Below are 44,326 nucleotides of genomic sequence, written 5' to 3' on the forward strand. Positions count from 1 at the left end.
GGCCTTAGGGTTCGAGATTGAGAGATTCAACCTCGATCCTGGACACCCTCGACCTGTGCTTGCGGCAGGCACGCCGCCAGTCACCCCTTGGAATCAATCATCTAGAGCCTGGTCAACACCCGCCGATCTCCACAGCCACGGCGACGCCGGCGGGCGTCCGACGCATGCATCTCAACCTTGGCGACGACATCTTCCTCCTGCGCCTAGCCGAACTGACGCTCTTATACACCGGCAACCGGCTCTCACGCTTCTTCCCTTCGACAGCACGCCTCGACATCGATCCGCCGTCGGCGCGGGACCTGCGGGTGCTCTCTGCGGCGAAGCGCAACCGCGACAACATCATCGAGAACGACGGCCGAGTGGTGACGAACACGTTCAAGCACACTCCGCGGCTGCAGATGACGGCGGTCCTCGAAGCGATGGAGTCTGAGCATCCGGAGCGCTTCGCGCGCGTCGTTGCTTCCCAGTTCCTGCACCCGGAGGACTATTCCATCCGCTCGGCGCTGTACCACCTCGTTGCCTATATGCTTTGTCAAGGCGTTCAACAGCCGGATCCGGTATGCGCAATTGGACATCGCCTGGCCGGACGCCGAGCGGCTCAACCAGCTGCTGAAGGGTTCCACGAGGCGAGGTTCCCCGTGCACAGCACTTTTGAGAAGAGCCTATGACAGCACCCGGGACCGAGGCCGTGCACTGAGTGAGATCCAACGCTCGGATTTTACTTGGGTGTAACCTAGTCGTTACCATAACGTCGATTCTGACCCCGAGAGGGCAGTGCCTGTGCCGCAGCGCTGTCTGCCCTGAGACCTGGAGACCTCATACATGCGCCGCATCATCACCTACGGCACCTTCGATCTGCTCCACTACGGCCACATCCGGCTGCTGCAGCGCTGCAAGGAGCAGGGCGACTACCTCGTCGTCGCACTCTCGACTGACGAATTCAACGCAGGCAAGGGAAAGAAGTCCTACTTCAGCTTCGAGGACCGCAAGCGGATGCTCGAAGCGATCCGCTACGTCGATCTCGTCATCCCGGAGGAGAACTGGGAGCAGAAGGCCGACGACGTCGACCGCTACCACATCGATGTCTTCGTCATGGGTGATGACTGGGAGGGCAAGTTCGACGAGCTGCAGGAGCACTGCGAGGTCGTCTACCTGCCGCGCACCCCGGAGATCTCGACGACGCAGATCAAGACAGACCTCTCGACCAAGTAAGCGCTCATGGCTCTCGGGAAGATCAAACGCGCAGCCATGCGGCGTCTGCCGCTGACGGCCGCGGCCAGCCTGCGCGCCGCCCGGCCCCGCCTGCGCGAACAGGCCGGCAACGCCAAGGCCACGGTCGCAGAGATGCGCCGCTGGGTTGGCCTTGAGCGCCGCGCCCGTGCCTTCCGCCGAGCGATACGCCAGCCGGTCGATGAGAATCTCGTGCTGTGGGAGTCCTTCGGAGGCAACGGAGCGCTGTGCAACCCCGAAGCGCTCTTCCGCCACGTCATCGCCGCGCCCGATCTTGAGCACCTCACCCACGTGTGGGCCCTCAAACCGCAGGCGCAGTCCGACGCCGAAGTGGTCGCTGAGTTCGGTGACCACCCACGGGTGCGCGTGGTCGACTACCGCAGCCCGGAGTACTTCGGTCTGCTCGAGACGGCCGGCTACCTCGTCAACAATGCCACCTTCCCGCGCGAGTTCGTCAAACGCGACGAGCAGACCTACCTCAACACCTGGCACGGCACACCGATGAAGACGATGGGCTACGACGAGCCCAACGGCCCGATGGCCTCCGTCAACGTGCTGCGCAACTTCCTCTCCACCGATTACCTCCTCTCATCGGGACCGTACATGACGGAGACGATGTACTCCGGTGCCTACCGGCTCGACCCGATCTTCACCGGCACGATCATCGAAGACGGATTCCCACGCATCGACGCCCAGCTGCAGGCTGACCGCCGCGAAGCGAACCGCCCGAAGACAGCACTGTACGCACCGACATGGCGCGGAGAGTCCTTCCAGTCACCACGCGTCGAGACAAAGCAGCTGGCAGCAGTGCTCGATGCCCTCGACGCTGTTCCAGCGCTCGCCGGCTGGAGCATCAAGCTCAAAATCCACCAGGCAGTCTACGCACAGGCACAGCGCGACCCCCGGCTGGCCGGCCGGCTCGTCGCCAACAGCACCCCGACAAACACACTGCTGGCACAGACCGATCTGCTCATCACCGACTTCTCCAGCATCTGGATGGATGCGCTGGCCTCGGAGATCCCGATCGTCTACTTCGCCGGCGACTACCAGGACTACCTCGCCGAGCGCGGCAGCTACCTGACACCAGATGATCTGCCCGGCCCGGTCACGCAGACCCTCCGGCAGCTCACGACTGCCGTGACCGAGCTGCTCTCCGAAGACAGCGATCCTGCGCTTGCCGAACGCTATGCCGCCGCCCGGCAGCGTTTCGTCCCACACGATGACGGACACGCCGCCGAACGGCTTGCCGACGTCGTCTTCCGCAGCCAACCGGCAGCGGCTGCGGCGGCCCGCCGCCTGAGCTATGAAGCAGAACCCGCCTCCGCCTCGACGGAGCAGCCCAAGACCCGCATCGTCATCTATCCTGGCGGGCTCAAGCCCAACGGCATCTCGGCCTCGGCGCTCAACCTGCTCGCCACGCTCGACCGCAGCCGCTTCGACCTCACCGCCGTCGTCACCGAGATGTATGCCGAAGAGCGCACGGCCGTGCGCTCGCTCATTCCGCACGACGTGCGTCTCATCACGCTACCCAGCGGTTTCCTCGAAGCCGCGCTGGCCGGCAGCTACACGCAGATGCTCGACGGCGAGAGCCCGGAGCCCGGCACCGATGCCCGGGCGTCGGATGACAAGCTGTGGCGGCACGAATGGCGGCGCTTCGTCGGCGAGGCCGCCTTCGATGTGGCGATCGACTTCTCCGGCTACAGCGGCAAGTGGACCCGCCTCATCGCCGCCTCCGGTGCTTACCGCAAGCTGGTCTGGCAGCACAACGACCTCGCCGCCGACGCCCGCCGTGAGGTCGGCGGAGAGCGCACCTACCAGCGCACTCTGCGCTCGGTGTTCGATCAGTACCCGCAGTTCGATGCTCTGGTGTCCGTCTCGCCGGCGCTGCAGGAGATTAACGAACGCAACCTCGCCCACCACGCCGAATCGACAGACGGACAGCAGCCCCCGCAGTTCCTGTCTGTGCGCAACACCATCGACGCCGACTTCATCCGCGCCTCTGCACGAGGCAGAGCCCTCGAGGCTGCCGACGCGCCCGCGCCCACGCAGCCGGTTGAGGGCCTGAGCGCGGAGCTCAGCGAGCTGCGCAAGCGCTACGGAGCCGGAGAGGTGACAGCCGAGCTTGAGCGCATCGACATCCGTGAGCGCTTCGCCCTTTGCGACTTCCCCCGAGGCGGCGGGGACGTGACGACGTTCGTCACCATGGGCCGGATGTCTCCGGAAAAGAACCACCACCGGCTCATCGACGCGTTCGCTCAGGTCCTCGACTCAGGCTGCGATGCCCGGCTCCTGCTGCTGGGCACCGGTCCGCTGGAACGTGAGCTGCGCGAGCACGCCGCTTCGACCCTGGATCCCAGCCGCATAGTCTTCGCCGGGCATCAGCGCAATCCGCACCCGATCCTCGACGCGGCCGACTGCTTCGTCCTCTCCAGCGACTACGAGGGCCAGCCGATGGTCATCCTCGAAGCGCTGGCACTGGGCACACCCATCATCACGACTGCCTTCGGATCGGTCGGTTCGGCCTTCCCGGATGAGCACACCGAGCGCTGGGGGGCCGTCGTCGAACGCGATGTCGACGAGCTGGCCGCTGCCATGACGGCATTCGCACGCGATCACCAGTCGCTGCCGCAGCCGGACTTCGACCCGGACGATTACAACGCTGCAGCGTTGGCCGAGTTCGCTGCGGCCGTCGTGCCTGACACATAATTTTGAAGCAGCCTCACAATCCTGTGCAGGCTCAGCCACAGAGGAGAGACATGACCGTTCTTGTCACCGGCGGTGCCGGATACATCGGCTCCCACGTCGTCCGGATGCTACAGCAGCGAGGCGACGAGGTCGTCGTCGTCGACGACTTCTCCACCGGCTTCGCCTCCCGCGTCGGTGACTCACCGCTGGAGCGGATCGACATCGCCGCACCGGACGCCGAAGAGCGCCTCAGCCGGATCATGGCAGACTACGATGTCGACTCCGTCATTCACTTCGCCGCCAAGAAGCAGGTGGGCGAGTCCGTGGAGAAGCCCGTCTGGTACTACCGGCAGAATGTCGGGGGACTGGCGAACCTGCTCGCGGCGATGGATACCAACAGCGTGGGCACGATGGTGTTCTCCTCCTCAGCCGCAACCTACGGCATGCCCGATGTGCCGACCGTTCGTGAGGACATCGACTGCAAGCCCATCAACCCGTATGGTCAGACGAAGCTCATCGGCGAATGGATGATCGACAACGCGATGACCGCCAGCAACTTGAAGGCCGCAAAGCTGCGCTACTTCAATGTCGCTGGCACTGCCTGGGACGATCTGGCCGACACCGCGGTCATGAACCTTGTGCCGATCGTGCTCGACCGGCTCGACAAGGGCCAGGCGCCGGTCATCTTCGGTGACGACTACGACACTCCCGACGGCACCTGCATCCGTGACTACGTGCACGTCGCTGATCTTGCCGAAGCGCACATCTACGCTCTCGACTACCTCGCTGCAGCCGACGGTCCGGCAGTCGAGTCCGTGTTCAACGTCGGCACCGGCCTCGGGGCGTCCGTCTCCGAGGTCATCGACACGGTCGCCCGGGTGCTCCAGCGCCCGATCACCCCGGAGATGGGGCCGCGCCGCGCCGGCGACCCGCCACAGCTCATCGCCGATGTCGAGCGGATCGGACGCGAATTCGCGTGGAAGGCGCAGTACGACCTCACCGACATCATCACCTCCGCTGTCGAGGCGAAGGGCAGCCGGGCACAGGGCTGAACGGCACCTGCATGTCCTTGAAGTGAATTGACGGTAAACTGAACGGTCAGACCGATCTGGACCGCCGCAATCAGCTTGGAGGGAATGTGCTCAGTCCTGCCCGGCCGCAGCGGCCGACGCTCGAAGAGCTGCGCGCAGTGGCACAGCCGCCGGAAGTGCGCAGCCGTAAGAACGCTGAGCACTGGACGGCGCAGCTGTACCTGCGGCACATCTCCATCTACACCACGGTGCTGCTCGTCCGCACACCGATCACCGCCAACGGCGTCACCGGGCTCATGATCCTCTCCGGCTGGCTCATCGCTGCATCCCTGCTCATCCCGGGACTGCTCGGAGCGCTGCTGGCCCTGTTCTTCTCCCAGCTGCAGATGTACCTCGACTGCTGCGACGGTGAGGTCGCCCGGTGGCGCGGCACCAAGGGAGCGAAGGGCGTGTTCCTCGACAAGGTCGGCCACTATACGACCGAAGGACTCGTTGCGATCGTCCTCGGCGTCCGGGCCGTCGGTGAGCACTCCAACCTCGGAGACGACCCGGCCGGAATGTACCCATACCTGCTCGCCGGGGCGATCCTCGGCTTCCTCGTGGTGCTGAACAAGGCACTCAACGACATGGTGCATGTGGCGCGCGCCTTCAACGGCCTCGACAAACTGCCCGACACCGCACAAGCCACCGCAATCCCCTCCGGCCTGCTCGCCACACTCAAGCGGATCGCCCGGTTTGTGCCCTTCCACCGCCTGTACCACTCCGTTGAGATGTCGATCCTCGCCGTCGCCGCAGCGATCGTCACCCTCATCGCCTCGGCGCTCGGCGGCCCAGAGCTCATCGGCGAGCGCTGGCTCATCACCATCCTGGTGCCGCTGTGCGCCCTATCTGTGATCGGCCATTTCCTGTCGATCATGGCCTCAAGGAGGTTGTCAGCATGACACCGGAGAACATCCACACTCACCGCGACGCGACGCAGCCGATCCCAGCTGACGCCTTCGACGAACCGCAGTACACGGCGCTACGTGAAACCGCTCGCGAACGACGCAAACTCGAACGTGCGGTGCGTGCCGAACACGGCAACCTGCCCGGCGCCTCGGCAGCGGCGACACCGGTGCAGCCGGCATCCCGAGGATCCCAAAAGTACTCCTTCGGCGTCGTCGTGCTCACCCAGGGCAAGCGGATGGACGACCTGCGCCGCGGCATCGACTCGCTGCTGAGCCAGCGCGGCGTCGACCTCGACGTCATCTGCGTGGGCAACGGCTGGGAGCCCACCGGCCTGCCTGAGCAGGTCAAGACGCTGGCGCTGCCGACGAACATCGGCATTCCCGCCGGGCGCAACGAGGGGGTTCCGCACATCAGCGGCGAGTTCCTCTTCTTCCTCGACGACGATGCCTGGCTGCCCGACGACTCGACGCTCATGCGGATGGCCCAGCTCATGCGCACGAAGCCGAGCATCGGGCTCATCCAACCGCGCGTCAAGGATCCTTCCGGCACGCCTGCACCCAAGCGCTGGATCCCCCGCCTGAAGAAGGGCGACGCCAAGCACTCATCGAACGTCTTCTCCGTGTGGGAGGGCGCAGTGTGCCTGCAGCGCAGGGCCTTCGACGCCTGCGGCGGCTGGCCGGCACCGTTCTGGTACGCCCACGAGGGCATCGAGATCGCCTGGCGGATCTGGGATGCCGGTTACCAGGTCTGGTACATGGGAGACGTGTCCGTCGCACACCCGGTCATCGATCAGCGCCGCCACGAAGAGTACTTCTACATGAACGCCCGCAACCGGGTGTGGCTGGCCCGGCGCAACCTGCCGCTGCCGTTCAGCCTCGCTTATGTGGGCTCCTGGACGCTCATGCAGACCGCCAAATGGGCGACGAAGCCCGAGCAGCTGCGCCCCTGGTTCCAAGGCTGGCGCGACGGCTGGCGCGACGACCCCTGGGGGCCAGGCGAGGAGCACGGCAAGCTCTCAGCCCGCGGCGTGCTCCGAATGGCCCGATACGGCAGGCCGCCGGTGGTGTGAAACCTGTCTGATGCAGCAGCCTCCCGGAGATCCGGGAGGCTGCTGTCATTCAGCGCAGCGCGCGCTCGAACTCCTCTTCCCAGCGATCCCCGATTGCGGCAGGGGACCACTGACGTGCCTTCTGCTGAGCGGCAGCACCCATCGTGCGCCTGGCATGGTCATCATCCATGAGAGCTCTCAGCCCGGCGGCCAGCCCCTCGACGGAGCGGGGAGGGGTGACGATTCCCGTTATGCCGTCGTCGATGAGTTCGCGGATGCCCGGTGCGCAGTCGACGGAGACGGTCGGCAGTCCCGCCCTGGCCGCCTCGACGATGGACAGCGGCAGGCCCTCTTCATCTGAGCTGAGCACGGTCAGCGCGCTGTGCGCGAGCACGCCTGGGACGTTGCTCGTCGGGCCCATGAGGAAGGCCGATGAGCCCAGGCCGAGCTCGGCGATGAGCTGGGCCACGAGTTCCTCGTCGGGGCCCGAACCCCAGATCTCCAGGTTCCACTCCGGGAAACTCTGGCAGACCTGCGACCAGGCGAACAACATGCGGTCGATCCTCTTGACCTCGTGGATGCGCGCCACCGTCGTCACGGTTCGGGACTTCGGGTCGGGGTTGACCTCGGGCATGTCGAGCGGATTCGCGATCGTCGACACCGAGGGGATACCGGCAAGCTGGAAGTCCCGTGCATCCGCTTCGGTGAGGGCGACGAAGCGGTCGATGTCCTTGTAGGCCTCCAGCATGCGCCGGACATACCCACCGACTCTGGCGGCGTCGAACGAGCTGTGGTGCTGGCCGAACGTCAGCGGACCGTTGCGGTTTCCCGGATCGAAACCAGCGTCAAGGAGCCGTTCCATGCCGAACACCTGAGTGCAGATGACAGCCGTGCGTGCATCGAACTCCGGCAGCACCCTCTTCAGGCGCTCACGACCGCGCCCGCGGAGCTTCTCAAGCCGGCGGTGCGAGGCGATGACGGCCGGGTCGGCCTTGCCGAGCACGCGCGTGCGCGGATCCACGGTCTCCGGAGTCGGTGCGTCGAAGGCGGTGAAACTGGTGAATTCGCTGAGATCGACTTCGGCATCAACCTGGTCGAAGCCGAGGAGCAGCACCTCATAACCCCTGCGGGTGAACTCACGCGCCATCGTGCGCACAAACGTACTCACCCCGCCGAGGCCGCCGATGTTGTTGGCCACGAGGACGATCTTCTCGATCTGGTTCATCGCTTATCCTTCCGTCCGTGCTCGAGCAGAAACGTGACCGCACGTTCGGTTGCATGGCCGTCCTCGTCACCGCACAGATTCTCGACGAAACGGCGGTACTCAGGTGTGTCGACCGTGTCGTCAGTCGCAGCCGATGGCACCACGTCGATGAGCTCATCGAATGTGCGCACCACTGGGCCTGGGGCGTAGTCGAGAATGTCGACATAGGTGCCGCGCTCGTCGTTGACGTAGGAGTCGTAGTCGTAGGGGAAGAGCACGATCGGCCGGCGCAAAGCTGCGTAGTCGAACATGACCGACGAGTAGTCGGTTACGAGGAGATCGGCGGCGAGGTAGAGGTCATTGACGTTGGGATACTTCGACACATCGAGCGCAATGTGCGCCATCGATGCTGGGATGCTCACCTTGTCGAGGTAGTGCGCTCGCACGAGCAGATAGGAGTCCCGGCGCCGCTGGCGCGACCACTCCTCGAGGTCGACGACGTCTCTGGGCCTGATTGCTCTCGGGTTGGTTGCGGTGCTGCGGAACGTCGGCGCGTACAGCACGATCGTTCGATCAAGGGGCAGTCCCAGCTTGCGTTTGTACTTCTCGCGTTCGGCGGCCTCGCGTATGAGGACGTCATTGCGCGGCGTTCCGCCCCGAATGAGAACTCCTGAGTACCGGTATGCCTGTACGAAGGTCTTTTCGAAGTACGGTGACGGTGACACCAGCCCGTCCCACGCTGCGGCGCGCTCGATGAACTTCTCTCGATTCGCCTGGAAGCTGTACTTGATCTCGGGCGAATCAAGTCCCATGGTCTTAAGCGGAATACCGTGCCACGTCTGCAGGTAGGTCTGCCCCGGTCGCTTGCGGAAGAACACCGGAAGCGTCTGGTTGTCGACGATGTACTTCGCCGTGGCAGCCAGACGCAAGTACTCGGGCGACCATCGCCGGACAGGATGGAACCTATCTGGCAGCTTCGGAGGCTTCTGACCGCGGTACACCCAATACACCGTGAGATCCGACTGCCGTCGGGTGAGTTCTTCAGCGATGTAGCGCGGACTGTCCCACGCACTTGAGCCGAGCATCGATTCGCAGAGGACCGCAGTGCTATCGATCGGCAACCTGCGAAGCTGCCGATAGACATACGCAAGGCTGAAACGGTCGGTGGCTCGACCAGCCCATTTGCCCAGGCTCCGCCCACCCGCGGCCGCACCGGAGATGGCAAGGTCGACCGTGCGTCGGCGTCCGGCAGCGGCACCGAGCTTCATCGCCAGATGGTCCCCGCCGGTGCGGTACCACTCGTAGCGGCGATCGAAAGCGGTGCCGACTGCGCCGGGAGACGAGAACTGAGGCACACCTGCCGGATCAAAACCGTTGACGAGCAGCGAGCAGCGGGTGCGGAAGAGATCGTCGCTGCTTTCGAAGTACAGATCCCAGATCTGCGGCCGCAGAGACGGCATGCGCTTCGGCAGAACCCAGCGCGCAGTCCAGGTCGTCATGCCCTCATCGGTGGTGTCGAAGTGCAGGGGGACGGCGTATTCGATGCCCTGGCGCCTCAGGCGGATGATGAGCTGATGGTCAACCGCGCCGGAATACCAGTGTTCGAGTGAGTCCGAGGTGCCGCGGATCTCGACGACGCGGTCGCCCACTGTCACACCTGTGGCGGTGTGGCGGGGACGAACGGCGCGCGGGGGCACCTGCCAGATGAGAGTGTCGGTGATATCGAGCAGCTGAGCTGCGCGGGTGCCGTCCTTCGGCAGTGCGGGCGGGCATCCTGCCGGCTGCCAGTAGCGTTTACCGTCGCGGATGATGGAACGTCCGGCGATGGTTGAGCGCCGGGTGGTGAACTGAATGGCCTGCCTGATGCCTTCGAGGTTTCCGCTCAGCACGCTCCCGTACACGAGGTGCTGCCAGACATCGATGAGCTGCCAGTCAGCGTCTGAGTAGGATTCGAGACGGGGCCGGATAAGCTCGCAGACTCGGGTCAGCCAGGCATCGTCAGCAGACAGCGCCTGGTTGAGGTAGATGCGGGCGTCGTGCTTGAGGAACTTGCGTTTGACCTCATCCCGCATGCGCGGGCAGTCTGCGGCTGCGATTGAGGCGTCGACACGGTCGAGCGCGGCGAGGCGGTGCTCGAGGTTGCGGAGGTCGTCGCGCTGAGCGGTGATCGACTTCCGCTCGTCTTCCGGATAGACATGCCACAAGTACGTTGTAGCGGGAACGATCGCGATTGTTCCGGCTTCTGCGTAGGCGCGGGCGGTGAAGACCAGATCCTCGTAGTGAACCCCTTCGAGCAGCCAGTTCTGTGCCCGGACGGTGAATTCTCGTCGATACAGCTTCCCCGCTGCAATAGTGTCATTGAAGAGTTCGGGGAACTCGTCGATCGAGCTGACAGTGCGCCGTTCGCTGAAGAGCGCGCCGTACCAGTGGTGTGCTTTGCCCGTGCTGACGTGGAAGCGCACGCTCCGTCCGACCACGAGATCAGCGCACGTGCGCTCGGCTTCTTCGAGCAGCACTTTGCAGGCATGTGGCTCGAGGGTGTCGTCTCCGTCGAGGAACATGAAGTACGGTGCTCGGGCTGCTTTGATGCCGAGGTTCCGTGGCACTCCGGGTCCACCGGAGTTCTCTTCAGTGCGCAGTACGCGAACGCGATCATCAGCATCTGAGAGTTCTACAGCGGCGTCGAGCGTGCCGTCGGTGGAATGGTCGTCGACGATGAGGATCTCAACATTGCGCAGTGTCTGTCGACGCGCCGATTCGACGGCGTCAGCCAAATAGTCTTCGACGTTATATGCCGCAATGATGATGGAGACATCCGGATGCGTGACCCTGGACGTTTCGAGCTCTGAAATGCGTACCAGCAGGTCCGCCTCAGGTCTGAGATCAGATCGCAGTCGCCGGGACACGAGTCTGCGGCCTCCCTGCTCACGTCCCGCCAGCCGGTTGCGCAGGGTGTTGAGCTTTGAGCTCGCCGCATGTCTCAGATTCACAGGTGAAGTAGTCCTTCCAGCCGAAGTTAGAAACGCATATCGTGCCGGCGTCCATCCCGTCGAGAGTAGAGTGAGGAGCGGACGCGAGCCGTATGACCCGCTGTCGTCTCGGCGGCGGGAACGCTGGCGAGCTCCCCAACACAGGTTACCGCAGCGCTGACCGCTGTTCACCTCGAGTTCGCGGTAGGTTCGAATCAGGGCAGGTGATGACCTGCCGTTCATTGCGACGGCAAGAGGCGGCGAAACGACTCAGGTGCAGCGGCATGGAATCTTTGGAATCGGCCAAGATCTGCGAACTGCTCGCCGGGCGCGGGATACCTGCCGATCCTGGAAGCATGGAACGGGTGCGAGAGCACCCCTGAACAGGCCGAACCTCTGCCATACTGAACGCATGTCCATCGATCTTGAAATCGCATCCCAGGCGCAGCTCAAAGCGATCGGAGACATCGCCGCCTCCGTCGGACTGCGCACTGACGACATCATCCCCTTCGGCCATGACAAGGCCAAGATCCCCCTCAGCGTGCTTGACGCAGCCGATGCCGACCGCGGCCGGCTCATCCTTGTCACCGCTATGAGCCCCACCCCAGCCGGGGAGGGCAAGACCACAACGAGCATCGGTCTGGCCGATGCGATCAACGAAGTCGCCCGACTCGACGCCTGGCCGGAGGTCGAGGGCAAGCGCCCTGCGGTTCTCGCCCTGCGTGAACCGAGTCTTGGCCCGGTCTTCGGCATGAAGGGCGGCGCGGCTGGCGGCGGTCACGCGCAGGTGCTGCCGATGGAGGACATCAACCTCCACTTCACCGGTGACTTCGCCGCGATCGCCCTGGCCAACAACCTCGCTGCTGCGATGCTCGACAATCACATGCATCACGGCAACGAACTCGAGATCGACCCGCGGCGCATCACCATCCGTCGCGTCGTCGACCTCAACGACCGGGCGCTGCGTGCCGCGGCCATCGGGCTCGGCGGCTACAACGGCGGCGTCCCCCGTGAAGACGCCTTCGACATCGTCGTCGCCAGCGAGGTCATGGCCGTCTTCTGCCTGGCGACGAGCCTCGATGACCTCAAGGAGCGCCTCGGCCGGATCGTGCTCGCGCGCACCCGGACCAAGGAACCCGTTACCGTCGCCGACATCGGTGCGGCCGGTGCGATGGCCGCGCTGCTGCGCAATGCGCTGGCACCGAACCTCGTGCAGACCATCGAGCACACCCCGGCCTTCGTCCACGGCGGCCCGTTCGCCAACATCGCCCACGGCTGCAACTCCGTTCTCGCGACGAACGCTGCCATGACCTACGGCCAGTGGGCAGTGACCGAAGCTGGCTTCGGAGCCGATCTGGGCGCTGAGAAGTTCCTTGACATCAAGGCCCGCGCCGCTGGCATCTGGCCGTCTGCGACCGTCATCGTCGCCACTGTCCGCGCCCTGAAATACCACGGGGGAGTGGCGAAGGACGAGTTGCAGGAGGAGAACGTCGAGGCGCTGCGCGCTGGACTGCCGAACCTGCGGCGGCATCTGGAGAACCTCCAGCAGGTGTTCGGGATCCCTGCGGTTGTCAGCATCAACCGCTTCCCCTCCGACACCGATGCAGAAGTTGCCGCACTCATCGACGATCTCGCCGCTGACGGCGTCACTGCCGTCGAAGCCCGGCATTGGGCAGAGGGTGGCGCCGGTGCCGTCGACCTCGCTCGTGCAGTTCTCGCTGCAGCTGAGGAGGCCGCTGAACCGGCACCCCGGTACACCTACCCGCTCGAAGCGAGCCTGGCAGAGAAGATCGAAGCCGTCGCCACGCGCATCTACCGCGCCGGCGGCGTCGAGTTCAGCCCGGCTGTGCAGCGCAAGCTGGCGCAGTTCACCGACGAAGGCTACGGCGAGCTGCCGGTGTGCATCGCCAAGACGCAGTACTCGTTCAGCACCGACGGGACGCTGCGCGGAGCACCGGAGGGCCACACACTGGAGGTCCGCGACGTACGGCTCTCCGCCGGTGCAGGCTTCGTCGTCGCGATCTGCGGAGACATCATGACGATGCCGGGCCTGCCGAAGAAGCCGGCGGCACTGAGCATCGACGTCGATGCCGACGGCAACATCGTCGGCCTCTTCTAGTCCCACTGGCTGCCGAACAGCAGTGTGCCCCGCAGGAGATCCTGCGGGGCACACTGCTGTTCGGCAGCCCCGATCGACACCCGGCTGCTGGGAGCCGGCCGTCAGCCGGCTGGCGCGAGCACAGCCGGTGTCAGCTGGCGGGGATCACCTCGCCGTTGGGCCAGGTCTGCTCGATGAAGTCCTTGACCTCTTGCGACTGCGTCAGCTCGTGCAGCTTCTTGATCGCCGGGTCGTCCTGCGTGCCCTCGCGCACGACGAGGATGTTGGCGTAGGGGTTCTTCTCCGGGCTCTCCACGAGGATGCCGTCCTTCTTCGAGGACAGTCCGGCGTTGAGCGCATTGTTGCCGTTGATGACCGAGGCATCCGTGTCATCGAGAGTGCGGGCGAGCGATGCGGCCTCAGCTTCGATGAACTCGAACTTGTGCGGGTTCTCGGCGACATCGTGGACCGTCGCGGTGATTGGATCGGCGTCCCCGAGGCTGATGAGGCCGTTGTCGGCCAGCAGCTTGAGGGCCCGGCCCTGGTTGGCCGGATCGTTGTTGATGCCGATCGTTGCGCCGTCGGGCAGCTTGGCGACGTCATCGACGGAGTTCGAGTACAGCGCGAACGGCTCCAGATGCACACCGGGCTCGAAGTGGTGCAGCTTGTATCCCTGCCCCTCGATCTCGGATTCGAGGTAGGGGATGTGCTGGAAGTAGTTCGCATCCAGCTCGCCGTCGGCAAGTGCCCGGTTGGGCAGCGAGTAGTCGGTGAACTCCTTGACCTCGATGTCCAGGCCGGCATCCTTGGCGAGGTTCTCGTCGATGAAGCGGAAGATGTCCCCGTGCGGGGTCACCGAGGTGCCGACGGTCAGGGTGGTGATGTCGCCGTTCTTCTCACCGACGGCCGAATCGTCCTTGGCCAGGCCGCAGCCGGTGGCGGCCAGGGTGATCGCCGCCAGTGAGGCGGTCAGCGCGGTGGTGTGCGTCAGTCTCATGATGCTCCTTGTCGAAAGCAGGGTGGATGGGTGCGGTGTCAGCGGTGGTCGACGAAGCGGGCCAGCCGGTCGCCGACGATCTGGATGATGCCGACGACGATGACGAGCAGGACGATGCAGGCGATCATCACATCGCCCTGGTAGCGGTTGTAGCCATAGGCGATCGCCAGATCGCCCAGTCCGCCGCCGCCGACCGCGCCGGCCATCGCGGTGTAGCCGACGAGTGCGATCGCGGTGACGGTGGCCGCCCCGATGAGTGCCGGCAGCGCTTCGGGGATGAGCACCTGGCGGATGATCTGCCGGCGGGTCGCGCCCATCATCTGGGCGGCCTCGATGGTCCCGGAGGAGATGTCGTGCAGGGCGTTCTCCACCAGCCGGGCGTAGAACGGCACAGCGCTGAGCGTGAGTGCCACGACGGCGGCCTTCCAGCCCAGGGCAGTGCCCACCAGCAGCCGGGTGAACGGGATGATCGCGACCATCAGCACGATGAAGGGGATGGACCGGCCGATGTCGACGATCGTGGAGAGCACCCCGTGCAGCACCCGGTTGGGAGCCAGGGAGTGAGGGGTGGTGACGAACAGCCAGATGCCCAACGGCAGGCCGAGCAGCACGGAGATCGCCGTCGACCAGGCGGTCATCGCCAGGGTCTCGCCGAGGGCAGGCAACAGTTCGGCGGTGATGGCCGGATTCTCAAGCCAGGTGCCGGTCATGCTACCACCTCCGCGTGCACGTCCTGGGCTGCCAGGGCGGAGATGAGCTGGGCGGCGGCCGGCGCATCGGGCACGGTGAACTGCAGGCGCCCGACGACGGTCTGACCGATCGTCTCGACGGTGCCGGCGTCGAGGTGGGCACTCACCCCGCTGCCTGCCACGCAGTCGAGCAGCTCGCTCAGGCCGATGCCTGCGCTCAGCGTCTCGACGACCGTGCCGGTCGCCCGGCCTGTGGGCGGCAGGGGCAGCAGTTCGCGCCCGAGCGGGGAGTCGGTATCGGAGATGACATCGAGGATCGAACCGGTGCGCTGGATGCGGCCCTCAGCGAGCAGGGTCACCGAATCGCAGACCTCGCGCACGACGGACATCTCGTGGGTGATGATGAGCACCGTGATGCCGAGGCGCTCGCGCAGCTCACGGATGAGCTCGAGGATCTGGCGGGTGGTGCGCGAGTCCAGTGCGCTGGTCGGCTCATCGCACAGCAGGATGTTCGGCTCGGTCGCCAGCGCCCGGGCGATGCCGACGCGCTGCTGCTGTCCGCCGGAGAGCTGGGCGGGATGGTTGTGCGCGCGCTCGGACAGGCCGACGAGGGCGAGCAGCTCCTCAGCGCGGGCCCGGCGCTCGGCCTTCGGCACCCCGGCGATCTCCAGGGGATGCTCGACATTGCGCAGTGCGGTGCGCGAATGCAGCAGATTGGCGTGCTGGAAGACCATCCCGATCGTCCGGCGGGCCCGGCGCAGCGCAGCACCCCGGGCGGAGGTGATGTCGACCTCGCCGATGCGCACCGTCCCGGAGGTCGCGGCCTCCAGGCCGGTGAGGCATCGGATGAGGGTGGACTTGCCGGCCCCGGAGCGGCCGACGATGCCGTGGATCTCACCGGCGGGCACCGACAGCGAGATGCCGTCGAGCGCGGTCACACCGGAGAACTCCTTGCGCAGGTCACGCAGTTCGATCACAGGTCTTCCTTCTGCTGCATGGACGAGGATGCCCGCGCTCGCCTTGCGGTGCGCGCGTCGAGGCTGACAGGAGCAGTGCTGGGTGCAGCGGTCTGCTCCTGCGGGGCGAGAATCACTATGCGGTCTCCCGTGTCCGGTGGTCGGTGCGGATGACATGTGCTGACACATTCACCCCGGTGAGCGCAGGATTCGTGAGCAGTCTCACGCTCAGCGGGTGGACGACAGGTGTCCTGTGCTTGAATGGAGGGTGAATGACCGCCTCGGGAACTGATCCCCGCCCCGAGGCCGGATGACGCCCGATGAGAATGAGACTGATGCCCACCGAATCCGCCCTTCCCGCCGATCCTTCCGAGAGCTCTGCGTCTGCTGCCGCCGGTGGCACAGCAGCCTCTGCTGCCGGCAGTACCTCTGCCGGCAGTGCCACAGCCGCCTCCCGGCGTGCTGCAGCTGGCCTGCCGGTGCCTCGCCCGGACTACCGCTCAGCACCCGTGCTGCTGCATCTGCTGGGCCTTGCGGTGCTGGCCGGGGTGCTGACGGTCGGCACATGCATCGTCTTCGCCCCCGGTGGGATGAACCCGGACACCCGCTGGCAGCTGCACCAGGTGCTGGGCAATGAGCCGCTCTCCGACTGGCATCCGGCGATCATGACGATCACGTGGCGGTGGCTGACCGTGCTGACCGGGCACGCCTCGGCGATCATGTACGCCCAGATCGCCCTCATCTTCGCTGCTGGGTTCGGCTTCGCCGTCTACCTCTTCGACGTCACCCGCTCGAAGGCCTGGTCAGTCGTCGGTGTGCTGTTCATCATGGCCCCGCCGCTGTTCACCTTCCTCGGCGTGATCTGGAAGGACACGCAGATGGCCGGCATGTTCTTCCTCGCCGTCGTGTGCGTGCTGCTGTCCTTCCGGTTCCCGCGGCTGCGCTGGCCGCTGCTCATCATCGCGCTGCTGGCCATCGGCTACGGCACCGCCGTGCGCAAGAACGCCTTCTTCGCGGTGCTGCCGCTCATCTACCTGCTCTACCGCGGGGTCTTCGCCGGACGTCTCGGGCGCATCGGCCTGCCCGGTGACGCCGCTGAGGCCCGGCAGCTCGACGCGCACCGTGCCCACACCTCGCGCACGGGCCGGATGCTGCGCTTCGGTGCCGTCACGGCAGCGGTGCTGGCCTTCGTCATCGGCTCCGGCGCGGTGCTCGACGCCCGGTACCGGCCGCTGGAGACCCACCAGGTCTCCCAGGTGATGCTCGATGACGTCATCTTCTCCGTGCCGAAGGACGAGCTGCGCCACGCCGACATCGACCCGCAGCTGCGCGAGAAGCTGCTGGCCGCCCAGACCGTGTGCGCGGAGAAGGAGGCCTACGAGGACGCCTACTGGCGCTGCTACGGACGCGGCAAGGACGGCATCTACACCGCCATCGAGCACGTCGATGAGCTGCGCGAGGCCTGGCTGAAGCTCGTCCCGACCCGCCCGGACCGCTACCTGCTCTACCGGGTCCAGACCTTCACGCACTTCCTGTTCGACAACTACACCGACTGGGACGGGGCGACGGTGGAGAATTCGCTGGGCTTCCACACGAAGTTCGCGCAGGCCAACGACGCCGGGAAGACCTATGTGGAGAAGTTCGGGGTGCGCGATCTGCCCTGGCTGTTCACCGGCTGGTTCTGGCTGGTCAGCCCGCTGGTGCTGCTGGCCGCCCGCGGACCGATCAAGGGTCTGGAGCTGGCCGTCGGCTGGCCGGGGCTGCGTGCGGTGGTGATGAACCTCAGCCTCTCATCGGTCATCTACATCGTCGGCTACTTCCCGATCGTGCCGGCCAATCACTTCCGCTACGTCTACTGGCCGGTCTTCGCCGTGTCGATGAGCGCGATCATGCTCGCCGCTGCCGGAGTGCTGGCCTGGCGGGCACGTCGCAGGCCGGAGGCTGTCGGAGAGCCGGCCGGCGCCTCGGGCACGGAGGCGGGTGAAGATGAACAGCGCACGACAGGCAGCTGAGGACTTGATGGAAGTCCGGCCCGCAGGCCGCGGCAGGCCCGCAGATGCGCGAAACGCGCGGCGGGGAGTCGTATGATGGTGCGCATGCCGCTCACCGCCACCTCTGTGCCTGTGTCCCGTTGGCGAACCCTCATCGTGGAGGTCTTCCGGTTCCTCATGGTCGGCGGACTGGCGTACGTCGTCGACGTCGGCGTGTCCAATCTCCTCGTCTACGGCTTCTTCGGCATTCCCGCGCTCATGCCCGGCAGCCCGCTGAAGGCCAAGATCATCTCGACGATCCTTTCGATCATCGTCGCCTGGCTGGGCAACAAGCTCTGGACCTACGGCGACCGCGACTCCGGCTCGAACCTGCGCGGATTCGTCATGTTCATCGTCGTCAACGCCATCAGCATGGTCATCGCCGTCGCCCCGCTCGGCTTCACGTGGTACATCCTGGGCCTGCGGGATCCGATCAGCTACAACATCTCGACGAACATCATCGGCATCGGCCTGGCGATGATCTTCCGGTTCTACGCCTACCGCACGTGGGTGTTCAAGAACGTCACCGAGACCGAGGTGGTCGTCCCGCTGGCAGAGGACGAGGCGGTCGCAGGCGGAGGTGACGTGCCGATGGCCGCGAACGATGGCGAGGCGCCGGCAGGTGAGGCCGCCGCTGTGGTGGGTGAGGATGGAGCGCCCGCGCGCGAGGACGGCGCGTTCACGGGTGAGGGCGTCGCGTTCACAGGCGAAGGCGACGCGCCCAAGGAGCAGGCGCGCTAGAGCTGAGGCAGGCGCTGGAGCTCGGAGCTGAACTGAGCTGAGCTGAGCTCTGGGAGCTGGCCGGGAGGCGCAGGCTCAGGCCGCACTTCCTACCGAGACGGAGGCCTGCCCGCGGCGCCCCGATCTGGCGATCGAGGTGGACTCCATGCTCGTCCGGTGCAGCGAGCGGCCGGCGGTCAAGGACGAGGACGCACCACGCCTGAGCCAAGGGTGCCCGAGACGGAGGCTCAGCGGCAGCCAGGCTGAGAGGACTCAGACCCCGCAGCGAGAGAGATTCAGGGCTTCGCGGCTGGAGATCAGGCCCCGCAGCAGCAGGAACTCACGGCTCCGCCGCTGAGGGTACCCACCCTCCGCAGCTCACACTCAGCGGCCGGTGCGGGGCGGCTGCTCGGGGTTCATCCCAGCCTGCTGCGGGGCGTGCGGCAGCGGCGACTGCTGCCCGGTGGCCGGCAGTGCCGGTGCGTCGGACTGTCCTGCGAGCGGTTCGGCGATGATCGGATTGGCCGGCTCGAGCGCGAGGTAGTGCAGTCGGGCGGTCTCTCGGCGCCCGCGGCGGATGCCGTCGAGGACGAGGCCGATGCTGCCGAGCAGGAAGGCCAGCAGCATGAGGATCGCTGCGAGGAAAGCGGTCGGGAAGCGCGGCACCAGGCCGGTGCTGAGGAACTCCAGGACGACCGGGATGCCGAGGATGAGTGAGAGCGCACCGGCCAGCAGGGTCAGCGTGCCGTAGTACAGACGCGGGCGCTCATGCTGGACGAGCTGGGCGATGAGGCCGAGGATCCGGAAGCCGTCGCCGAACGTCGAGAGCTTGGACTCGCTGCCGTCGGGCCGGTCGCGGAAGCCCACCGGGTGCTCAGCGCACGGCAGACGCAGCGCCATCATGTGCACGGTCAGCTCGGTCTCGATCTCGAACTGCTTGCTGATCGCCGGGAAGGACTTGACGAACCGGCGGGAGAACACCCGGTAGCCCGAGAGCATATCGGTCACATGGGACTTGAATAGCCAGCTGGTCAGCCGGTTGAACATTCGGTTGCCCGCCTCGTGCCCGGGGCGGTACGAGGAGGTCTCCTGCGTGTCCTGCCGCACGCCGAGGACGTGGTCGTAGGGGCCGGTGAGCAGCAGCTCGATCATCGCCGGCAGGTCTCCGGCCTCATAGGTGTCGTCGCCGTCGATGGTGACGTAGATGTCGGCGTCGATATCGCCGAAGGCGCGCCGGATGACATTGCCCTTGCCCTTGAAGAACTCCTGCTTGACGATCGCGCCGGCGGCCAGTGCCTCCTCGATCGTGCGGTCGGTGGAGTTGTTGTCGTAGACGTAGACCGTCATCCCCGGCACGGCCGCCTGAAGATCACGCACCACCTTCGCGACGGTGATCTCCTCGTTGTGGCACGGCACGATGGCAGCGATGCGCAGGTGGCTGGGTATGGAAGTCATCGAAAGTGGGCTCCGAGCGTCGAGGGTCGGCAGGCCGGGGCCTGCGCAGACTGGGGTCACCGACATCATAGCGCCCGCACCGCATGATTCCCGGCAATGTGCGCCGTACCGCAGCCTAAACCGCAACAGCAGCGCCGTTGAGACTGCGGCAGCAGCTGCCCAGCGGGCCGGCAGGTGAATTCTGCGTGAAGCGATGACGACAACCCGGGCGGTCGGGCGTGACCGGTGGTAACCTCGAGAGGGTGCCTGTGCGCCTTCATCCCCATTCCCGACGGACGGTTCCCTCATCCCATGACTTCGACAGCTGTGCAGCGGTGCCTCCGGCACCTCATCGCTGACCGCGCGACAGCCTCCCACCGCGCGACAGCCTCCCACCGTCCGACTGCCTCCCACCTCATCGCGGGGCTGGCGCAGTGAGCGCACAGGTGCCGGAGCGGCGCACGCGCCGCTGGGTGTGGGTCTGCGTGCTGGCCGCAGCCAGCCTGCTCTTCGCGGCCGCAACGATCGCGGCCTTCCGGCCCGGCGGCTACAACTCCGATGTCTTCTTCCAGCTCAAACAGGCCGAGGGGCTCGTGCCCTTCAACGACTGGCATCCGGTCATCCAGGCCTGGCTGTGGCAGGGACTCATCGCCCTGACCGGCACGCCTGCTGCGATGCTCGCCCTGCAGGTCGGCGTGCTCGCAGCCGCGGCCTTCGGGCTGTCCTGGTACCTCTACGACACCTCCGGCTCCAGGCGCATCTCCCTGCTCGGTCTGGCCGTCGTCGCCTGCCCGTGGGTGCTGACCTTCGCCGGGATGCTGTGGAAGGACAGCCAGATGATGGTCGCGCTGTTCGCCGCGGTCTCCTGCACGCTGCTGGCCTCCCGCTTCCCCCGCGCGAAGTGGCCGCTGCTCGCTGCCGGCCTGCTGCTGCTCGTCTACGGGGTGATGGTGCGCAAGAACGCGGCCTTCGCCGCCATCCCGCTCGCCTGGCTGATGACGATCGTCGCCCTCACCGGCACCCGGCTGGCGTCCTGGGCCGCGCGCCTGCGCCTGCCGCGCACCCGAGAGGGCCTGCGGGCGCTGTGGAGGCCCTGGGCGGGCTTGGCCGCCGGCACCCTCGTGCTCGCCGGGCTGGTGGCCGGCGGTTCGAAGGCTGTGGACGTCGCCACTCAGCCGGAGCACACCTCCCAGTTGACCCAGGTGTTCCTCGATGACGTCGCCTTCACGATGTCGACCGCTGAGATCAAGCAGACCGCCATGCCCGAGCGGCTGCGCACCGACCTCCTGCAGATCCGCACCACCTGCCCGCGCACCGGCGGCGATCACATCTCGGATGCGTACTGGCGCTGCTACCGGCCCGATGCCCATCCCGGCTACCGGAAGCTCGACGACGCCGATGCGATCGCTCAGCTGTGGGCCGACCAGGTCACCAGCCACCCGCTGCGCTATCTGCGCTACCGCACGCTCGTCTACAGCCGGTTCCTGTTCGCCACCGATTACCAGTTCCAGACCTCGATGCGCAAGAACTCCTTCGGCATCAGGATCGCCGACCCGCAGGCGCACGGCATCCTCGCCGCCTACGTCAACGACTTCGGGGTGCAGACGCTACGCTGGCCGTTCCAGACGTGGTTCTGGTTCGCCGCCGGCTTCCTCGCCCTCGGCCTGGCCGGGCGGATGCGCAGCTTCCGGCGCACCGCCTTGTGCCTGTCAGCCTCCAGCGTCATCTACCTGCTCGGCTACTTCCCGATCGTGCCGGCCTTCAACTTCCGCTACACCTACTGGTCGGCTGCCGCGCTGACGATCGTCGCGGCCCTCGGGATCGCCGATGCGCTCATGCGCCGGCGCTCCGCGACCGTGCCCGAGGCGCCGGCTGGGAGGGATGTGCAAGCCGGCCGTCCTGCCGTGCCCGAGGCGCCTGACGGGGAGGATGTGCGAGCCGGCCGACCTGCCATGCCCGAGGCGCCTGACGGGGAGGATGTGCGAGCCGACCGACCTGCCATGCCCGAGGCGCCTGACGGGGAGGGCACATGACCCATCCGTCCTATCGCGGCCGGGCGGGCCTCGCGCTCGCAGTGCTGTGCCTGCTCGCCGCCGCGGTAGCCGTGCTGCTGGGATACAGCTTCGCGCCCGGCGGGATGAACCCGGATGCGGTGCACCAGCTGCGCCAGGTGCTCGGCGACGAACCGGTCGGGGACTGGCATCCGCCGGTGCTCGTCGTCGTGTGGAAGGTCCTCATGCTGCTCAGCGGGGAGATCTCCGCGCTCATGTGGGCCCAGATCGGACTGTGGGCGGCCTGCGCGATCGCCCTGGGCATCTACCTCTACGACCTCACCGCCCGCATCCCGGTGATGTTCCTCGGCCTCGGTGTGCTGCTGCTGCCGCATGTCGTCGCCCTCGTCGGCGATGTCTGGAAGGACACGTCGATGATGCTGTCCTTCCTCACCGCAGCGGTCGCGGTGCTACTGGCCACCCGCTTCCCGCGGCTGCGCCTCGCACTGCTCATACTTGCCTTCGCCGCTCTGGTCTACGGCACGATGGTGCGCAAGAACGCCGTGTTCGCGACCCTGCCGATGCTGCTGTGGATGATCCACGTATGGCGGCCGCGGATCCTGCGCGGGGCCGGTCTCGGCCGGCGGCTGGGTGCGCTCGCCGTCGTGGCTGCAGTGTTCGGCGGGACGATCGCGGTGGCCGATGCCGCGATCAGCGCGCGCTACGACGTGCGCCATGACAGCCAGATCACCCAGGTGATGCTCGACGATCTCGTCTTCACCGTCCCGGCCGCCCAGATCGAGCAGCACGTCGACAATCCGGTCATCCGCGAGCACCTGCTCAACGCCCAGCGCGTGTGCGCGGAGAAGGACGTCATCTGGGACGCCTACTGGGCCTGCTACGGCAAGGGCGAGTTCGGCTCCTACACCTCCATCGAGGACTCCGAGGAGATCCCGGGCTACTGGACGCAGCTCGTGCTCACCCGCCCGGATCGGTACCTGGAGTACCGGCTGACGACCTACAGCGAGTTCCTCTTCCGCAACGACCTTTTCTTCCTCTCGGACTTCCACCGCAACCAGTACGGGCTGGACTACCACAGCCCGCAGCTGCAGCGGATGCTGGGCAACTACGTCCTGCACTTCGGTCAGGCGCAGCTGCCGTGGCTGTTCGCCTGCTGGTTCTGGCTGCTCGTCTCCGTCCTCGGCCTGGCTCTGTGGCGGACCTGGCGGCGCTGGGGGATTGCCTCTCCGGTCACCGCGCTGGCCGGCTCCTCGCTCATCTATCTGCTCGGTTACTTCCCTGTTGTGCCGGCCGCGAACTACCGCTACTACTATTGGCCGGCCGTCGCCGGCACGCTCATCCTGCTACTCATCGGCATCGCCGCCGTCCGGGTTCGAGTGCAGCGCCGCCACGTGCGGGCGGTCGGTCCGGCAGGAGCAGCCGATGCAGAGTCAGCTGCCGACCGCCAGTCAGCTGCCGACCGCCAGTCAGCTGCCGACACCCAGTCGGCTGGCAGCACGCAGCAGCCCAGCAGTGCGAGGCATTCCGGGGCCGCCGCGCGTCGGGAGAGTGCTGCGCAGTCCACGCCTGCTCCGCAGCCCCTCCGCCGGCACCGGGATCGCTGACCCCTACGACCGGACACCTGATTCGGCCGGACACCTGATGCGGCCGCACCGTCATCTCAGCTGCAGAGGCGGACCGACCCTCAGCGGCGGCGCAGGCGGCTGCGCAGACTGCGCGCGCGACGCACGAGGCGCACACCGGGCTCGGGGACGCGGGAACGCAGCTCGGCACGAGCGAGCAGCAGCCGGGCACCGGCTAGGCGACCGCCGGCGGGCGGTAGCGACCGGGCACGGGCACGCAGGGCCAGCCGGTCGACGGCCGCGGGCAGCGCATCGGGTTCGGTGTGGAAGTAGTTGGCCTGCAGCCAGTCCGGCTGCGCGCGGCGCACCGGGATCGGTGTGGTGAGCAGTTCATCGAGCGGACCGAGCAGACCGGAGTCGGTGAAGGCGGCGTTGAGCAGCTCATCACTGACCCCGAAGTCATCGATGATGAGCACGGGCGCACCGGTGTCGATCGCCTCGAGCGCGGCCGTCGAGCTCACCGTGGCCAGCAGCGTGCCGGGGGTGAGGAAGTCGCGCATCGGCCCGGTGCGCAGCGCCAGCTCCGCCGCACCGGGCAGCCCGGCAGCTGCGAGCTCATCGCGCAGCTGGACGAAGGAGAACTCCTCATGGTGCGTCTGGTTCTCACCCGGCCAGCCGCGCAGCTTGATGATGACCTCGGTGCCGGCATGCTGCACAGCCGCCAGCGTGGCGATGAGCGCAGCCCGTTCGGCATGCGCGGCCGGCACCTTCGCCTGGGCGGCGAACACGATGCGGGTGACCGGCGCCTCGGGCATGGCAGGCTCCCGGCCGGAGAGGAACGGCAGCCGGGCCAGTGCTGTCTCCAGGCTGGTTCCGCGGGATTCGGCGAGCTCCTGCCAGCGGCGCTGCTCGACATGCGAGTGGACGATGAACGCATCGATGAGGCAGCGGTAGCGCAGCGCCTTGGACGTCGGCGGCAGCGCGACCCCCGGCAGCCCGGAGAGCAGGGCCGGGCGAGCCGGCAGGCGGTGGGCGATGAGGGAGGCCTGCAGCACCGTCGGGCCGGTGGCCCCGAGGATGAGAGCATCGGCCCGGGCGGCAGCGAGCATCTGGGCCAGCCGGCGGATCGGCACGACGGTGATCGCCACCTCGGGCCCGACGGCCGCATGGATCTGCTCGGGGCTGGGCAGCAGCGGCGTGTCCAGCAGCCACAGGCTGCGCGTGCGGGCCTGCGGCAGCTGCGCGAGGGTGGCGGCCACCCACTTGAGGTAGGACTCCGAATCGGCGATCCCGACGACGTGCAGGCCGTCGGGCTGGGATGCGCCGGCTGGTTTCGACGCACCGGCGGGCCTTACCGCACCGGCCGGCTGATCTGCCGTGTGGTCGTGTTCGGTGGACGGCTGGTCTGGTGTGCGGTCGTGTGCGGCGGGCGGCTGGGAGGAGGGCTGGTCGGCCTGGACGGAGTGTGCAGGCTGGTCGGCCTGCACGGCTGCCGGTTCGGTGCTCGGCGGTGGGACGAGGGCATTGATCTCGGCGCGGAAGTCCGCGGAGGCGTTCGACGTCCACCACCAGGCCGGCACGGTGCGCGGCAGGATGCGCGCGCCGGTGCGCTCATGCAGCAGCGTCAGCGTCGTGATCGCGGTGGTCGGCAGGCTGAGGATCCGCTGCCCGGCACGCAGGCCGAGCAGGCTGATCTCCACCGGCAGCCCGGTCTCGGCGACCTGCACCCCGGCGGCGCGCAGCTCATCGAGGAAGGCGCTCGTCTCCCGCCGGTGCGGGAAGTAGCGCACCGGTCCGGCGGCGGCCTGCTCGCACACCCAGTCGCGGTAGGCATCGGCGCGGATGAGGCCGTCGGCGGCCAGCGCCGAGCCGATGATGACGGTGTCGGTGCTGATCTCCTGCGCTGGCTGCCCGGCCGTCCACGCGAAGCTGTTCTCCTGCAGCTGCACGCCCGCGGCCTGCAGCCGGGCGGCCTCATCGGCGGCGGGGGAGAAGGCGGTGAAGAGGGCGAGCCGGCCGCGCCGGGCCAGGGAGCGCAGCGTCAGCCAGGTGCGCACACCGAGCGCGAGGCGGGCCGGACCCGGACTCGTCTTCGCACGTACGAGGGCGCTCGGTATGTGCCGACTGAGCAGGGAGAAGAACCGCTTGGTGGCCGCACCGTCATCGACGATGAGCAACCGGCGCGGGGCGCGGCGGTGCAGGGCACGCTGGAACGCACCGGAGAACGGATCCCCGCAGACGAAGCAGTCGGCTGACTGCCAGTCCGGCAGGGCTACCGCCCCGGCTGGTGCCAGCGCGGCCAGGGTGAGCCCGGCCGGCAGGTCGAGGGTGGCGAAGCGGCGGTGGAACTCCTGCATGCCGGGCACATCGGCGCGCAGGTGCAGCTCGGTGCGCGCCCCGAGCCGGCCGGCAGCGTGCGCCTCGGCGATGCACACCGCCTGCAGCGGCGACTCCGCCCAGCCGAGGGAGACTCCCGAGGCGGGCGAGGCGCCCGAGGTGAGCGAGGCTCCCGAGGTGAGCGAGGCTCCCGAGGCGGGCGAGCCCGGTGCGTCAGCCGCGCAGGACACGACGCAGCTTCCGGCGCGCTGCCGGAGGGATGACCGCCTTGACCGGCCGTTTGAGCGCCTGCACGACCCGCTGCGGGGCGCTGCCCGGTGGGGTGCCCGGCAGGCCGAGGCGGCGCAGCCGTCCGCGCGTGAAGTACGCGAGCAGCGGAGTGTCGGCGGCGGCGGTGAGGAACTCCTCGGCCAGCTCGCGGTGGTTGTCGTAGAACTGCGGCTGCAGCGTGTAGGCCAGCGTCTCCAGCATCGCCTGCAGATCCTCGGTAGGCGTGTGCGGTTCGGCCTGGGCCGGCGGCAGGATGCCCTGGGCGTAGACGGCGTCGATGATCGCCAGCGGCACCCGGTTGGAGTTCTGATACGGGGTCAGTCGGCTGACGACCGTGTCGGTGCCCACCGCGATCACCGGCAGTCCGTAGACGGCATCGGCGGTGGTGAGTGCGGTGGAGAAGCAGCTGATGACGACCGCGGGGTGCATGAGCTCGAAGAGCGCTTCGGCTGAGACGGCCTCGCGGACCACCGAGAGCTTCGCACCGACCGTTTCGGCGTACTTCTGCAGCGGGCCGAGTGCTGCCGGCGGGGCCTGCGGGTGGGGTTTGAACACGATGTCCGTGCAGCCGACCTCCACCGCGGCATCGATCATCGCCTGATGCAGCGCGACCTCCTCCTCACCGCTGAGGATGTCGATGGCGGTGAGGTACTGGCCGAGCAGCAGGGCCGCTGAGGTGCGGTCGCGCAGCAGGCTGGGATCCGGCAGCCGGTCGAGGGTGTGGGAGGCCAGTTCGGCGAACACCTCCCGCAGGCTCTCTGCCGGCACGGATACGTGCCGGGGCTGGTATTCCTCCAGACGCACCGGGCGCAGTCCGGGCACGAGGTCGACGTAGTAGATCGCTTCGATGCGTTCGGCGACGTGCCGAGGCAGGGCGCGGCGCAGCGGCCCGTAGCTCATCAGCCCATCGGAGTGCATCGAGATCCGCGCGGAGGGGAAGACCTCGGCCAGCGCCCCGCCCGGCGCGTTCGGCAGGGACTCCAGGACCAGTTCCAGCGGTCCGTCGCCGAGCTCAAAGACGGAGCGGAAGAGCCGTTCGAGCATCGGGCCGTTGGCCGAGGCGACCCGCCATTCGCGCGGATGGATCGGCGCGATCCACTCATCGAGGTGCACGACGGCGTCGAAGTGCGGCAGCAGCGCCTCAGCGACCCCGTCGCCGGCGTCGACATCGGCGACGAGCTCCGGGGCCGTCGAGGTGTTCGTCAGCAGCAGCACGCAGCGGTCGGAGCCGAAGGCCCCGGCGGCGCGCATCGCGCTCACGGAGATGAGCTGGAAGAGAGTCGAGCAACAGATGAGGCGGGTCGTCATGCCGTGCGCCCTTTCGAGTTCATGGCGGCCGTGAGCGCACTGAGCACGGCCGGGTGCAGATGCTTGCCGTAGGCGGCCTTGATGTGGCGCAGCTCTTCGGCATCCACGCCGCGCAGCAGCGACTCCAGCCGGGGGCGCAGGGCAGCCAGGCCGACACCGAAGGGCCGGCCGACGCCGAGCGGACGGCCGGCGGCCTGCGTGTTCGACAGGCTGCGGCACAGCTCTGCGGCCGCGATCCGGGTGAGTGCTGCACGGCGTTCGGGACAGGGCAGATCCGGTGCGCGCAGTGCCTTGAGCACCGCCGTGTAGGCGTCCAGCAGGGTCTGCGGTGGGCAGGAGGCCGGCTGTTCGGAGGCATACTCGGCATCCGTCTTCGGCACACACACGACCGGCTGGGCGGTGGAGACGAAGGTATGCTCCGAGGTCGCCAGCGTCCATGCCCAGGCGGTCGTGCCGGCTGCGGCGTCAAGCAGTCCCTCGGAGGCCAGTGCGGTCGAGTACAGGGCGCCGGGCTGGATGAGCGGCTTGGGCAGCTGGGCGGCACCGGGCGGCACCGGCAGATCGCAGTAGCGGATCGGTTCGTCCAGGCGCGCCCATGTGCGGGCGGCGAGCACCCGGATGAGCCCGTCCATGAGCACGATGTCACCGTGGACGACGTCGACACCGGTGTGCTGCCGGGTCTGCACGAGACCGGCGAGAGCGCCGCGGGCGAACCACGAACCGGCATTGATGAAGGTGACCGCCTTACCCTGGGCGAGGGTGAGGGCACGGCTGCGGGCAGCGGCGGTGCCGAGCGGCTCTCCCTGGTCGAGTGCGGTGATCCGTTCGAAGTGCTCGCGGGCCTCATGGAGCAGGCTGTCGACCGGCTGTGCGGAGTCGTTGACCACGAGGATCTCCAGGGATCCGGGCTCCAGGCCCTGGTGGCGCAGGCTCGACAGCGTCGGAGTCAGCTGCTGGGCATCACCTGATGCGCAGACCACGACGGTCACATCGGTCATAAGGGGCTTCTCGCTTCCAGACGGACGGGCGGACAGGTGGACGGGTGGTGCAGATGGGCGGTGCTGGCTGATGGACGGGCTGACGGGCGGAGATGGCCGCAGCTCAGCGCTTGAAGCGCTTCTTCGCGAAGCTCAGCCCGGCCGTGGCCGCATAGCGGGCGGCCTGCGCGTAGGAGCGCTTCCGCAGCGCCAGCTCGGCGAGCAGCTTCGCGCTGCGGATCGAAGCCGGGTCCCAGGCCAGGATCCGCGCAGCGATCTGCTCGGCCTCAGCATAGCGGCCGGCGGCGTAGGCCTGTTCGGCGTCCTTGATCTTCTTCACCGGCCGGGCCACTGGGCGGTCCTGCGCGGGCCGACCGGAGGAGTGCTGGGACCATTCGCGGGCCAGATCGCGCAGCTCGAAATCGGCGAGGTAGTCGAACCACAGATCGATGACATCGCCGTAGTCGGCGTGCCCGGGATCGATCGTCCAGGGCTTGACGCCGACGTAGTGCAGGATCTTGACCTCGGCTGCGTTGAACAGCGGGTTGTGGCTGCGCCAGATCCGCTTGGTCGTGTTGTACTCCAGCGGCAGCCGGCTCCAGTCCTCACCGAGGAAGGAGTTGAGGAAGCCCTGATCCCCGCCGTCGGCCGAGGGCAGCCTGCCGACCTGGGCGAGCATCCGGTCGAACAGCTCGACCGACGGGTCGTAGGCGAAGACCCCGGAGTTGAAGCCGTCGTTCTCCAGCTGGATGCCCGCATCCGGGACCGCACAGAAGCCGGCGCGCTCGAAGAGCTCATCGGCGCTGTTGAGCATGAGCGCATCGGAGTCGACGTAGACGGCGCGGTCGAGGAAGGCCAGTCGGAAGGCGTTGAGCTTCGTGTAGGTCGCGGCGAACCGGGCCTGCGCGCCCTCGGTGCGCGGGGCCATGATCTCCGGGACGTCGATGCAGTTCAGGCCCGAGGCCTCTAGGGCCATCCGGTCGGCTCCCGGCGCGCACATGACGATGAGCGGGATGTCGGTGACCTGGGCCATCGACCGGGCCAGCGCCCGCGCCCCGTGGTGGTAGTTGCCCGAGACGAGGGTGACATAGGCGCAGCGCCTGCCGTCGATGAGCGCCCAGGGCTCCGGATTGCCCGGGGAGACCTCGTGCAGCTCACCGGCGCCGAGGGTCAGGTGCGTCTTGAGCAGGTTCCGGCGCGGCAGGCCCGTGCCCGAGGGGGAACTCGCCTGCGTCTCGGAGCTCGCATCCGCCTCGGGCGCGGTGGGGGCGATGAACGAGGAGAACACCGGCACCGGGGTGCCAGCGGTGATGCGCGCGGCAGGGAACTCGGCGACGACGGCACGCAGGAAGGCGAGGTCGGCGTCGATGCGCGCGGCAGGCTTCGAGGAGTCGGCCTGCGCAGCCGACAGCCGGGCGGCGACCTGCGCGGCGATCGAGGTGCCGATCCGGCGCGCGGTGCTGTGCTCGTCGATCTGGTCGAAGCCGAAGAGCCGGATGTCGGTGAACCCGACGGCGGCGGCGAAGGCGACGGCCAGCAGCTCGGAGGCGGGGCGAGAGGCGTCATCCGTCAGCAGGCGCGCGAGCCGCGGATGGGCGAAGATCGGGGCGTAGGCGTCGCAGGGCTGCATCCCCAGGCGGCTGAGGGAGTTGACCGTGTGCTCGCCGTCGGCCGGCAGCACCTGGTGGGCGGAGACGAACCGCTCGCAGGTGTACCGGCCGGCGCGCAGCTCAGCGGCCAGGGCGTCGAGCGTGCGCCGATCCCCATCCCACACGTAGGCATCGACCCGCGAACCGTAGTGGTACTGCGATTCGAGGAAGAAGGTGCCGGTGCGGAGCACCACGGCGTCATCGGGCAGCACCTCCGGCGCCGGGAAGGGAGCCGAGGGTCCGGAGGCGACGACGACGGCCGGACGGTCGAGCCGATCGGCGAAGGCGGCGCGTTCAGCACTGCCGAGTTCGCTGCTGGACGGGACGGGATAGGGATGAGTCACAGAACGCCTTTCAGGGGATCACTTGCGCAGCGAGGCGATCTTCGATTCCTCACCGGGCATGATGCGCTTCTCACCGTCGCCCATCGCCGTCTCCAGGATGCGGATGTCGCGGACGAGGGTGGTGAAGCCGTGCGGTTCGAGCGAGGCGGCCTGATCCGAGCCCCACATCGCACGATCGAGCGTGATGTGGCGTTCGACGGTCACCGCTCCCAGCGCGACGGCGGCCAGGGAGATCTGCAGGCCGGTCTCGTGACCAGAGTAGCCGACCGGCACGCCGTAGCGTTCGGCCATCGCCGGGATCGCCAGCAGGTTGGTCTCCTCCGGCGGCAGCGGGTAGGTGGAGGTGGCGTGCATGAGGACGAGCTTGTCGCGGTCGAAGCACTCAACGGCCGCATCGAGGATCTTCCAGTCGGACATGCCCGAGGAGCACAGCACCGGCTTGCCGGTGGCGGCGATGGCCTTGAGCAGCTCGAAGTCGGTCAGCGAGGCCGAGGCGACCTTGTAGGTGACGGAGTCGAACTCGTTCTCCAGGAAGTCGACCGAGTCGGTGTCCCACGGCGAAGCGAACCACTGCAGGCCCTTCTCCTTGGCGTAGCGGTCGATCTCGGTGTACTCGTCCTTCTCGAACTCGACCTTGTACTTGTAGTCGAGGTAGGTCATCGTGCCCCACGGGGTCTCGCGCATCTTGGACTTCTGCGCTTCGGGGACAGCGACATCGGGATTGCGCTTCTGGAACTTCACGGCCTGCGCACCGGCTTCGGCGGCGACGTCCATGAGCTGCTTGGCGATCTCGACATCACCGTTGTGGTTGATGCCGATCTCACCGATGACGTACACCGGCTGGCCGGGACCGACCTTGTGTTCGCCGATGGCCACCGGTGCGGCGGTCTGACGGAAAGGAGAGGTCTGTGCGGCGGTTTCCGCGTTCTGAGTCATGCTGGGAGCTCCAATCGTTTCGGTGCGGGGTGTTGCACGGGGTGGCGTGAGTGGATGTCACGCAGCTGATCTGTTCTAGTCGGGATCGATGAGGTCGCACACCTCGCGCACGGCGCCCTGCCCACCGCGGCGGGTGAGGATCGAACGGGCGGCGGCGCGAACCTGGGGGTGGGCGTCGGCGACGGCGATCGGCCAGCCGACGACGGTGAAGGCTTCGAGATCGTTGATGTCGTTGCCGACATAGGCGACGCGAGCCGGGTCGAGGTCGTGGTCCTGGATCCATTCTCTGAGGACCTCGGCCTTGTTGTCGATGCCCTGGGCGATGTCGACGCGCAGCTTCTCCGCCCGGCGGGTGACGACGGGGTTGCGCTCCTTCGACAGGATGAGGAACGGGAAGCCGGCCTTGACGAGCCGGCTGATGCCGAGGCCGTCTCCGCGGTGGACGCGGACGGTCTCCTCGCCGTTCTGGTCGAGGTAGCAGGCATCATCGGTGTGCACACCGTCGAAGTCGGTCACGAGCGCATCGACGTCGAGGACGTTGATGGCCTCGTGCTGCGAGGCGACGGCGCGGGCCAGCGACAGATCCGACATCGAGTCGATCTCGCGGGCGTGCTCGGCAGGCACCTCTTCGATCTCGATGCGGCCGAAGAAGCGGTGCTTGTACTTCTGCAGACCGGAGGTGCGCATGATGTAGAAGGCGCCGGTCTCGTTGAAGTGCGCGGCCCGGTCCTGGCGGCGCGGGCGGAAAGCGGCATCGTGGCCGACGGCGACTGCGTTGTCGTGCTCATCGAGGGTCCACAGGAAGCTGAAGTCCTCAACGGCGGAGAAGACGACATCGGCCTGGTCGCGAGCCACACGCTCGATCGCGTGTTCGAGGTTCTCCGGGTGGATGAAGGGAGAGGTGCACTGGATGAAAGCGGTGATGTCGTAGCTCTCATCGAGCTGATCGAGCGTGTAGAGCAGCGCCGACTCACTGGTGGCCTGGTCGCCGGAGATATCGGCGGGACGGAACACGACCTCAGCGCCGGCGCGGCGGGCCTCTGCAGCGATGCCGTCATGGTCGGTGGACACGATGACGGTGTCGATGCTGCTCGTGGCCTTGGCGCTCTCGACCGCGCGGGCCACCAGCGTCTTGCCGGCGACCTTCTGCAGGTTCTTGAGCGGAATGCCCTTCGAGCCGCCGCGGGCAGGGATGATGGCGGCCGTGCGCTTGGTCTGGTTCTTCATGGTCACAGGCAACCACCATGACCAGCTGGGGTGAATGAAAGGGGATGCCGACATGACGCGCAGGTAAACGAGCTGTCAACTCAGGCGGCCCTGCGGCTCAGCGGCGCGCACCGCCTCGGGCCCGGCAGATCAGATCCAGGTGGGGTTCCACATCCGCAGACGCCAGGAGTCATACGGGATGACCTCACCGGTGTAGACCGGCCAGAAGAAGGCGAACGCCAGGATCGCCGTCGCGCCCACCGCTGCCACAGCCAGCCGCCGCAGCAGCAGCGCCTGCCCGCCCTCGGCCTCGGCGTCACCCCACAGCAGGCCAAGGCAGTAGGCGATGGCCAGGCACACGAACGGCACCATGACGATGGTGTAGAAGGTGAAGATCGTGCGGTCCTGATACGTGAACCACGGCAGCCAGGTGGCGGCGAAGCCGGCGAGGATGAACCCGGCACGCGAGTCCCGGCGCACGATCCAGGCGAGGATGAGGATGATGATGGCGACCGGGGCCAGCCCCCAGATGACCGGATTGCCCACCGAGGTGATCGCCGAGGAGCACTTCTCGACCAGGCAGCCGTTCTCGCCGTTGGCGTAGGACTCGTAGTAGAAGGAGGTCGGGCGCCACTGCACGATCCAGCCCCAGGGGTTGGACATGTACGTGTGCTCGCTTGAGAGGCCGACGTGGAAGCTGTAGGCCGAACGGTGGTATTCGGCCAGGCTCGGGATCCAGCCGGGCAGGGAGTCCCACCAGCCGGAGTGCTCCGCTGCCCACTGCCGGTCCCAGCCGCCGTCGGTGAAGATCCAGCCCGACCAGGTCGCGACGTAGGTGACGAAGGCGACCGGCACCATGAGGAGGAACGCCGGCACCGAATCGCGGATGAGCATGCCGGCGACCGGGCGGCGCACGCCGGCGCGGTACCGGGAGGTGATGTCCCAGACGACGACGGCGATGCCGAAGACGGCCAGCGCGTAGAGGCCGGACCACTTGACGCCCATCGCGCAGCCGAGGGAGAGCCCGGCTGCCAGCCGCCAGCCGCGGAAGCCCAGTGCTGGGCCGAAGGTCCAGGGATCGGCATCGGCGGCCAGCCGCGGCGCGCGTGCGGGCGGATGCGCCAAGCGCTCGTGCAGGCGGCGGTTGGTCTGCTCCCGGTCGAGGACGAGGAAGCCGAAGGCCAGCAGCACGAAGAACATGAGGAACAGGTCGAGCAGGCCGGTGCGCGAATGCACGAAGTGCTCGCCGTCGACGCTCATGAGGAGTCCGGCCAGACCGCCGATCCACACCGAGCGGAACAGGCGGATGGCGAAGCAGGCGAGCACGACGACCGAGAGCGCTCCCACCAGCGCTGCGGAGAACCGCCAGCCGAAGGAGGAGTCGGCACCGAAGATCTCCATGCCGAGGCTGAGGATCCACTTGCCCAGCGGCGGATGCACGACATAGGACGGCTCGTCGAGGACGATGCTCGTATCACCGGCTTCGAACCGCGGATTCGGCTCATCCGGCCAGGCCTTCTCATAGCCGGCCTGGCTGAGGGTGTAGGCGTCCTTGACGTAATAGGTCTCGTCGAAGATGAGCCGGCCGGGGAAGCCGAGGCGGTAGAAGCGCATGAGGGCTGCGATAACGCCCAGCAGCAGCGGCACACCCCACGTCCAGACCCGCGGGTCGAGAGCGGCCAGGCGCTCGCGCAGCGGTGCGGGCCGGTGCGCTCGATCCGCGGCGGGCGCGGCAGCAGCGCTGCCGGCGGCAGCGGTCGGGGCAGGACTCGGTTGGCTCACAGCCACAAGTGTAGGCGAGGCCGCCGCCTCGGCGATGGCGCTACTGTGGAACCTGCATGTCGGCACGCACGAGCAGTGGTCAGAAGGGAGCGCCGCACGCATGGTCCTCGACCTCCTCGAACTCTTCAGCGATCTTCCCGCCTTCGGGAGCTCGCCCCGCTACCCCGGTGATCGCCGCAATCTACTGGCCAAGTGGACGCTGGGGCTCGCATTCGGCGGCATCATCACGCTCGGGCTGACGTCTCTGGCCTCGCTGGTGACCGGGATCATCGCCCTCGTGCAGATCTTCGCCTTTCGGCAGCGCGGCGTCGGCACCGCGATCACCGGCATGATCATCGGACTCATCGTCACCGCGGTCTGGGCGTTCATCATCGCCGTCGTCAGCGGCATCATGCGGTCCTGAACCAGTCTGCAGAGATGTGAGCGAGGCAACACAGGGATGTGAGCGAGACAACACAGTATGTGGCGATTCGGTGACAACCGCCGCTCGGCGCTGTTCCCGTGCGCGCGTGCAGAGTACCGTAGCCTGTGACAGCAGCCCCGCGTCCCCGGCGCAGCTGCACTCCACCAGCTCACCCGAGGCAGAACCGAACACAGAAGGCCGAGCGAGAACGCGATGTCGAATCCTTATCAGTCCAGCAGCGACCCCTACTCCTACCAGCCGGGCGGATATCAGACCAGCGGTGCCGACAGCAGCGGCGGCGACGGCAGCGCCCCGTATGCCGGCAGCGCTCCGTATGCCGGCAGCGCCCCGTACGCCAACGGAGCCTACGCAGCGCCGCAGCCCTATGTGCAGACCCCGCCGCAGAACACCCTGGCGCTGCTCTCGCTCATCATGTCGCTCGTCGGCTTGGCCACGGGCGGACTGGCGGCGATCGCCGGCATCGTCCTCGGCCACATCGCCAAGAACCAGATCAAGCGCACCGGCGAATCCGGTGACAGCCTGGCGACCTGGGGCCTCATCGTCGGCTACGTCATCGTCGGCCTCACCGTGCTCGGCGTGCTGCTCTACATCTTCATCATCATCATCCTCGCCGTGGGCTCAGGAATCGCCAGCAGCTGAGCCGCAGCCGGCGCCCCGCACCCTCGCGCCGGTTCGGTGACGGCTTCCGACCAGCTGCCCGCCTGCGGCAGACTCCGACGACAGAAGGCCAGGCCAGATCGCAATGTCGAATCCCTACCAGTCGGGCCCGCACCCATCCGGCGGTGCCTACACGGGACCGCAGTCCTACGGGCAGCAGCAGTCCTATGGCCCGCCGGTCTGCGCGCCGCCCCCGCCGCAGAACACGATGGCGCTGGTCTCGCTCATCTTCTCGCTCGTCGGCCTGGCCACAGGCGGGCTGTTGGCCATCGTCGGTATCGTCCTCGGCCACATCGCCAAGCGCCAGATCAAGCGCACCGGCGAATCCGGTGACGCACTGGCGACCGCAGGGCTCGTCGTCGGCTATGCCATCGCCATTCCCATCGTGCTGGCTCTGCTGTTCCTCATCGCCTTCTTGATCTTCGGCATCGGCCTTGGAATCTACAGCAGCACCTGAGCCATGACAGAACCCACCCGCCGCACCCGAGGCGCCGGGCAGGCTGATGCTCGTCGGCACCCCGATCGGCAACCTCGACGACGCCTCAGCGCACATGCGGGCGGCGATCGAGTCCGCCGATGTCATCGCCGCTGAGGACACCCGCCGGTTCCTCGGCCTGGCCGAACGCCTCGGACTCCGCCACACCCGGGAGATCACCAGCCTGTTCGATCACAATGAGCAGGCCAAAGCCGAATCCCTCATCGATGAGGTCGCCGCCGGCCGCCACGTCGTGCTGCTCACCGACGCCGGGATGCCGGCCGTCTCCGACCCCGGATACCGGGTGGTGGCCGCCGCGTACGCCCGCGGCGTCGAGGTGACCACCGCCTCGGGCCCGTCGGCCGTCATCACCGCACTGGCGCTCTCCGGGCTGCCGAGCGACCGGTTCGCCTTCGAAGGATTCCTGCCGCGCAGGCCGGGGGAGCGGCAGCGCAGACTGCGCGAGCTCGCCGCCGATGAGCGCACGCTCGTGTGCTTCGAGAGCCCCCACCGGCTCGTCGACGCGCTCGCCGACCTGGAGGCCGCATGCGGACCCGACCGGCAGATCGCGGTGTGCCGGGAGCTGACGAAGACCTACGAAGAGGTCATCCGCGGCACCATCGCCCAGGTGCGCGCGCGAGTCGGTGACGGGGTGCGCGGGGAGATCACACTCGTGATCTCCGGAGCCTCGCCCGAGGCCGCCGACGCCGGTGACTACATCGAGGAGATGCGCAGGCTCGTCGACGCCGGCATGCGGGTCAAGGACGCTGCCGGTGAAGTCGCCACCCGGCACGGGGTGTCCAAGCGGCAGGCGTATGAAACGTACCTGCAGGCGGAGCGTTAGACTGAGCGTCTATGACGTTCTACCTCACCACAGCGATCGCCTACCCCAACGGCACCCCGCACATTGGCCACGCCTACGAATACGTCGCCGCCGACGTCATCGCCCGGTTCAAACGCCTCGACGGCGAGCAGGTGTTCTTCCTCACCGGCACCGATGAGCACGGGCTGAAGATGCAACAGACCGCCCAGCGTGAGGGCATCACCAGCCGCGAGCTCGCCGACCGCAACGCCGCCAAATTCCGGCACCTGCAGGATGTGCTCGGCTCAACGTACGACCGGTTCATCCGCACCACCGACACCGACCACTACGCGGCCAGCCAGGAGCTGTGGCGGCGCATGGAGGCCGCCGGCGACATCTACCTCGACTCCTACTCCGGCTGGTACTCCGTGCGCGATGAAGCGTACTTCGCCGAAGACGAGACCGAGGTGCGCGACGGCGTGCGCGTGGCGGTGTCCTCCGGTGCCGAGGTGACGTGGACGGAGGAGGAGTCCTACTTCTTCCGGCTCTCCCGCTACGCCGAACCGCTGCTGAAGCTCTACGAGGAGCGGCCCGAGTTCTTCGGGCCCGAAGGCCGCCGCAATGAGATCGCCTCCTTCGTCCGCTCCGGGCTCAACGACCTGTCGATCTCCCGGACCACCTTCGACTGGGGTGTGCCGGTGCCCGGCGATGAGAAGCACGTGATGTACGTGTGGGTCGACGCGCTGACGAACTACCTCACCGGTGCCGGCTTCCCCGGCGAGGCCAGCTCCGGTGACCGGTTCGGGCAGGTGTGGCCGCCGGATGCGCAGATCATCGGCAAGGACATCGCCCGCTTCCACGCCGTGTACTGGCCGGCCTTCCTCATGAGCGCTGGCATCACCCTGCCCGAGCGCATCCACGCCCACGGCTTCCTGTTCAACGCCGGTGAGAAGATGTCGAAATCCGTCGGCAACGTCGTCGACCCCTACGACCTCATCGACGCCTTCGGACTCGATGCCCTGCGCTTCTTCCTGCTGCGGGAGATCTCCTACGGCCAGGACGGCTCCTACTCACAGGAGTCGATCATCACCCGCAAGAACACCGATCTGGCCAACGAGTACGGCAACCTCGCCCAGCGCTCCCTGTCGATGGTCGCCAAGAACTGCGGCGGCCAGGTGCCCACCCCAGGCTCACTCACCGCCGAGGACGAGGAGCTGCTGGCACTGGCCCGCGGCGTGCTGCCCGAGGCGCGCCGGCATGTCGATGTGCAGAACCTGCACCTCTACGTCGGTGCCTGCTGGAAGGTGCTCTCCGAGGCGAACAGGTACTTCTCGGCCCAGGAGCCCTGGAAGCTGAAGAAGACCGACGCCGCCCGGATGGAGACCGTGCTGTGGGTGACCCTGGAGGTCGTGCGCATCATCACGCTGCTCATCCAGCCGGTGATGCCCGCATCGACCGGGAAGATCCTCGACCAGCTCGGTGTGCCGGCAGGGGAGGCGGCGGCAGCAGCCGGTGCCCGCAACGTCCATGCCGCCAATGAGGGCGCCCCGGCGATCGCCCCGGTGCACGTCGGTGGAGCCGTGGAGGGCGCAGGCGACCCGGAGGAAGGCCGGCCCGAACCGGCCCGCCTGTTCACCGCAATCGACACCCCGCTGGCCGCCGGCACACCGCTGCCCAAGCCGGCCCCGGTATTCCCCAAGTTCCAGGTGGAGGAGTAGGGCTCAATGGCATCACGGGCTGCAGGCACGTATCCCGAGGTTCCCCCACCGCTGAGCGCCCCCGGCGTCGACACCCACTGCCACCTCGACATCGGCGTGGGCGCACGCGGGCCGATCAAGGACGGTGAACCCGCCCCGGAGGTCGAACCCGAAGCAGACGAGACCTTCCCTCCGCTGTCGTTCTTCCACGACACCGCGATGGCTGCCAACATCACGCGCATCGTGCAGATCGGCTGCGAGATGGCTGCCGCGCGCTGGACCGCCGAAGTGGTGGCCGCCGAGGCCGCTGCCGGGCGCGACTGGCTGCTCGGTGGTGTGGCGATCCACCCGAATGAGGCTCCCCGGCTGGCGGCGGCCGGTCTGCTGGAAGAGTCGCTGACCGAGATCGAGCAGCTCGCCCAGGGTGAGCGGATGCGCGTGGTCGGTGAGACCGGCCTCGACTACTACCGCACCGCCGACGACGGCGTGGCCGACCAGCAGGAGTCCTTCCGCGCCCATATCGAGATGGCCAAAAGGCTCGACAAGGTCCTGGAGATCCACGACCGTGAAGCCCATGACGATGTGCTGCGCATCCTTGCAGAGGAAGGGGCGCCGGAGAAGACGGTGTTCCACTGCTTCTCCGGGGACGCCGAGATGGCCCGCATCTGTGCGGAGCGCGGCTACTACATGTCCTTCGCCGGCAATGTCACCTTCAAGCGTTCCGATGATCTGCGCCATGCCGCCGCGGTGGTGCCCGATGAGCTGCTGCTGACGGAGACCGATGCGCCGTTCCTCACCCCGCACCCGCACCGCGGCAAGCCCGGCGGGCCGTACCTGACGGTGCTGACCGTGCGGATGCTGGCCGAGGTGCGCGGGGTCAATGAGGCCCGCATCGCCGAGATGACGACCGCCAATGCCGAGCGGATCTTCGGCTCCTGGGCCCTGAGCTGAACGGGCATTGAGCTGAGCTGGCATGGAACTGCGCCAGCCCTGAGCTGAGCTGGCATGGAACTGCGCCAGCCCTGAGCTGAGCCGGAGCCCAGTGCCGCGGCTCAGTGGGCGTAGGGCTGGTACCGGACGGTGTTCTCGATCCGCGAACTGGTGATCATGCCGCGGTAGTTGATGACCTGCGAAGCGAAGAGCAGCGCCAGCGCCGTGCACACCCAGCCGGTTGCGATCGCGCCCGTCACCCGCGCCTGCCGGCGGGTCTCGGCGAGGACGTCTGCGGAGGCATCGCTGATCGTCATCGAACCGGCGCCGAGGATGACGATGAGACCGCCGATGACTGCTGCCAGTATGAGCAGCCCGATGCCGATGAGATAGAGCACGATGAGCACACCCGGCAGCACGCTGGCCGGTGTGGCTCGGTACGCCTGCCCGCTGCGCAGCGACTGCATCGCCGCCCGGGCCCGGAAGCCGACGGCGCCGAGGACGATGAGCAGGGCATGCCAGCCGGCCCAGACAGTGAGGACGGCGAGCCCGGACAGGCCGATCTCCCGCGCGCTGGCGGCCTCCTGGGCGACCGGAGACTGTGCCGGCAGCCAGCTGAGCGTCCAGTACAGCCAGCCGCTGGCCAGGATGAGGAAGCTGGCGGTGGACAGGACGAGGGTGCTGATGAGCTGCCGGTTGAGCAGGCTGCGCAGCTGGACCAGCCGCGGGTGGTGTACGGTGGGGGCACCCGGTTGCCGAGGGGAGCCAAGGCCGGTGTGCATGACATGAGTCGGATCGGACATATTCTGATTATCACGTCAGCCGCCGGCGACCGGCGCACCGGGGCGCACTGGAAGCACAGCGGACGCCTCCGCACACAGCCTGCAGGCGCGGTTCTCAGACAGGTGTCGCCTGTGTTCTGTGCGCCTGACCTGGGCTGACAGCAGGCCGCGCAACGCCCAATGTCACAGCTTTGCAATGTTGGTAACGAATCGGTTACGCTAGGTCTCGTTGTTCGCACGCCGGGTGCTGTTCCACCGGCATCGGCGGGTCGGCGCGCAGTCGGCCGGACAGCCGCATATACGGGGCTCGCCACCGTGAGCCTCCATCTGCAGAATCTTCTCATTGGGGTATTTACGTGATTCCATCCATCCGCAATCGCAAGGTGCAGATCGTCGCCCAGTCGGTCGTCATCTCCGCACTCGTCGGCGGCACCGGAGCCTTCGTTGCTCTCAACAAGCCCGTCAACGTCACCGTCGACGGTGAAAGCGAACAGGTCCGCAGCTTCGGCTCGACCGTCGATGATGTGCTCGCCGCGCAGGACATCACCCTCGGAGAGCGTGACCAGGTGCAGCCCAGCCGCGGCAGCCAGGTCGAACGCGATATGAATATCGTCGTCAACAAGGCCAAGGACCTTGAGCTCACCGTTGACGGCAAGCCGATGGAGGAATGGACCAACGCCTCGACTGTCGGCCAGGCTCTCGCCGATCTCGGTATCGAGCACGAAGGCGCTGAGATCTCCGCCGACCTCGACGCCAAGATCTCCGATGGCGAGGCGATCGACGTCACCACCGCCAAGACCGTCTCCGTCCGCGCCGACGGCAAGACCGATCCGGTCGAAGCCGCCTCCAAGACGGTGCAGGACGTCGTCGATGAAGCCGGCATCGAGGTCGGTGAGGACGACATCGTCTCCGCGCCGCTGAGCTCCAGCGTCTTCGACGGACAGGTCGTGAGCGTCATGCGCGTGGTGAACGAGGAGAAGACCGAGACCGAGAAGATCGAGAAGAAGGTCACGGTCAAGAAGGACTCCTCGCTGCCGCGCGGTGAGAAGAAGGTCGAGAAGAAGGGCAAGGACGGCAAGCGCGAGGTCGTCTACAAGATCCGCACTGTCGACGGCAAGGAAGTCAGCCGCGAGAAGCTCTCCTCCAAGGATGTCGAGGAGCCCGTCGAGGAGGTCGTCCTCGAAGGCACCAAGGCACCTGAGCAGAACAACAACGGTGGATCCGATGACGGCGGCTCGGATGGCGGTTCGGACAACTCCGAGGACAACTACTCCGGCAGCATGACGACCGAGCAGATCAAGGAGATGCTCGGCGGACCGGGCTCGCGCTGGTACAAGATCGCCAAGTGCGAATCGAACTTCAACCCGAAGGCTGTCAACCAGTCCAACCGCGCGCACTTCGGACTCTTCCAGTTCAAGCTCGCCACCTGGCGCTCCGTCGGCGGCTCCGGCAACCCTGTCGACGCCAGCCCGCAAGAGCAGTTCAAGCGCGCCAAGATCCTGCAGCAGAAGGCAGGATGGGGTCAGTGGTCCTGCGCCTGATCTGAACCCAGCCACCACCTCGGACCCGGTCATCGCACCGGGTCCGAGGTGTCTCTTTCCGGTTGCCGCTGCCGGCCGCAGCGGCCTCCAGGCCGGACTCTGGCACTCAAGTTGACCGAGTGCCAATCGGCGCTCTAGAGTCGAATTAGCACCCCAAGCCAATGAGTGCTAACAGTCACTGAGGCGGATCGGTCCGCTCGGCACCCGCGACGACGAGCAGGCCACAGCACCACCCTTGTGCCCGCACCGGTGCGCTGTTGAGGACTACAGACAAAGGAGAGTGTCCGCACATGTCGGTCTCCATCAAGCCGCTCGAAGATCGGATCGTCATCCGCCAGGTCGAAGCCGAGCAGACCACTGCTTCCGGTCTCGTCATCCCTGACACCGCCAAGGAGAAGCCGCAGGAAGGCGAAGTCGTCGCTGTGGGTCCGGGCCGCGTTGCTGACAACGGCAACCGCGTGCCGCTCGACGTCAATGTCGGCGACAAGGTCATCTACTCCAAGTACGGCGGCACCGAGGTCAAGTACGCAGGCGAAGAGTACCTCGTGCTCTCGGCCCGCGACGTGCTCGCAGTCATCGGCTGAGCAGCTGCCCCTGAGTAGACTGCCCGTACTTCGCAGAAGGAAGTGACCTATGGCTAAAACCCTTCAGTTCAATGACGACGCGCGAAAGGCCCTTGAGCGCGGCGTCAACGTGCTGGCCGACACCGTCAAGGTGACGCTCGGCCCGCGCGGCCGCAATGTCGTGCTCGACAAGCAGTGGGGCGCTCCCACCATCACCAACGATGGTGTGACGATCGCCCGCGAGGTCGAACTCGACGACCCGTACGAGAACCTCGGCGCCCAGCTGGCCAAGGAAGTCGCCACCAAGACCAATGATGTCGCCGGCGACGGCACCACCACCGCGACTGTGCTCGCCCAGGCCTTCGTTCACGAGGGTCTGCGCAACGTCGCAGCCGGTGCTGCCCCCAGCCAGCTCAAGCTCGGCATCGAGCAGGCCGTCGAGCTCGTCGAAGAGAAGCTGCGCGAGGCAGCGCGCGACGTCTCCGGCTCCGAGGAGATCGCGCACGTCGCCGCCCTGTCGGCGCAGTCGCGTGAGATCGGCGAGATGATCGCCGAGGCCTTCGACAAGGTCGGCAAGGACGGCGTCATCACCATCGATGAGAGCCAGGCTGCTTCGGTCGAGCTCGAGTTCACCGAGGGCATGCAGTTCGACAAGGGCTACCTGTCGCCGTACTTCGTCACCGACGCCGACCGCCAGGAAGCCGTCCTCGACGATCCGTACATTCTCATCAACCAGGGCAAGATCTCCAACATCCAGGAGCTGCTCCCGGTGCTGGAGAAGGTGCAGCAGGCCTCTAAGCCGCTGCTCATCGTCGCCGAGGATGTCGAAGGCGAGGCCCTGTCGACGCTGGTGGTCAACAAGCTGCGCGGCATCCTCAATGTCGCAGCCGTCAAGGCACCGGGCTTCGGCGACCGCCGCAAGGCGATCCTCGAAGACCTCGCCGTGCTCACCGGCGGCACCGTCATCACCGCCGATATGGGCATGAAGCTCGACCAGGTGACGCTCGACGATCTGGGCAACGCCCGCACCGTCACCGTCACCAAGGACAGCACCACCGTTGTCGATGGTGCCGGCTCTGACGACGCAGTCGCCGACCGCGTCGCACAGATCCGCGCCGAGGTCGAGCACACCGATTCGGACTGGGATCGCGAGAAGCTGCAGGAGCGCCTGGCCAAGCTGGCCGGCGGTGTTGCCGTCATCAAGGTCGGTGCCGCCACCGAGGTGGAGCTCAAGGAGCGCAAGCACCGCGTCGAAGACGCTGTGTCGGCGACCCGTGCCGCCATCGAAGAGGGCATCGTCGCCGGCGGCGGCGCAGCCCTCGTCCATGCAGGCAAGGCCCTCGAAGGTGCTGACCTGGGCCTGAGCTCCGATGCGCAGACCGGTCTGTCGATCGTGCGCCGCGCCATCGGCCAGCCGCTGCGCTGGATCGCGGAGAACGCCGGCCAGGACGGCTACGTCATCGCTGCGAAGGTCGCAGAGCTCGAATCCGGTCAGGGCTACAACGCCGCCACCGGCGAGTACGGCGATCTCATCGCACAGGGCATCATCGACCCGGTCAAGGTGACCCGTTCGGCGCTGCGCAACGCAGCCTCGATCGCTGCACTCGTGCTCACCACCGAGACCCTCGTCGTGGAGAAGCAGGAAGAAGAGGACGAGGACTGACCCTCTGCCTCTGAGCCTGCCTCAGCACTGACATTGCGCCCCTGGGAGACACCGTCCCAGGGGCGCAGTGCTGTGATCAGGCGATCAATCACTCGTGTCCGTCAGCTGCTTCTTAGGCCCAGGGGCGTCGGACACCTGGCTGCGCAGCACATGCTTGAGGAGCTTTCCTGATGGGTTGCGGGGCAGAGCTTCGGCGACGACAACTTCGCGCGGAATCTTGTAGCGAGCAAGACTGCCTGAAAGGTGGTCACGCAGTTCCTCGGTGCCTAGATGATTGATTCCAAGGGGTGACTGGCGGCGTGCCTGCCGCAAGCACAGGTCGAGGGTGTCCAGGATCGAGGTTGAATCTCTCAATCTCGAACCCTAAGGC

35 protein-coding genes are annotated in these 44,326 nt (G+C 67.2%); 20 read left to right on the forward strand and 15 right to left on the reverse strand.

Going from position 1 to position 44,326, the window contains the following annotated elements; translation table 11 throughout:
- Positions 1–17: 17 nt before the first annotated feature.
- The 6 genes from ACFFN1_RS12770 to ACFFN1_RS12795 all read left to right on the forward strand — a co-directional run bounded on the left by ACFFN1_RS12770 (position 18) and on the right by ACFFN1_RS12795 (position 6,963).
- On the forward strand, positions 18–668 hold the full coding sequence (locus tag ACFFN1_RS12770) for a stealth conserved region 3 domain-containing protein (RefSeq protein WP_376841165.1): 651 nt from the start codon (positions 18–20) through the stop codon (positions 666–668).
- A gap of 154 nt (positions 669–822) precedes the next feature.
- Positions 823–1,212 (forward strand): glycerol-3-phosphate cytidylyltransferase, encoded by a 390-nt coding sequence (tagD, locus tag ACFFN1_RS12775; protein WP_376841166.1) that lies wholly within the window; start codon positions 823–825, stop codon positions 1,210–1,212.
- Between the two features lie 6 nt (positions 1,213–1,218).
- Positions 1,219–3,936 (forward strand): CDP-glycerol glycerophosphotransferase family protein, encoded by a 2,718-nt coding sequence (locus ACFFN1_RS12780; RefSeq protein WP_376841167.1) that lies wholly within the window; start codon positions 1,219–1,221, stop codon positions 3,934–3,936.
- A 50-nt stretch (positions 3,937–3,986) separates the two neighbouring features.
- Complete coding sequence (gene galE, locus ACFFN1_RS12785; RefSeq protein WP_376841168.1) at positions 3,987–4,967, forward strand: UDP-glucose 4-epimerase GalE; 981 nt, start codon at positions 3,987–3,989, stop codon at positions 4,965–4,967.
- Between the two features lie 86 nt (positions 4,968–5,053).
- Entirely contained in the window at positions 5,054–5,887 is an 834-nt protein-coding gene (locus ACFFN1_RS12790; protein ID WP_376841169.1) for a CDP-alcohol phosphatidyltransferase family protein, read from the forward strand.
- A gap of 242 nt (positions 5,888–6,129) precedes the next feature.
- Positions 6,130–6,963: a glycosyltransferase family 2 protein gene (locus ACFFN1_RS12795; RefSeq protein ID WP_376841213.1), complete on the forward strand. Its 834-nt coding sequence runs from the start codon at positions 6,130–6,132 to the stop codon at positions 6,961–6,963.
- Between the two features lie 49 nt (positions 6,964–7,012).
- On the opposite strand, the gene ACFFN1_RS12800 is transcribed toward ACFFN1_RS12795, so the two are convergent.
- Complete coding sequence (locus ACFFN1_RS12800; protein WP_376841171.1) at positions 7,013–8,167, reverse strand: glycosyltransferase; 1,155 nt, start codon at positions 8,165–8,167, stop codon at positions 7,013–7,015.
- On the reverse strand, positions 8,164–11,136 hold the full coding sequence (locus ACFFN1_RS12805; RefSeq protein WP_376841172.1) for a bifunctional glycosyltransferase/CDP-glycerol:glycerophosphate glycerophosphotransferase: 2,973 nt from the start codon (positions 11,134–11,136) through the stop codon (positions 8,164–8,166). Before ACFFN1_RS12805 ends, ACFFN1_RS12800 begins: the two co-directional genes overlap by 4 nt.
- A gap of 391 nt (positions 11,137–11,527) precedes the next feature.
- Here ACFFN1_RS12805 and ACFFN1_RS12810 point away from each other — a divergent pair, with 391 nt between their 5' ends.
- Entirely contained in the window at positions 11,528–13,234 is a 1,707-nt protein-coding gene (locus ACFFN1_RS12810; RefSeq protein WP_376841173.1) for a formate--tetrahydrofolate ligase, read from the forward strand.
- A 130-nt stretch (positions 13,235–13,364) separates the two neighbouring features.
- On the opposite strand, the gene ACFFN1_RS12815 is transcribed toward ACFFN1_RS12810, so the two are convergent.
- Genes ACFFN1_RS12815 through ACFFN1_RS12825 form a run of 3 tightly spaced genes read right to left on the reverse strand, consistent with a single transcriptional unit; the run spans position 13,365 to position 15,876 of the window.
- Positions 13,365–14,210 (reverse strand): MetQ/NlpA family ABC transporter substrate-binding protein, encoded by an 846-nt coding sequence (locus ACFFN1_RS12815; RefSeq protein ID WP_376841174.1) that lies wholly within the window; start codon positions 14,208–14,210, stop codon positions 13,365–13,367.
- 38 nt (positions 14,211–14,248) lie between these two features.
- On the reverse strand, positions 14,249–14,920 hold the full coding sequence (locus ACFFN1_RS12820) for a methionine ABC transporter permease (protein ID WP_376841176.1): 672 nt from the start codon (positions 14,918–14,920) through the stop codon (positions 14,249–14,251).
- On the reverse strand, positions 14,917–15,876 hold the full coding sequence (locus ACFFN1_RS12825; protein ID WP_376841177.1) for a methionine ABC transporter ATP-binding protein: 960 nt from the start codon (positions 15,874–15,876) through the stop codon (positions 14,917–14,919). Before ACFFN1_RS12825 ends, ACFFN1_RS12820 begins: the two co-directional genes overlap by 4 nt.
- 314 nt (positions 15,877–16,190) lie before the next feature.
- Between ACFFN1_RS12825 and ACFFN1_RS12830 the strand changes: the two genes are divergently transcribed.
- Positions 16,191–17,867: a hypothetical protein gene (locus ACFFN1_RS12830; RefSeq protein WP_376841179.1), complete on the forward strand. Its 1,677-nt coding sequence runs from the start codon at positions 16,191–16,193 to the stop codon at positions 17,865–17,867.
- Positions 17,868–17,939: 72 nt separating this feature from the next.
- Entirely contained in the window at positions 17,940–18,626 is a 687-nt protein-coding gene (locus ACFFN1_RS12835; protein ID WP_376841181.1) for a GtrA family protein, read from the forward strand.
- 363 nt (positions 18,627–18,989) lie between these two features.
- Here ACFFN1_RS12835 and ACFFN1_RS12840 read toward each other — a convergent pair whose 3' ends face one another.
- Complete coding sequence (locus tag ACFFN1_RS12840; RefSeq protein ID WP_376841182.1) at positions 18,990–20,060, reverse strand: glycosyltransferase; 1,071 nt, start codon at positions 20,058–20,060, stop codon at positions 18,990–18,992.
- Between the two features lie 413 nt (positions 20,061–20,473).
- Between ACFFN1_RS12840 and ACFFN1_RS12845 the strand changes: the two genes are divergently transcribed.
- Both ACFFN1_RS12845 and ACFFN1_RS12850 read left to right on the forward strand, forming a co-directional pair.
- Complete coding sequence (locus ACFFN1_RS12845) at positions 20,474–22,072, forward strand: hypothetical protein (protein ID WP_376841183.1); 1,599 nt, start codon at positions 20,474–20,476, stop codon at positions 22,070–22,072.
- Positions 22,069–23,655, forward strand: coding sequence for a hypothetical protein (locus tag ACFFN1_RS12850; protein ID WP_376841185.1), 1,587 nt, complete (start codon positions 22,069–22,071; stop codon positions 23,653–23,655). Before ACFFN1_RS12845 ends, ACFFN1_RS12850 begins: the two co-directional genes overlap by 4 nt.
- Positions 23,656–23,735: 80 nt before the next feature.
- Here the strand turns inward: ACFFN1_RS12850 and ACFFN1_RS12855 are convergent, their stop codons facing one another.
- The 7 genes from ACFFN1_RS12855 to ACFFN1_RS12885 all read right to left on the reverse strand — a co-directional run bounded on the left by ACFFN1_RS12855 (position 23,736) and on the right by ACFFN1_RS12885 (position 34,422).
- Positions 23,736–26,180 (reverse strand): DUF6716 putative glycosyltransferase, encoded by a 2,445-nt coding sequence (locus ACFFN1_RS12855; protein WP_376841187.1) that lies wholly within the window; start codon positions 26,178–26,180, stop codon positions 23,736–23,738.
- The gene (locus ACFFN1_RS12860) at positions 26,164–27,528 is read right to left on the reverse strand and encodes a polysialyltransferase family glycosyltransferase (RefSeq protein WP_376841188.1); all 1,365 of its coding nucleotides are present in this window, start codon (positions 27,526–27,528) and stop codon (positions 26,164–26,166) included. The genes ACFFN1_RS12855 and ACFFN1_RS12860 overlap by 17 nt, the downstream gene beginning before the upstream one ends.
- Entirely contained in the window at positions 27,525–28,526 is a 1,002-nt protein-coding gene (locus tag ACFFN1_RS12865) for a glycosyltransferase family 2 protein (protein WP_376841189.1), read from the reverse strand. Before ACFFN1_RS12865 ends, ACFFN1_RS12860 begins: the two co-directional genes overlap by 4 nt.
- Before the next feature lie 103 nt (positions 28,527–28,629).
- Complete coding sequence (locus ACFFN1_RS12870; protein ID WP_376841192.1) at positions 28,630–30,498, reverse strand: glycosyltransferase; 1,869 nt, start codon at positions 30,496–30,498, stop codon at positions 28,630–28,632.
- An 18-nt stretch (positions 30,499–30,516) separates the two neighbouring features.
- Complete coding sequence (locus tag ACFFN1_RS12875; RefSeq protein ID WP_376841194.1) at positions 30,517–31,434, reverse strand: N-acetylneuraminate synthase family protein; 918 nt, start codon at positions 31,432–31,434, stop codon at positions 30,517–30,519.
- A gap of 75 nt (positions 31,435–31,509) precedes the next feature.
- Entirely contained in the window at positions 31,510–32,661 is a 1,152-nt protein-coding gene (locus ACFFN1_RS12880) for a cytidylyltransferase domain-containing protein (RefSeq protein ID WP_376841195.1), read from the reverse strand.
- 129 nt (positions 32,662–32,790) lie between these two features.
- Complete coding sequence (locus ACFFN1_RS12885; protein WP_376841196.1) at positions 32,791–34,422, reverse strand: dolichyl-phosphate-mannose--protein mannosyltransferase; 1,632 nt, start codon at positions 34,420–34,422, stop codon at positions 32,791–32,793.
- 100 nt (positions 34,423–34,522) lie between these two features.
- Here ACFFN1_RS12885 and ACFFN1_RS12890 point away from each other — a divergent pair, with 100 nt between their 5' ends.
- The 6 genes from ACFFN1_RS12890 (at position 34,523) to ACFFN1_RS12915 (ending at position 39,428) form a co-directional block, all read left to right on the forward strand.
- Positions 34,523–34,825 (forward strand): DUF4190 domain-containing protein, encoded by a 303-nt coding sequence (locus tag ACFFN1_RS12890; RefSeq protein WP_376841197.1) that lies wholly within the window; start codon positions 34,523–34,525, stop codon positions 34,823–34,825.
- 213 nt (positions 34,826–35,038) lie between these two features.
- On the forward strand, positions 35,039–35,485 hold the full coding sequence (locus ACFFN1_RS12895) for a DUF4190 domain-containing protein (protein ID WP_376841199.1): 447 nt from the start codon (positions 35,039–35,041) through the stop codon (positions 35,483–35,485).
- A gap of 103 nt (positions 35,486–35,588) precedes the next feature.
- Positions 35,589–35,960 carry a DUF4190 domain-containing protein gene (locus ACFFN1_RS12900; RefSeq protein ID WP_376841201.1) on the forward strand — a complete coding sequence of 124 codons (372 nt, stop codon included), beginning with the start codon at positions 35,589–35,591 and terminating at the stop codon, positions 35,958–35,960.
- A 46-nt stretch (positions 35,961–36,006) separates the two neighbouring features.
- The gene (gene rsmI / locus ACFFN1_RS12905; RefSeq protein ID WP_376841202.1) at positions 36,007–36,822 is read left to right on the forward strand and encodes a 16S rRNA (cytidine(1402)-2'-O)-methyltransferase; all 816 of its coding nucleotides are present in this window, start codon (positions 36,007–36,009) and stop codon (positions 36,820–36,822) included.
- 11 nt (positions 36,823–36,833) lie between these two features.
- The gene (gene metG / locus ACFFN1_RS12910; RefSeq protein ID WP_376841204.1) at positions 36,834–38,498 is read left to right on the forward strand and encodes a methionine--tRNA ligase; all 1,665 of its coding nucleotides are present in this window, start codon (positions 36,834–36,836) and stop codon (positions 38,496–38,498) included.
- Between the two features lie 6 nt (positions 38,499–38,504).
- Positions 38,505–39,428 carry a TatD family hydrolase gene (locus ACFFN1_RS12915; RefSeq protein ID WP_376841205.1) on the forward strand — a complete coding sequence of 308 codons (924 nt, stop codon included), beginning with the start codon at positions 38,505–38,507 and terminating at the stop codon, positions 39,426–39,428.
- Between the two features lie 101 nt (positions 39,429–39,529).
- Here ACFFN1_RS12915 and ACFFN1_RS12920 read toward each other — a convergent pair whose 3' ends face one another.
- Positions 39,530–40,210 carry a hypothetical protein gene (locus tag ACFFN1_RS12920; RefSeq protein WP_376841206.1) on the reverse strand — a complete coding sequence of 227 codons (681 nt, stop codon included), beginning with the start codon at positions 40,208–40,210 and terminating at the stop codon, positions 39,530–39,532.
- Positions 40,211–40,545: 335 nt separating this feature from the next.
- Between ACFFN1_RS12920 and ACFFN1_RS12925 the strand changes: the two genes are divergently transcribed.
- The 3 genes from ACFFN1_RS12925 (at position 40,546) to groL (ending at position 43,956) form a co-directional block, all read left to right on the forward strand.
- Positions 40,546–41,730: a ubiquitin-like domain-containing protein gene (locus ACFFN1_RS12925; RefSeq protein ID WP_376841209.1), complete on the forward strand. Its 1,185-nt coding sequence runs from the start codon at positions 40,546–40,548 to the stop codon at positions 41,728–41,730.
- A 290-nt stretch (positions 41,731–42,020) separates the two neighbouring features.
- Complete coding sequence (gene groES, locus ACFFN1_RS12930) at positions 42,021–42,314, forward strand: co-chaperone GroES (RefSeq protein WP_376841210.1); 294 nt, start codon at positions 42,021–42,023, stop codon at positions 42,312–42,314.
- A 49-nt stretch (positions 42,315–42,363) separates the two neighbouring features.
- On the forward strand, positions 42,364–43,956 hold the full coding sequence (gene groL / locus ACFFN1_RS12935; protein WP_376841211.1) for a chaperonin GroEL: 1,593 nt from the start codon (positions 42,364–42,366) through the stop codon (positions 43,954–43,956).
- Between the two features lie 84 nt (positions 43,957–44,040).
- Here the strand turns inward: groL and ACFFN1_RS12940 are convergent, their stop codons facing one another.
- Positions 44,041–44,310 (reverse strand): AMP-binding enzyme, encoded by a 270-nt coding sequence (locus ACFFN1_RS12940; RefSeq protein WP_376841212.1) that lies wholly within the window; start codon positions 44,308–44,310, stop codon positions 44,041–44,043.
- Positions 44,311–44,326: the final 16 nt, after the last annotated feature.

This window comes from Brevibacterium otitidis, assembly GCF_042429315.1.
Lineage (GTDB): Bacteria > Actinomycetota > Actinomycetes > Actinomycetales > Brevibacteriaceae > Brevibacterium > Brevibacterium otitidis.

Coding starts and splice junctions, on each gene's coding strand:
- groES (WP_376841210.1), top strand. CDS start 42,021: ATGTCGGTCTCCATCAAGCCGCTCGAAGATCGGATCGTCATCCGCCAG.
- ACFFN1_RS12810 (WP_376841173.1), top strand. CDS start 11,528: ATGTCCATCGATCTTGAAATCGCATCCCAGGCGCAGCTCAAAGCGATC.
- ACFFN1_RS12900 (WP_376841201.1), top strand. CDS start 35,589: ATGTCGAATCCCTACCAGTCGGGCCCGCACCCATCCGGCGGTGCCTAC.
- ACFFN1_RS12875 (WP_376841194.1), bottom strand. CDS start 31,434: ATGACTCAGAACGCGGAAACCGCCGCACAGACCTCTCCTTTCCGTCAG.
- ACFFN1_RS12880 (WP_376841195.1), bottom strand. CDS start 32,661: ATGAAGAACCAGACCAAGCGCACGGCCGCCATCATCCCTGCCCGCGGC.
- ACFFN1_RS12915 (WP_376841205.1), top strand. CDS start 38,505: ATGGCATCACGGGCTGCAGGCACGTATCCCGAGGTTCCCCCACCGCTG.
- ACFFN1_RS12920 (WP_376841206.1), bottom strand. CDS start 40,210: ATGTCCGATCCGACTCATGTCATGCACACCGGCCTTGGCTCCCCTCGG.
- galE (WP_376841168.1), top strand. CDS start 3,987: ATGACCGTTCTTGTCACCGGCGGTGCCGGATACATCGGCTCCCACGTC.
- tagD (WP_376841166.1), top strand. CDS start 823: ATGCGCCGCATCATCACCTACGGCACCTTCGATCTGCTCCACTACGGC.
- ACFFN1_RS12890 (WP_376841197.1), top strand. CDS start 34,523: ATGGTCCTCGACCTCCTCGAACTCTTCAGCGATCTTCCCGCCTTCGGG.
- ACFFN1_RS12780 (WP_376841167.1), top strand. CDS start 1,219: ATGGCTCTCGGGAAGATCAAACGCGCAGCCATGCGGCGTCTGCCGCTG.
- ACFFN1_RS12800 (WP_376841171.1), bottom strand. CDS start 8,167: ATGAACCAGATCGAGAAGATCGTCCTCGTGGCCAACAACATCGGCGGC.
- ACFFN1_RS12835 (WP_376841181.1), top strand. CDS start 17,940: ATGATGGTGCGCATGCCGCTCACCGCCACCTCTGTGCCTGTGTCCCGT.
- ACFFN1_RS12795 (WP_376841213.1), top strand. CDS start 6,130: ATGGACGACCTGCGCCGCGGCATCGACTCGCTGCTGAGCCAGCGCGGC.
- rsmI (WP_376841202.1), top strand. CDS start 36,007: ATGCTCGTCGGCACCCCGATCGGCAACCTCGACGACGCCTCAGCGCAC.
- metG (WP_376841204.1), top strand. CDS start 36,834: ATGACGTTCTACCTCACCACAGCGATCGCCTACCCCAACGGCACCCCG.
- ACFFN1_RS12815 (WP_376841174.1), bottom strand. CDS start 14,210: ATGAGACTGACGCACACCACCGCGCTGACCGCCTCACTGGCGGCGATC.
- ACFFN1_RS12840 (WP_376841182.1), bottom strand. CDS start 20,060: ATGACTTCCATACCCAGCCACCTGCGCATCGCTGCCATCGTGCCGTGC.
- ACFFN1_RS12895 (WP_376841199.1), top strand. CDS start 35,039: ATGTCGAATCCTTATCAGTCCAGCAGCGACCCCTACTCCTACCAGCCG.
- ACFFN1_RS12850 (WP_376841185.1), top strand. CDS start 22,069: ATGACCCATCCGTCCTATCGCGGCCGGGCGGGCCTCGCGCTCGCAGTG.
- ACFFN1_RS12865 (WP_376841189.1), bottom strand. CDS start 28,526: ATGACCGATGTGACCGTCGTGGTCTGCGCATCAGGTGATGCCCAGCAG.
- ACFFN1_RS12820 (WP_376841176.1), bottom strand. CDS start 14,920: ATGACCGGCACCTGGCTTGAGAATCCGGCCATCACCGCCGAACTGTTG.
- groL (WP_376841211.1), top strand. CDS start 42,364: ATGGCTAAAACCCTTCAGTTCAATGACGACGCGCGAAAGGCCCTTGAG.
- ACFFN1_RS12860 (WP_376841188.1), bottom strand. CDS start 27,528: ATGACGACCCGCCTCATCTGTTGCTCGACTCTCTTCCAGCTCATCTCC.
- ACFFN1_RS12830 (WP_376841179.1), top strand. CDS start 16,191: ATGCCCACCGAATCCGCCCTTCCCGCCGATCCTTCCGAGAGCTCTGCG.